The organism is Luteolibacter rhizosphaerae (genome assembly GCF_025950095.1).
GTDB classification, from domain to species: domain Bacteria; phylum Verrucomicrobiota; class Verrucomicrobiia; order Verrucomicrobiales; family Akkermansiaceae; genus Haloferula; species Haloferula rhizosphaerae.
In genome coordinates this window covers 227,701-285,371 of record NZ_JAPDDR010000009.1, presented here as the reverse complement: position 1 = coordinate 285,371, position 57,671 = coordinate 227,701, and the positions used below count along the sequence as shown (strand labels likewise).

Genomic DNA, 57,671 nt, shown 5'->3' with positions numbered 1-57,671 from the left:
GATCTTTTGGCCGTCGGCGCTGATCACGATGTCATCAACCACGATCCCTGCCTCCGCTGCCGGCGTATTCTCTGCCACCAAGCTGACGCGGGCACCGACACCTTTTTCGAGCCCGAGGTGAGCCCGGACAAAACCCTCCAGAGGGAGAATCGAGATGCCGATCAACCACGGGGAGGGGCGGAACTCCGGCAGTCCCGCTTTGTCCGGCGAATGCGGGACGAGCTCCATCCGGAGGCGATCCATCACTTCCCGCTGCATCCGGTCGCTTGGAGTTTCCGGATCACTTCTCCGTTCCATCTCCTCGCGCACGGAGGGCAGGCGTTCGCCTTCCAGCACCTCCCTCATCTCATGCGGAAGCTCGGGCTTGGGACCTTCCGGCTTGGGGACCGGCGCGTCCCTGAATTCCTGGGCAGGCAGATTCATCGCTGCACAGAGCAGGATGCTGGAAAGTGATGCGATCGTCTTCATAGTCGTGTGAGAAAGCGAGCCACAGCGGGATCAGTTGTCTTTCCGAATCGTAAAAATTCGGACGGATTCCGGATTTTACAAGGGCTTGACGGACTTCCGCCCACAGTCGAGCAAGGATGCCGCATGAAGACCGTCCTCCTTGCTGCCGCGCTTGTCCTGCCGCTCCACGCACTCCCTTCGGACGAGGATCTACTGAAGCTCGCAAAGGAGAAGACCGGGATGGAGTGCCTCACCCCGGTGCCGGTGGACATGGCGGCGAAGGTCGCGCTGCTCTGCGGCGAGCCTGGTTTGAGATCTCCGAAGGAAGGTCCGCACGAGGGCGCACGCCTCCTCATTCATGCGAGCGCGGACGCCGTGCTGCGGGTCTTTGATCCCTGGGGCAAGTTCCCGGAAGGCAGCGTAATCCTGAAGGAGAAGCTGGCGCGGGGCAGCGACTCCACCCAACTCTTCACCGGCATGCTCAAGCGCGAGAAGGGATACTTCCCCGAAGGCGGGGACTGGGAGTATTTCACCGTGGATGCGAAGGCCACGCAGATCACCGGGCGCGGACGGCTGATGCAGTGCGCGAGCTGCCACGAGGACTATCCGGAGAGCGACTTCGTCACCAAGGCATATGCCGCCCCGGTCCAACTCAGCGGTGGACGCATCATCCTGCACTCCAGTCGCGCGCAAGTGCGGGGGGAGAAACTCAAGTATGAGCGCGCGGAGGCGAAGAACACGCTCGGCTTCTGGGTGAATCCGCAGGATTGGGCCTCATGGCATTTCCAAGTCGTGAAGCCGGGCACCTACTCGATCCATATCTGGCAGGGCTGTGGCAAGGACAGCGGTGGCAGCGAGGTGGAGATCAAGTGCGCAGGTCAGAGCGCGAAGTTTACCGTGGAAGACACCGGCCACTTCCAGAACTTCAAGGAGCGTGTCGTGGGCAAGTTGAGCTTCGACAAGCCGGGTCCCCAAGCTCTCGAAGTTCGCGCACTCTACAAGCCCGGAGCCGCCGTGATGGATCTCCGGCAGGTAATCTTGGTGCCGGAGCAGTAGTCACGGAGGTAGTCCGCACACGCCGTGTGCGGATGAAGGCACCCTTGTTGCCGCATCACCCCGAGGGCCCTCCGGTATATTCCGCTGCCAGAACTGCTTCGTCCGCACACGGCGTGTGCGGACTACCTCGCCATCCTGCGGAATGTGAGGTTGATCCGCGCCGCGCTCACCTTCTTCGTCGGTGGTAGCTGATGCTGCCAATGCCGCTGCGTCTCTCCCTGCATCACCAGCAGGCTTCCGTTCTCCAGCATCACCTCCACCTTCTCCCGGGTCTCCTTGTGCCGGAAGTCGAAGCGCCGCTCCGCCCCGAGGCTCAGCGAGGCGATGGCGGAGTCCCTCTCGATGCTCTTTTCGTCATCGCTATGCCATCCCATGCCTTCTTCACCCTTGTGGTAGAAGTTGACCAGGCAGCTATTGAAGACCGTTCCTGATCTCTGCTCTACCAGAGCCTTCAGTTGGAGCAGTCTTTCGCTCCAAGGCATTGGCTGCTTGGTGGAGCCCGAGTAAGTGTAGGCAAGTCCCGGGTCTCCGAACCACGCGACCTCGCGGGAGGTGACGACCCGCTTGCCGAACATCACCAGCTCGTCGCGTTGCCAAGGCACCTCGGTCTGCAAGCCTTCAAGGTGATCCCGCGCCAGGACTTCTCCGAGAATCGGACCGTGATAGATCACGGTCCCATCCCGGGGAAGCAGGTTGAGGTCTGGGGTCTGGAAGAAGTCCACTCGCGCCATGGTGGCGCAGGAACGGGCTCAGCTCAATCCCAGCGGTCCGCCTTGGCTGAAGTCTTTGTGGCCGAAGGTCGGGATGTGGTGGCCGAAGGCGTGGGCGATCGAGAGCCAGAGTCGGTTGTGGGTGGTATCACCGAAGTCCATCGCCTGTCCGGTCTTGAAGCCCAAGCCGCCGCCGACCAGCACGAAGGGGATATTGTCCAGCGTGTGGCTGTTGCCTTTGCCCAGCTCGTTGGTCCAGACGATGGTCGTGTTGTCCAGCATCGTGCCTTGGCCTCCCGGCTCGGGGATGGAGTCGAGCTTTTTGGTCAGGTAGGCGAGTTGTTCGCAGAGCCAGATGTTGATCTTCACCAGCTTCTCCTGCGCGTCCACGTTGTTGTCGGGCTCGTGGGAGAGGTGGTGGTGGTCCTCGTGGATGTCCAGCCAGCGCATGCGCGCCTGACCCACGCTGTTCGTGTATTGAAGGGTGGCGACGCGGGCCATGCCGTTGGCGAAGGCATTCACCAGCAGGTCCGCCTGCATCGTGCTGATCTTCGGGATGCCGTCGTTGTCCAGGGCCACGCCTTGTTCGAGGGCAGGCGGCGGGAACATCAGGTTCTGCGTGTTCGCGCTCTGGAGGTCCTGCTCCATCTCGCGCACGAAGGTGGCATGCTTGTCTAACAGGTCCTTCTCCTCCGCATCGATGTTCGAGCCGATCTTCTTCAGGTCATCGCGCACCTCATCCAGCACGCTGCCGAGATTCTCGCGGTCCTTGGCTTGGCCGTAGAGTTTGTCGAAGACGGCGTAGGGATCGCTGAGCGGGGCCAGCGGCTGGTTCGCGCCGGCGTAGGATTCGCGGGTCCACGGATCGGCGCGGTTCGGCACCGCCACACCGAGCTCCAGCGAGCCGAAGCGCGTGGCCGTCTCCGGCCGCGCTTGCAGGAAGTTCCGGATCTCCTGGTCGATCGAAATGTTCCGCGCCCAGCCGGCCGGCTTGTCGCTACCGCCTTGGATGTTCCCGGGCAGGAGCTCGTCCGCGGTCAGCAAGCAACTGATCCCGCGCATGTGGCCGTCGCCATCGCCGCGGATCTTGTTGTGCACGCCCTTCAGGGTCATCAGCCGGTTCTTGAAGGGCTCCAGCGGCGCAAGGATGCGCTTGAGCTGGAACTCCGGTCCCGTTTGGTCCGGCCAGAATTCCGGCGGGATCGTCCCGTTCGGTGTGAAGAGGAAGATGATCCGCTGCATCTTGGCCGCACCATTGCCCTGTGCGAGCGAGGGCAGGGAAGGGAGGAAGGGCAGCGCGGCGGCGGAAAGACCAAGCTGGCGGAGGAAGCGGCGGCGGGTCGAGAGGTTCATCGGCTTGCTTGATCGGGGTGGCTCACGCCGTGGCTCGCGGCGAAGGCGTTCATTTCGACGAGAAGTTGCCGGACATTCCGGCCGGAGGCATTGAAAGCGACATCGAGTTTCGACAGCGTGTCCAAGCCATAGGCCGGGGGATTCTGCTTCAACCCGTATTGGAAAAGCTGGCGGATAAAGCCGCGGCGGGCGGCCTCCGAATTCGCGGCATGGTTTGCCAGATCGCGCGGACCGTGGAGCTTGAGTTGCTCGCCATCCTGCGACACGTAGTCCACGATCGGGTCGATCGGGCGGTCCTTCTCGCTGGTGCGGAAGCGGCCCACGGCGTCGAAGTTCTCCAGCGAGAAGCCCAGCGGGTTGATCGTCTCGTGGCAGGTCATGCAGTTCGCGTTGCGGGTCATCTCCGCAACCTTCTCCCGCATCGTCATCTTCGGATCGAACTTGTGGTCCTCGAAGGCGATCGCCTCCGGCGGTGGCTTGAGCAGTCCGCCGAGCACGTTGCGCGTGAGGAAGACACCGCGGTGGATCGGGGAGGTAGAGTCATGATGCGCCAGTCGGGCGAGCAGGTAGGGATGGGTCAGTACGCCGGCGCGTTGCGCGGGATCCACCTTCACCGGCTGGAAGCCACCGCCCTCGGGCATCGGCAGGTTGTAGAACTTTGCCAGCCGCTCGTTTAGCAGCAGGTAGTCCGCTTCTAACAACTCGCGGTAATCCGACTTCTCGCTCCAGATCACGCGCTCGACGAAGAGTTCCAGCGAGCGCCGGAGATCCGCCACCAACGGGGCATCGAAGCCGGGATAATCCTCGGCGTCCTTCTGTAGGTCCGCCTCGCTGTCGAGCTTGAGCCAGCGTTGGAAGAACTCGTTCGTCTTCGCCTTCGCCCGCGGGTCGGCGATCATCCGCTGCGCCTGCGCCTTGAGCTGATCGGCGTTGCGGAGCTGGCCGGACTTCGCCGCATCGGCGAGCGCTTGGTCAGGCAGCGAATCCCACAGGCCCAGCGCCAGTCGCGAGGCCACGGTGAAGTCGTCCTTGCTCTTGCCGAGCTCCGGGTAGAGGAAGCGCGGGGAGGTGAGGACCAGGATCACCGCGCGTTTCACCGCCTGATCCGGTGCCACGCCCTCGGCGAAGGCTCGCTCGACGTAAGTCTGGCGTAGCTCCTCATCGAGAGGACGCCGGAAGGCACGCTCCGTGAAAGTCGCGCAGAAATCCTTCAGCTTTTGCACCCGGTCCGGGGCGTCGTCCTTCGCGCCGCTCAGACGCTGCAGGCGCGCGACCACCGAGTTCGAGACATCGATGGCCGATGCTGTGACGGCCTCATGCCACGCCTTGGAAACTTCGGTGCCGCGCTCGTAGCCCTCGCTCGCATCGTCGGGTGGGAAGGCGGTGTCCACGATGGTCACGTGGGCGGCCTCGGCAGGGGAGAGGTAGGGAGCCTCAAGCACGGCCCAGTCGGCGCGCGGTTGCTTCCACTCCAGCTTCACCATCCCGCGCTTCTCCTGGAACTTGAAGTAGTCCAGACGGAAGGGATAGCTGCGCCCCCCGAGCAGGAAGATCCGCGCCGTCTGCACACGCACCTCCGCGCCGGAGCTTACCCATGAGTCGATCAGTGTGGTCTGCCGCTTCGCGCTGCTGTCGTCGCGGAAGTTGCCGTCGCCCTCCTGGCGCTCGCCGTTCAGATAGACGCGGGCGCCGTTCGGAGTGCTGAGGCGGAACTCATACCAGCCCGTCGCCGGTGCAATCAGGGAGCCATCCCATGCGATCGAAAATTGGTCGGGCGTGATTCCCTCGACCGGGGCGCCCTCGCCGAATTCGAAGTCCAGTCGCTGGTCCTCGCGGTCGAGCACCTTGCGCGCCTTCTTGTTCATCCCGTCCGACTGGAAGTACTGCGCCTTCAGCCCGCGGCCTTCGCCGGGTACGGTGATCTTGCCGAAGCTGCCGAGCAGATCGGCCACGGATTCGCGGTACTGCCGGTTGGTCAGGCGGGCCACGGCCATCTTCGGCGGGGTGCCGGTCTTCGCCCTCGCCTCGGGCGAGTAGAAGCTGCCGTAGATGTATTCGGCCACCTTGCGCGATTGCTCGGCATCCAGGATGTCCGGGTCATCTTCCGGCATCCGCTTGTCGATGTACTTCGCCAGCGAAACCAGCGAGCGCTCGCCATGCAGCGGCTCGTCGCACTCGTCCTCCACGCCCTCGCCGTTCTTGCCGTGGCAGGAAGCGCAGTGCTGCGAGTAGATCGCATCTCCCGTCGGCGGCACCTCCTGCGCCAGCAGGGCGCCGGAGAATCCGAGAAGGAGATGATAGGAAAGGATACGCATGACCCACGCCAGATACGTGGGTCAGGCTACTTTATTTCCACGGAAACGCCACCAAGTGACGATTTTCGCAGCTCACACCTCGTCCTTGCTCAGCCAGCGGAAGCGCTTGACCTCGAAGCGTCTGCCGAAGTCCGACTCGGTCTCGGAGCGCTCCGGGTTCAATCCGCTGGAGTCCGGCTTGAGCGGTTCGGGCAGGCGCTGGACCACCGCCTCGCACCAGGCCTCGGCCTCAAGTTCGCCCTCGGAGTTCATGCTGCTGCCGTAAGCGCGGACCACGAAAGTGTCCGAGCGGGCGGAAAGCGCGGGCCCGAGGAACTGCATCACGTCCGCCTGGGTCAGGAAGCCGAGCGCACCCCACGCGGTGGTGTCCGGCTTGTTGCGTTGCTCCATCCGGGTGGCGTCCTGGATGTGGTCGGGGTGGGTGAAGTTCGGCAGCGATTTCGTGTTGTCGAGCGGCCACAGGCCTTGGAAGGCGGCGTTGATGCCGGCCCGGTCGATCGCTTCCTGCAGCGCGCCCTTCTTGCCGGCCGTCTCGTTGGTCAGGCGGCGGTTCACGAAGTCGCTCATGGAGAGGAAGGGCCCGCGCAGTTTCACCTGGCGCACGATCTCCTCGGCGAGCTTGCGCACCTCGTCCCGCGTCAGGGTCCGTTGCCCGCTCCATGCCTCGCGTGAGTCCGCTTCCTTGCCGCTGAACTTGTTGTTGATTCCCGGGATGCGCGGGAAGGTCACCACGTCATCGCCGAACTGGGCTCCCACGCTGGACAAAAGCACGGATTCCCACGCGGTGACGCTGGTGGAGTTCACGTTGAAGGCGCCGTCCACTCCCAAGCGTGCGGCTGCACGGTGGAAGTTCTGGATGTCGGCGTTGGCGGACTCCGCATCGCCGGAGATCAGGCGCATGCGTCCGTTGGGAAGCGGCGAGACCGTCGCATCGGAGAGGAAGGCGTTCTTGTCCGCGCTGCTGCCGCTGGAGAGGAAGAACTCGTCCCACAGCGAGTGGTTCAGCTCGTAGCTCAGGTCGAAGATCAGGTTCTGGTCGATCGCGATCTGGTCGAGGAAGTCGCGGGCATGGTAGGCCCAGTTGTCCTCGTTGGAAGTCGGGTTGCCGTCGTTGGTGTTCGACCGACCGTCCGTGGAGTAGCCGATCGTGTCTTGGTTCCAGCCGCCCTTGTCGCGGTTGAGTCGATCGCTCCGGCGTGGCTCGGTGCGGTCGAGCCCCACCCGCGGCTCGGCCAGCGAGTTACCGAAGGCGTAAGTCGGCTGCCACATCATCTGCGAGAAGTTCACATGCTGGAAGGCACCCAGCGAGGACACCTCGGCACCCCGGCGCGGCACGTCGAAGAGGATCCGCGGGTGCAGGAACTTCACCGGTTGTTCGAAGGGATCGCCCCGGAACATCCCGTTCTCGAAGCGCGGCGTCATCTCGTTCCAATCGATCGCGGCATCGAAGAGGTCGCGGGTGTAGATGCCGAAGAAGTTCGGCGCCACGTCGGTCACGTTATCGAAAGGATTCCGGAAGAAGTAGGACCCGCGCATGTTCCAGTTCGCGAGCGGGGCGCAGTCGAAGTGCGAGGTACTCGCCAGGCTGCCGGATCCGATCCGGTTCGACTGGTGCTCGTCGAACCAGCGCAAGCGGAAGCCATCGCGGGTCCGGCGGTCTGGCGGGGACTGGATCGCCGGGTTCTCCACCGACGAATTGACGAAGGTGACCGGGTCCAGATAGCTCCACACCACCGGCATCTCGTCCTCATCCCCGTACTGGTAGGCACAGGAAATGAAGCGCGCGGCGGGCATGCGGTTGAAGGTATCCCGCGTCATGGCGCCGCCGCCGGTGAGCGGCTTCCAGATCATCCGGTAGTCGTCCGCCTGGGTATAGCCGGCGTCCTGCACGTTGCCCGGCGGCTTCGCCATCACATACTCGCGCCAGAATTTCGGGATGCCCGGCAGACAGTTGTACTTCACGCCAGCGGAAGGCGGCCAACCGGAAGCATAGGGGTAGAAGAGCGCCTTGTTGTCCTGACGCGAGTCCTGATAGAAGCTCCGGCTCGGGCTGGGACCCATCCCGGGAGTGAGGACATTCGGCGAGAACTCCACCTCCGAATAAGCGCGGTTGCCCGCTGGCGACCACATCACGGATTCACCGGCACCGAGCGTTGCCCCCTGCATGCGGAAGTAGAGATTGCCCGGAGCGGCACCGCCGTCCTGCGTGTTGCCGTCGGCCGGGCCCCACAGCATGTCGTAGGTCTTCACGCTGTTGTTCTGCATCGTGACCTGGATCATCTTCTTCCCGTTCACCTGCATGTTGATCATCGAGTCGCCGATGGTCATGTCGAAGTTGTACGGGTTCCATAGTACCACCCGCGGGTATAGGTGCAGGCGCATCCCGTAGGGGCTGGTGGCGTCCACCCCGGGCCGCTTGTAATAGCTGATGTTGTAGTAGACGGAGCCCTCCACCAGCACCGGTGCCAGCTCGGTATCGCCCATCTTGCGGAACTCCACCTTGTTGCCATTGGCCAGAGGGTAATCCGCCGAAGTCTTGTAGCTGCCGAAGGAAGCCTGATCCGCCCGGCGGGCCCAGTCGCGCAGCAGCCCGAAGGTGGGCGAGATATTCAAATAGCGGTCGGCCTGGCCCGGGCTGCCGGATTGTCCGTCCGCGATTCCGTTGCGCGGCCCCACCAGTCGGTCGCTGTCGTCGATGCCGATCGAGTCGTTGCCCTCGCGGCCGATGCTCCCGTCGCTGACCAGGTAGGCGGTCAGATCCTTCTTCAGTCCGCCTTGGCGGACATCCGTCAGGAGCCCCAGCGAATCCGTCGTGAGATCGTGGAAGTGCGCCTTCGCCAAATCCTGATCAACCCCGCCCAAGGTCAGCTGACCTTGCGTGATCATCTTCGAGCGCTGCCCGTTCTCCATGTCCTCCTGCGATCCCACTGCAGCGAGCGAGGCATCCTGCGAGAGCATCGTCGCGCGCAGGGAAGCAAGATTCGCCCGCGATTCCTGCGAGCCATCGGGTGTCGCGATGTTCGCCCGCGCGCCGAGATCTCCCACCCACCAGGCATAGGTGCCCTTGGTTTCTTCACCCTCCATCAGCGCCACCTCCGGCGCGGAGACGAGGCTGTTGGCATCGTCATCCTTCACGCTCCCCGGTCCCACCAGTTCCACCATCTCGTCATCGGAGGGAGTCCGGTTGTCCTCACCCTGCCAGTAGCGCATCTTGCCTTCGTTACCGCTCACCAGCGCGGTGATGCGCTCCTCCTCGCGATCCCAGTTGCCCATCGCGCGGCGATCATAGAGGCCGCCGTCATCGGCATTCCGCATGATGTAAGGAGACCCGTCTTCACGCGTGGAGCGCCAGACATTCACCCAATGCGGCTGTGCCAGACGCGAGGATTGCGTCGGTCCCACATCCTCTTCCAGCAGGCGCGAATCCGCGCTTACCCGTTGGTCCGGTCCCAGATGCTTTTGCAACTGCCCGATCGCCATCGCCAGCGCGAGACGGGCGTTGGCGCGGGCATGATCGCGCGCCATCTGCGTGCTGGTCTTGCGGATCTCGATCGTGGACAAGCCCAACAGACCGATGATAAGGATTGCCAGTAGCGGCAATACCACGAGGGCCGAAATCAAGGCGAAGCCCCGTTCGTGAAGATTCTTGAAGCGCGTGATCAACATGGGAAAAGCGCGGGAAGAATCGATGAATCATCCGGAAGGACGAAGCTCCCCGCTGTCACGTTTCCGTGGCAAAACTTTTCAGAAATGCGCAGTCCCGTGGCGGATCCGTAACAAGCCCGCCCGGATTCACCGCGCCATGTGACGGATTGGTGTCGGATCACCTCCGCTGGCACAAAAAAGCAGCCGCCCCCGAGGGAGCGGCTGCTTGGTTCGAGTTCTCTTCGGATCTCCGCGATCGATCAGGGCGTGCCGTAAGCCACGTCCAGTCGGAAGAACTTCTTGCCCGTCTTCGGCACCGTTAGCGAGATGCTGTCGGTTCCGTTCACCGCGCCGGTTTCGGTGTTCCACTCGATCAGGTCGGTGCTCGAAACGATGCGGTAGGCCAGGTTGCCATCGCTCTTCGCCTCGGTCCCCTTCGGGAAGCTAAGCGTGAAGTTAGCGCCCGCATCGACCAGACCCGGCAGCGTGTTGTGCCTTCTCGGATCGAGACCCAGCGCATACTCCACTAGCGCCGGGATGCGGTCGCGGTCGTTGTCGGAGTCATGCGAGATACCCGCGGCACCCTTCGTCTCGGCCCAGAGTTGGAAGGCCGTTGCCGTGCCCGTCTCTGCCGTGATGATCCGCAGCACCGGCTCGGCACCCGGATAGTTGGCCACCGCACCGGGGAAGAAGATCTGCCAGCCATCCGTTGTATCCGGCCTCACGCTGATGCCATGGTTCGGATAGCCCGCACGCCAGGCTTGGGTCATGTTCGTCACGTCGAAGAACGCGGCGCTGGTTTGCCCCATGCCCGTGGCACGGCTCACTTCCGGGCTGATGTTCACGCCCGGGATCGGGCCGCTCGGTCCGTAGGAAATCGAGGTATCCCAGTCGGTCAGCATCCGGTGCACCGAGAAGCCTCCCGGGCTATGGGCATTCACGTTCCCTTCCGGGATGAGCTGCGTGCAGGTCGTCAGCACCAGTTCGGCGCGCACGATCTCTTCATCCTCGGGGATCGCTCCCACGCCGGCTCCGAACTCCACGGGGAAGCGGAAGATCGCTTCCTGCGTGGCGTTGAAGATCTCATCGAGGAAGCCGGTCACGAATGTCGAGCCGTCGGTGGTTCCGTTCACGGGATCCAGTCGCACCGATTTGTCCGCCGCGAAGGTGTAGGTCGAGATACTGGACGTCACGTAGCTGATCACCAGCTTCGGGCGCACATTGGCATTCGTGTTGCCTTCCGTGCAGAATTGCCAGCCGTCCGCCGTGCCACCGGTGAAGATGGAGAAGCCCATGTTCGGGTTCGAGGATGGGTCGGCGGCGAGTTCGTCCGCCCAGTAGCGCACGATCGAAGTTACGTCGGAGCTTGCGACCTGGCCATCCGCCATCGAGCCGAAGCCCGCGACCGGCAGGCCGGAGGAAGCGCCGCGAACGCCTTCAAGGCCCGGCAGCCCGCCATCGAGCATGGCATAGGTGGTATTCGCATCCACCGGGACCAACAGGCGGTCCACGACGAAGGGGCCGGGCGAAGGCGAGTTGCCGCCGGGGCCGGATGTATTCGTGGTGATCACCAGTTCCGCCTTCGCGATCTTCGCGCCCGGCGGGATCTGGCCCGTGCCGGTGCCGAAGAGGCCGTCGAAACGGACGAGCGCATTTTGGTCCGCGCTATCCACATGTCCCGGGAAGCCGTCCACGTAGAAGGCACCCGTCGCGCTGCCCAGCGTGTTCGTGTAGACCGGATTGCCGTTGGCGTCGGCGACCGCATTCTTGCCGATGTGCTTGGTGAAGGTGCCGGTGTAGCCGCCGATGCCGTTCTGGAACGAAACCGTCTGCACCGGGACCAGCGAGGCCGCATTCTGGATCGTCGCGCTGGCCGTGAACGAGGTGGCGGTGTAGCCGCTGCCCGCCGCAAGTGCGATCGTCACCGTCTCGTCGAACTCGAACTGGCTGTCCGTGTTGATCGTGATGTCCACCGTGGCGGTGGCCGAGCCCGCGGCGAAGCTCACGCTGCCGGAAGGCGCGATGTAGTCCGTTCCGCTGGTCGCGTCGCCGGAGAGCGTGTAGTTCACCGTCAGCGGCGCGCTCAGGTTGCCCGTGCGGGTGAAGGTGAATTGGACTGTCTCGTTCGTGCTGTTCTCCGTGGCGAGTCCGTCCGTCGTCTTCACGTAGACCTCGTCACCCACGGTAGCCACCGGATTCAGCGGCACCGCTAGGAAGCGGAAGCCGCCCGCCTGCGGGCTGCCCGACACGCCCGGCAGGTCGTGCGAGAAGACCATGAACTTGTTACCTTCCGCATAGTAGGAGTAGATGTTGTCTCCGCCGTTACCTGCCTGGTGGTCGGCGGTGATGAAGAGCTGCGTGTTCGAGGGATTGATCACGCTGCCGTCGCCGAAGGTGATCTCGTAGGATGCACCCACTTCGCGGGTCGTGGCCCCGATCGCATCCAGCGTTCCGTTCAGCGGTACCAGCGTGCCGTTGTTCAGGATCCGGCCGCTATATACGCCCTTCGTTTCGTAGGGGATGTAGAGGAAGGAGAAGTCGCCGTTCTCCACGTTCTGCGAGTTATCGCGGTTTACCACCGTCCAGCTGATGCCGGTTTGGCCCACGTTGGAGACGTTGTCTGCTCCCGTGCCTGCTCCCGAGCTGATCGCGATCATGTTACCCGTCAGCGGCAGCCCGGTGATCAGGTAGTTGCCCGCGGAGGGATTGGTCACGCCGATGCCGACCGGCAGGCTGGTGCTGCTGCTGATCGTCGCGTCGGCATTCACGTTCGCTCCCGTCCAGCCGTTCGCATAGGGGAAGAAGCCGAGCGCGAAGCGGCTCGATTCCGGCCGCGTCACGGGATCGGTTTGACCGTCCTGCGCCACGTCGGTCGTTGCCAGCGCGTAGTTGCCGCCCTCATTGCGCGGGATCACGAAGTTGTCGATCGATCCACGTGTGGTCGTGTCGAACCAGTTGTCGCCCGCGTAGTTGGTGGCGAAGAGGATGCCGGAGTTGAAGGGCACCGGGCTACCGTTGATGTTCACGGCCGGTGCTCCCAGGGTGGTGTCCGGCGCGGTGAAGGCCAGCGGCGCATTGGTGCTCGTCAGCGTCTGCCAGTTCGGCGTGGCGTTTGGAGGCGTCTCGGCCGTTTCCGGCGGCTTCGGATCGATCTCGCGATCTCCGCCGTCGATGATCCCCAGGCTGGAGCCCGGAGGCGTGGCCGGGTTCACCGGCGCTTCCATGATGATGCGGGTGCTCACGCTGGAAACGGTGCTGCCGCCTTCAAGCGTGGCGAAGGCTTCCACGAAGCGATAGCCCGGGAGCGGCGCGGGGATGGTGATCTCGTAGGGAGCGGTGGAATCCGTGCCCACGGAGACACCGTCGATCATGAAGTTCACCTGCTGCACCGCCGCCGGGGTGGCCGTCGTCACTGCCGCCGTCAGCGTCAGTTGCTGGCCACTGCTCGTCGGGTAGATCGTGCCGGCCACGGGATGCGTCAGGGAGATGGCCGGCTCCTTCGTCAGGAAGACGAAGCTGAACATGTCTTCATCCGCCGTGGCGCCGTCTTCCAGCGTGGCGGGGGAGAGATCCCGGCTTTGGATCACCCAGCCGGATTGCGCGGTGTCCCATTGGTAGCAGACGAAGTTGTCCGTATTGTTAGGCACCGGGGTCACACCCGTCGGTGGCTTGCCGCCGTCCGCGGAGATGATCAGCGTGCCGGTGCTTTCCGTCTGGCCCGGGATCTGGAGCAACCATTGGCCGACACCTGCCAGCTTGGTGATCGTGTAGTTGGCGCTGCCTACTTCGGAGCTGCCATCGCTCTGCACGCGGCCTACGGCTTTCACGTGGCCGCGACCGGCTGCTGCCACCGGGGCGTAGGCGAAGGCCAGGCCATCCTGCTCATAGGCCGTGGCATTGTTGCTCGCATTGTCCTTCACGGAGATGCTGAAGCTGCCGTCCGCATTGTCGGAGGAGAGCGCGAAGTTGCCCTCGTTCTTGCCACCGATGACGAGGAGCACGCCGTTCGCGGAGGTGGCGGGCACGCCATGCGATTGCAGGGCGGAGAGATTCAGCGAGGCCAGGCCGCCGCTGAGATCCGTGAACTCCATGCCCACGCCGGAGCGGATCGAGGGATGGCTCAGGAAAGTGGTGAGCGGACCTCCGTTCGTGCTTCCTGCGCTGGCGTGAGCTCCCAGCCAGCCTTCTGCATACGGGAACCAGGCGGCGGCCACGTTGATGTTGAACTCGCCGGCCGGCTCGGTCCCGCCGGAGGTCGATTGGATCGGAAGATAGAATCCGCCGCCGGAGATTTCCGAGTGGCTGGTGGCGTAGGTAGTGCCGTTCGGCCCACCGCCGGAGACGTTGTTCCGGCCGTTCTCCGTTACCGACGTGATCATCACGCCGTTCACGTTGTTCGTCGCGAAGTTGTCGCCGAACTGCATGTCGATGTCGCCGCGGTTGTGACCGCGCACATGGATCCCCGGCGTGGCACCCGGCTTGATGGTGACCGCTACCGCGGGGTCTACAGTGGTCTGGTTGTTGTTGGTGGTATTCAGCTGCACCACGTTCAGGCTGCCGTGCTCGAGAGCGAAGGTCAGTCCGGGCGTGGCAAGCGCGATGAAAGCGCTCAAACGCGAGGGAAGTTTTTTCATGCGGCGCGGACCGTGGGTGGAAATCGGTCTGCGTAGCCATGAAACAAGGGTTACAGATGAGACACGCGAATCGCTGCCTATGAGCTGCTTGTGTAGCAAGTTCGCCACATCGGAAGTGTCGCGTCTGTCACATGGGTAATCCGTCCGGGCGACATGCCCTTGCCTGCAAAGGGTTTGCGCGAGTGCTCCATTTTCCGTGCCTCCGAATGCGACAGGAACGTCACTTTGCGGATCATGAATTTCTTCGCGCATTGCCCTAGCTGGAGCGGACATGAAGTTTCTTCCTGCCGCTGCATCCCTGCTTTTCACCGCGGTCGCCTTCGCTCAGGAGCCGGCGGCCCAACATAGCCTGCGCATCCTTCCGCTCGGTGATCCTCCGCCCTTTCGTCAGGAGGTGAAGGCCGGCGTGCGCTATGAGATCCCCGCACCGGAAGGCACCGTGCCGCCGCGCGAGATCATGGTGGCCAGCAAGATCGCCACCGAGGAAGCGCCGAAGGAGTTTCCGCTCCGCCTCCGTCTGGGTACGGCCACGCCGCCGCTCATGGTTCCCTCTCCGCAGGATGGTAAGCTCGCCGTGAAGACCGCCGCCGGAGCTCCTTGGGTCAGCATCCCGCTCTCGCAATCCAGTTCCACCCTCGCGCTCGTGTGGCGCACCGGAAAGTCGTGGAATGAAGCTGCCCGCGTCTTCGCCCTGCCGGATGATACCAAGGAAGGCGAATTCCGTTTCATCAACCTGACCGCGAAGCCGATGGCCGTCACCTGGGGGGATCTCAAGCTCAAGCTCAACCCGGCCACGACCATGATCCAGCGCATGCCGGATGGGAAGAAGGCCATCCCGCTGACGATCCAGTATCCCGCTCCTGAAGGCGGCCTGAAGCCCTGCTTCTCCACCCAGGTCGAGAAAGCAGCCGGCACCCGCCAGCAATTCGTCATCTACGTCGCCGACGGCGAGAAGCCGAAGCTGCCCGTAAAAGTCCTTCCGCTTTCCGACTCCATCTAACAGATCAGCCACGCCCATCCCGGGGAAATAGAAAAGGTCGGATGGCACCTGCCACCCGGCCTTTTTTGTGAGTGCTCTCAATCACTCATGGAACGAGCCCATAACGGGATCGCAATCGGATCGCAAATTCTCATCTTACCCATCCCATCCATCCCGGTCCCAATCTCTTCATCCGCGTAATCCGTGCTATCCGCGGTCAGTCAGCCAGAAGCCCGGTACGATGGCCATCCGGGATCGGATCCCACCGGCATTGGGATCAAATCCCCATTCCAATCTTATCCATCCTATCCATCCTGGTCCCAATCTTCTTCATCTGCGTGCATCCCGTTCATCTGTGGTTGAACGGCTGTTCCGAAACCTACCGGCAGATCGCTCCGTGCCCCAAAAGAAAAGGCCGGACGGCACCTGCCGCCCGGCCTCTTCATTAAACCGATTCAGGGCTTCAGGACGTAGCCTTGGATCTTGTAGCTGCGGCTTCCGTAGCCGCCGATGTAGTTGGAATCGTTGATCGTCAGCGCCGTGTAGAGCGTCGTCCATGTGGCGTCGCTGAAGCGCGTATTCAGGTTGATCCGGGAATAGGTGCCCGTGCCGGTGGGCTGCCAGAGGGATGCGGCATTGGTGTGGCTCCCCACGATCAGCCCGAAGTTGTTGATGTCCTCGAACTGGCAGTCCTGGTGCACATACTGCGTGTATTGCCCGTTCGCATCGGGAATCCACACGCTGCCATACATCGTCGAGTTGGCGATTCCCCAGCCGACCACGACGCCGGCATCATTGATGGCCCGGGCCATGACACTCGAGGCGATCGAATTCGGCAGATACTGGGCGGTATAGCCTCCGGGACCTCGAGTCCAAATCAGCGGACCATTGAAGGTATTACCGCATACCGTGCCCGCCGCATTGATGTCCTGCGCGTAGGAACTGTAGTAAGCCGGGGTGGTATCGGGTAGGAAAGTCGGCACTCCCGCTTCCCACACGGCCGGTTTCATGGCGTACTGAAGCACTCGGATCCGCGGACCGCCGGGCGGGGCTTGGACGACAGTGCTGGTTTTCACGTCGCCGCAGACCAGGCCATGGACGTTCACCGAGCTGGGCATCGCGTCGTGCGCCGAGATCTGCCACGGCGTGGCACCGCGATGATACCACAGCGAGTAGAAGCGCGGATTGTTCACCCCATCCCGGGTCACGCCGTCCCACGTGCGCCCGACCGCGTAGTGACGGTCGTTGCCTCGGTTGATCACGGGCGTGTTGCCGGCGGCATAGATTCCCAGATCGTGCATGGTATTCTGGTAAAGCTCGAATACGCCGTCATGCGCACCGCCTTGTGCCATGCCGTAGGCGGCTTGGTTGTTGTTCACGGTGTAGACTTGGCCGTAGTTCGAACCGAAGCCGGTGCTCGGATTCGCCGGATCCACGAAGCGGGTGAGCGCGAAGGTCGGCGGGATCGGGATGGAGGTCGCTTGGGGCGATACGTCCAGCGCGTTGGCACGACCGGTCCGGCCGTTGCGCCAGCTGGTCCAGCCGCGGGGTTCTACGGCATCGTTGCCGTGGAAGGCATGCAGGCCCACGGCGTTCGAGTTCACGTAGATGCTGCCATCCGGTCCGAGGGCCGGTGAGGACGCGATCACACCGTTACTCACATAGGGTACTTCGGCCAGGAAGCTGGAGCCCAGATCCTTAAGGAAGTGTACCCGTCCGTCTTCGGCTGCCAGGACGATGTTACTTTGGATCGAGAGAACCGCCGGGCCGTTGAATGCGGTGCTGGTGGCGCTTTGGTAGTTCCACACCGGCGTGAAGCTGGCATTGCCGGAGCCATCATAGCTGAGTTGGAGCTTGTGGAAGACACCGTCCGTGCTGCCCACGAAAACCGCGTTGGAGGGCGAGACGATCGGTGTCGCCTTGATCCCGGCTGAGTTTGGTTCGATCCATTGCCCCTTCACCGCGAGGGTGGGGGAGAGCACGGTCAAAGTTCCGTTGTAATTGTATTCCGTGTAGGTCGAGACCAGCAGGTTGCCGTCGGCCAGAACCACCGGGGAGCCTCCCGCCTGATCGCTGGCGAGCTGCACCTGATGCACGGTTGCCCCGGTGGCGGTGTTCACCGCGATGACATGCAGGGGATCACCGTAGCTGGCCGGATCGCTGATGAGATAGAGCAGCCCGTTGCGGCCGATGACGGGGGATGAGACCACATCATGGGCGAGGCTAGCGTCCACGGTGACCGGTGCCCACAGCTCGGTGCCGGAGGGCGAAAGCCCGTAGAGCTTGTTGTTGTCATCCACGAAGTAGGAGTTGCCCGCGCTATCCAGGGCAATGGAGCTCCGCGATACCGTCAGGGTGGAGTTTGTGTTCGAGGGGTAGCGCCACAGCCGGACCCCGTCGGATGCGGAGGCATGTTTGTAGGCCACGCAGTACACCGCGTCGCCCAGTGCCAGCACCCGGCCCCCGTGTGCCAGGGTCACGGAAGAGGCGGGCACATCGTAGAGCGTCCCGATCGCCGCCGGGAAACCCGTGGCCAGCGTGCCATTTGGCTTCACTCCCAGCAGGTGCAGCGTGTTGCTGTCCACCGCGGGCAGGAAGATCGTGCCGTCCGGTGCCACCACCGGGGAGCCGAAGCCGTAAAGGCCGTTCGTGCTCGATATCCCCAGGGAGTCGAAGTCCGCGACCTACTTCAGGGGATTGGGATGCGCGATGGTGATCGGCGCGGTATCGCCGGAAGGAACGATCGGCGCATTTCCCCGCGCCAAGGCGCTGTTGTAGTAGGTCCCGGAGATTGGAGACACCGTGACGTTGAAGTTCAGTTGCGCGCTTCCGAGTGCCGGGATCACGAAAGGTCCGGTCCAGGTCAGGGTGCGGCCGCTCACGCTCGGGTTGGCCGTCGTGATCCCCGTGGTCGAACCGGCCGTGTAGGTGAAGCCGGCCGGCAGGAAATCCTCGATCTCGGTGAGGGTGTGCGCCGTGTTCGCCTGGTTGGTGAGCGTGATGGTATATGCGTTCGCTCCACCGGGTGAACTGGTGGGATTGGCTGCGGTCTTGGTCACCACCACCGGATCGCCGACCTGGAAGCTGTCGGTCCGGATCATGACCCACGAGTCGAATTGCTGGTCGGTGGTATCTGCGATGGCGAAGCGGACGTGGTTCACCACGTTCGGCGTGACCGTCGCGGTCGCGGTCAGGACCTTGGTGAAGCCGTCGGCCTCCAGTTGGTGGGACGTCTGCCGGAACGGCGGATCGAAGGGATCGTTGTTCTGATAGAGCTGGACGTTCTGGTTGAAGTTCACGGTGTTGATGGTGACCGGATCACCGTTCGGGCCGACCAGCGCGCAGTTCACCCCGTTGACGAAGAAGCCGAAGACGTCGTTGTATGAAGATCCGACGAATTCGTTGTATTCTTCCGACGCGAAGACAAAGTCGAAGGAGACCCGGTCGTCGTTCGGAATGAAATCGAACTCCAGGACGATGGCGTCTTGGGTCGAGTAGGGAGCGGCAATGCCATCCAGATCGGCATCGCCGGGCAGGCCGAGCGTGTCGGTGGTGGATGGCGACTGGTTGACGGTGGAGCTGATATTTGCGGCGGATCCGGAGGATAGGATCACTCCCGTGCCGAAGCCGATGATTGCGTTTCCGCCCGTGAACTTGCCGGCGGCCGCGGTCGCTCCGGGTTGGTTGAACTGGACGTTGCTGATCGTCATTCCGTTCCCCGCGATTTCTTGGGCGAGCGCCTGCGGGGTCAGGGTGGAGAGGTCGGTTACTTGGATCTGTCCCGACGCCGGCGGGCTGCCCCACAGCGTGGCGGAGCAGCATGTCAGCAGGACATTCCTGAACCTGATGGCTGAGTGTGATTTCATGGAGGTATTGTTCGAGTGATGGTCGATGTATCATCACTCGTTGTTAGGACTAACCATCGAGTTGGGTCGGTCGAGTTATTTTTAGTTACTATGAAGAGATATGCCGTTTTTGGGTAGAGATGTCTTAAATTGGGGTGCGTTTGGGTAATCGCCTGCGTTTGGTCGGCGCTTCCGGCGGAGCCAAGCCCCGGATTCCGGATTTCCGTCGGAACTGTTCTATTGAACATTTCACCGTTTAAGCCTAGCTTGCCCGGGTGGCCACCCCGGTGATCGAGGATTTGCGCAGGCAACTGCGGGAGAAATTCCCGCAGGCCCATGCACCTGTCCTGATGGCTACGGAGGAGCAACCGGACGAGGGCCAGCCCTTCGATCCTGGCTTCTTCCCGCCGGGGATGATCTCGGAAGTTGTCGGTTCGGGGGTAGGCTTGCTGGTGGCTGGCTTGCTCGGTGAGCCTGAGGAGCTTGCGGCGCTTCCGGACTTCATTCTGGTGGATGGCGGCGATCATTTCGACCCCGCTTCCTTCACGCCTCAGGCCTGCTCACGGCTGGTGTGGGTGCGCTGTCTCAGCGCGGAGGAAATGCTGAAATCCACCGACCTGTTGGTGCGGGACGGGAACATTCCTTTCATCCTGCTGGATACCTGCGGGATTGCCAGCCGCGAGCTGCGCGCCATTCCGTCTTCCGCCTGGTGGCGGTTGAAGCTGGCCGCCGCCACCGGGAGCTGCCGCCTGGTGGTGATGTCGCCCTTCGCCCAAGTGCCCTGCGCCGGGGTCCGGCTGAGCCTGAATGCAAAGCTGGGGCTGGCGGATTTCGAACTGCCGCGCCGCGATCTGATTGCGCGCCTGCGCATGGTTCCGGAGCGCATGAAAAAGACCCGATGAGTTATGTTTGCCGCGCTCCATCTCCCGGATCTCTCGATCATGGCGGCACTGCGGGCGTTCCCGGCAGGGCGGGGGAGACCCTGCGCCGTGCTGGAGGCGGATGTGGATCCGGACGCCATCATGGAAAAGGTCGGCCTGCGCTTGCAGACGGTGAACGATCTGGCCCGGAACACCGGCATCGGCCCGGGCTGGCCCTTGAACCGCGCCTTGGTCCGCTGTCCGGATTTGCAGGTGCTCGCGCCGCACCCGCCGGGGGAGGCGGAGCTGCTGCGGGAAATGGTCGCGGGTGCGGAGAGCATCTCGCCTGATCTGGAGATCGTGAGTCGGGATACGATCCTGCTGGATCTCTCCCGCACATCATCCCGCCATGCCTCCCGGCTGGGGGAGCTGGAAGTGGCGGATGCCTTTGTCTATCACACCCGGGCGGTCACTCCGGATCTGGCCCGGCTCGCGGTGCGCCACGAAAGCTGTCACGGGCGCATGGTGGCAGCCGCGGAGATTTCGGTCTTGCCCCTGTCGCTCCTCGCCTTCTTGCCGGAGGGTGAGGGCTTCCTGCCGCTGCTGAAGGATTGGGGGCTCTCCACCTTGGGCGATTTCATGAAGCTGCCGCGCCAGGAGTTGACCGCGCGCCTGGGTCCCGGCTCCGGAGCATGGCATGATCTCCTGCATGGCAAGAGATGCCGCTTGCTCCGCCTCCATCGTCCTCCGGAGACCTTGGCCCAGACCTTGGATTTCGAGGAATCGGTGACGGCCACGGAACCCTTGGTCTTCGCCTTCAAGCGGCTCTTTCACTCGCTCTCCGCCCGCCTCGCCGCGCGTCACGTGGCGGTGAAGCTGCTGAAGATCGTATTCCATCTGGAGAAGGGTGCCTCCCTGCACCGCGAGATCCGCCTGCCCGAACCCCGGGTGGAAGAGTCCGAATTGCTCCGACCCGTCCAGGTTCTGTTAGATTCCATCAAGACCGGCAGCGGCATCACGGCCATCACCTTGGATGTCGAGACGGCACTCCCCACCGCCGCTCAGCGCGATTGGTTCATCCGCCAGCTCCCGCAGCCGGAGCGCTGGACCGATACCCTTGCCCAGCTCGAGGCCCTGTTAGGCTCCGGAAAAGTCGGCATCCCCCTGCCGCCGGCAAGCCACCGCCCGGATGACTTCAAGCTGCGCTCCGCCGATGCGGGGCCTACCGCCATCCCCGCAGGCATCTTCTTGCCTTCCTGCTCCCTGCCCCTGCGCCGTCTCCGCCCCGCCACCCCCGTGATGGTCGCCGCGGATGCCGATCCCCGCCAGCCTCGTCCCCTGGCCCTCTTGACCGGCCCCTATCGCGGCCAAGTGATGGAAACCCGAGGACCCTTCCGCCACTCCGGCCACTGGTGGGACCCCGATACCTCATGGCAACGCATCGAATGGGACGTGCTCCTCCCCGGCGATCACCTCCTCCGCCTCGCCTTCACCCCGCCGGACAGCTGGCTCATCGACGGCTTCTACCAGTGATGTCCCGCGAACTTCCATTCAGCGAATTCCACGCCCGCTCCGCCTTCTCCTTCCTCCGCGGCGCGAGCGATCCCGAAGTCCTCATGGAACGCGCCGCGCAGATCGGCCTCGGCACCATCGCCATCACTGATCACGAAGGCTTCTACGGCTCCGCCCGCGCCTATCATGAAGCGAGGAAAAGGGGCCTCCGCGCCATCACCGGCGCTACCCTCGAAATCGATGGAGCCCATATCCCGGTCATCTGCGCCACCCGCCAAGGCTACCAGACGCTCTCCCGCCATCTCACCAACCGCCACCTGAAGGAGATCGTGAGCCACGGCGCGCTGAACCAAGGCGACCTCATTGCTCTAACAGGTGATCGCGAGGGTCCCGTCATCCGCCACTTGCTCCGCGACGACCGCGAGGCCGCCCTGCTCGCCGCCCGCGCCCTCATCCACACCTTCGGCCACCGGAACCTCTACGTCGAGATCCTCCGCCACGGCCTGCGCGACGACGCCAAGCTTAACCGCCAGCTCGTTGATCTCGCCCGCCACCTCCGCCTCCCCCTCCTCGCCAGCAACGCCCCCCTCTATGCCGCCCGCGAGAACCGCCTGCTGGCCGACGCCTTCACCTGCCTCCGCCATCACACCTCCCTCGATGCCGCGGGCCTTCTGTTAGAGCCGAACGGAGAACGCCACCTCAAGTCCCCCCGCCAAATGACCGCACTCTTCGCCGACCTCCGCGAAGCCCTGGAAAACACCTTGGAGCTGTCCGAACGAATCGACTTCACCCTGGAGAATCTCGGCTACGAGTTCCCCTCGCTTCCCGATGAAAACGGAAAGATGATGAATCTCTCCGAGCAAACGGAATACTTGAAGCGGCAGTGCGAGTTGGGAGTTGTCGAAAAGTATCGCGAAGTCACTCAGGACATCCGCGACAAGATCGCAAAAGAGATCGACCTCATCGGACGCCTCGAACTCTCCGGCTACTTCCTCATCGTTCAGGACATCGTCAAATTCGCACGAAGCCAGGGAATCCTCTGCCAAGGCCGCGCGACGACACCGCTACGCCCCCCACTCCGGAAGAGATCGAAGCCGAACGCCAGGAAGTCTTCGAAGGCCAGATGGCCAACCTCCTCCCGCCATCCCATCCGCGTCTCCTGGCCCTGAACAAACTGTATCACGCCGTCCTCGGCCTTCCACGCCACCTCGGCCAACACTCCGGCGGCATCGTCATCTGCAACCATAGCCTCGATGAAGTCGTGCCCATCCAGCCTGCCAGCATGCCGGACCGCACCATTGTCCAGTGGGACAAGGACGACTGCGAGGACCTCGGCTTGGTGAAGATCGATCTGTTAGGCCTCGGCATGCTCGCCGCCATGGAGAACATGATCGAGATCCGCCGCCGCACTGAGAAAGATTTCGATCTCACCAAGATCGACCTGGAAGACAAAGCCATATACGGAATGCTCCACAGGTCGGATACTTTGGGGACCTTCCAGGTTGAATCGAGGGCTCAGATGGCAACCTTGTCGATTCTGCGGCCTAACAACTTCTATGAGGTTGCAATTCAAGTCGCCATTGTGAGGCCGGGGCCCATCGTCGGCGGACTTCTCCATCCTTATTTGAGAAGAAGGAACGGGCAGGAGAAAGTAGACCTGATTGATCATCGCTTCAATAAGGTCTTGGAGCGCACCTTGGGTGTTCCCCTCTTTCAGGAGCAAGTGCTCAAGATGGCTGAGATCATTGCTGGGTTTACCGGTAATGAGGCCGCTCAACTCAGAAAGGCGATGTCCTTCAATCGCTCCGATAAAAGAATGGAGGAAGTGAAGGGAAAGCTTCGAGACAGGATGAATGAGCGCAACGTCAGCCAGGAGGTGCAGGACAAGGTGGTCCATGCAGTGGGTAACTTCTCACTCTATGGCTTCCCGGAGAGCCACGCTTTGTCCTTTGCTGCCATCGCTTATTGGTCCTGCTGGTTCAGATTCTACGAACCCGCCGCTTTCTACACCGGCCTGCTCAATAATCAGCCCATGGGCTTCTACTCGGCCCACACGCTGATCCAGGATGCCAAGCGCCGGGGGATCAGGATGCTGCCGGTTTCATGTGTTCATAGCCTCTTGGTCACGGAGCTTGTGGATCAGGATGCCATCCGCCTCGGCCTCCATCGCCTCCGCGGCATTTCTGCGGAAACCCGGGAACGCATCATCACCGAAAGGGACAAGCAACCCTTCTCCTCCCTCCCGGACTTCCTCGCCCGCGTTGCGCCAAATGCCAAGGAACGCCGCATCCTCGCCAAGTCTGGTGCCCTCAACGACCTCCCCAAGATCGCCCACCGCCGCGATGCCATGTGGCAAGTCGAGCTACCGCTCTATGGCGACTTGTTAGAGAGCCGCGATGAAACCGCCGCCGCAGTCCTGCCCGCCATGAGCATCCACGAGCGCCTCGCCTCCGATCTCTCCATCCAAGGCGCTTCCACCGGCCCGCACCCCATGACGCTCTGGCGCCGCAGCCACCCGGAATGGCGGCTCACCAATGCCCGAGAACTCCAGACCTTGTCTCACGGCGTGCCCGCCAGGGTAGGGGGGCTCGTCATCTGTCGCCAGCGCCCCGGCACTGCAAAGGGCCACTGCTTCATCTCGCTCGAAGACGAAACCGGTATCTCGAATCTCTTCGTGAAGAAGGAGAACTTCCAGCGCCAGCGCATGGTCATCGTCAGCGAACCCTTCCTCATGGCCACGGGTCGCGTCCAGATTGCCGAGGGCGGGCAACGCACCATCTTCGTCGAGGACGTGTTTCCTCTTCCCGGCGCCGAGCCCGTCCACGCCGCGGACTCCCATGATTTCCATTAGAGCGCACCGGCAAGAATTCCTTTGAGGAATGGAATCGTGCCTCTAGATTACTTAATATGGCCGAACAACTTTTACTCCCCGGGATGGGAGCTCCGGGCGCGAGCCCGTCGATCGACAACCTCTTCGTCGCCGTCTTTCCCGGTGCGGAGGATGCCAAGCGGCTGTCCAATCTCGGGATCGGTTTAAAGGACTTGCTAGGCGTCCAAGGCAAGCTCCTCCCGGAAGACCATCTGCATGTCACCCTCTATCATGTCGGCACCTATCGCGACGCCCTGCCGGATGCCCATGTCGCGGCAGCCAAGCGAGCTTGCCATGCCGCCGCCGCGCTCTCGCATCCGTTTGATCTCTCCCTGAATCAGGCGTTCACCTATCGGGGTGCCAGAGCGCTTCCTTTCGTGCTCAGAAACACCAACAAGGACACGGCCCTCCACACCTTTCAGGAAGCCCTCGTCATCGAGTTCGCCAAGCAAGGCTTCCGCGTCGGCAAGAATTCCAGCTTCGATCCCCACGTCACCTTGGCCTATGCCAAGGAACCCGTCCCCGAGGTCTCTATCGATCCCATCGGCTGGATGGTGAATGAGCTCGTGCTCATCCGGAGCATGGTCGGTCAAACCAAGTATCAGATCCTCGGCCGCTGGTCACTCGCCGGCTAAGGGCCAAAGAAGATGGATCAGGATCAAGTCCTCATCCATCTTGGTCCCAACTCTCTTCATCCGCGTCATCCGTGTAATCCGCGGTCAACCAGCCCGCAGCCAGATACGACGGCTACCCGGCAACAAGCCTCAGATTGAAGCCACCCCTCACTGCGCCCCCTTCAGCTTCGGATCATCTAGATCCAGCCGGTAGAGGATCTGGTTGTAGTTATAGCGCGGCGTCGGCTGCGGCTTGTCGGCGAATTCCGCCGTGTAAGTCCCCTCGAAGACGATGAAGCTCGCCTTCTCCGGAGTCAGCTCCGCATGGATCTTCGGATTATAGAAGGTGTAGTTGTCATGCGTCAGCACCTTCACCGCCTTGCCCCAGGGGCCCATCGGTGAATCCGCCTCCGCATACCAGATCTCTCCGAAGGTCGAGGGCTTGCCATAGGTCTGCGTGAAGATGCTGATCCACTTCTTGCGGAAGGGGCTCCACACCACCGAGCCACGGTGCGGCTTCACCTCTGAGCCGTCTTCGGCAGAGCGTGGCGCTGCGGCTTCTTCCACCTTCTCCCACGCCGCCGGGTCGCTCCAGGCCTCATAGCTCGCCTCGCAGCGCGCTTCCGGGAAGGGATCGCCGAAGAGCAGCCACTCCTCGCCTGCGGCATCTTTCCAGGTAAAGGGATGCCCGCGCGGCAGCAGCGGCTTCTTGCCGTCGCCGTCCTTCCAAACCACCTTCACCTTCTCGAATTCGCTCTTCTTCTCGTCCCAGCGGCACAGGCCCACCTCGTATTCATCGAGATGGTTTTTGATCTTCGAGTAGAGCGCCACCAGTTGTGGCTTCCCTCCCTTGTCCGGCACGCTTGTCATCCCGCCCAGCCAGGTCGGTCCGTCTCCCGGCATCTTAGCCACCCCGCGGGCCCGGCCCTTGTCATCGCGGAAGAGCGTGTAGGGCATCGCGATCGGCGGCTTGAATTCCTTTAGCGGCTGCAGTTCGGTCAGCGCCGCCGTTGAGTCGAAGATCCCCAGCGGATAGTTCGGCATTGTCGTATCGCCCCAGAGCCAGAAGAGCTTCGAGCCGTGCTTCGCCATCAGCACCGAGTCGCAGCCATAGACTCCCGTCTCCGGCAGCGGAGCCTTGATCCCCAGCTTCCCGCTCTCCGCGAATTGCCCGGCACCCGTCACGCGTCCCAGCCGCTTCGCCACATTGCTCCGCTCGACTTCGATCCGCACCTTTCCACCCGCCTTCGGCGTGACCCGCACCCCTTGGAAGCCGAAGCCATCCTTCGGCACCCCGTAGCCATGTCCCTTCACATGCAGGTACACCTCGCGGTCGAAGAGGTCGTTATCCTCCAGCGCCACCAGCCCCGCGTTATCCGTCACATACCGCGCCTCGTGCGTCGTCCGCAGCTCCACCATCGGCACCGGCCAGCCGTTCTCTTTGTCGACCACTTCGATCCGGCACGGTTCCGCCGCACAGGCCAAGCCTGTCAGGGTGAGAAGGAATGAAACGCGTTTCATGGGCGCTGCATCAACGTGCCGCGGCGCCCCATTCAATCAGCGGATTTCATTTCTTCGCGACATCAATCCTTCACACAGCGGAAGCCCGTGTGATTGGTCGGGGACTCCGTATCCTGCGAGTGCCGCGCCGCAGGGCGGTAGCGCATGCAGTAGGAAACGTGGCATAGGAAGGACCCTCCCTTCGTCACCCGGTGGATCTTCCCGTCGCCCTTCAGGCCCGTATCGCGGTTCACCCATTGCGCCGGTCCTTGCGGATTGTCCGGGTCGCATTGCGTGAAGTAGTTCGGGTCGTAGAGATCGTTGCAGATCTCCCACACGTTCCCCGCCATGTCGTAAAGACCGTAGCCGTTCGGTGCGAAGGTCTTCACCGGTGCGGAGCCGGTGTATCCATCGTCGCCGGTATTTTTGTTAGGGAATTCGCCTTGCCACGTGTTGGCCATCCATTGGCCGCCCGGCTTCAGCTCGTCGCCCCAAGAGTAGATCTTGTCCACTAGCCCGCCCCGCGCCGCGAATTCCCACTCGGCCTCGGTCGGCAGTCGCTTGCCGGCCCACTTCGCATAGGCGCTCGCATCCTCGTACGTCACGCATACCACGGGGTGGCTCTCCTTGCCCTCGATGCTCGTGCCTTCCCCCGCAGGGTGGCGCCAGTTGGCCTTAGGGTCCCAGCGCCACCATTCCAGCGCACGACCCGCTTCGTTCGGGTTGCCCTCCACATGCGCGTCCTCACGAAAGACGATCGCCCCGTTCGCCAGATCGCCCGGCGGCAGGTTCGCCCTCGCTTCGGGGGGGAAGTCCTCCGCCTTCACCACCCGCTCCGCGAAGGTGATGTAGTTCGTCGCCTTCACGAATTCCGCGAACTGCGCGTTCGTCACCTCCGTCTCGTCCACCCAGAAGGGTTTCACGCTCACCTCGTGCGCCGGGGCTTCCTCGGGGAATTCCTTGCGCCCGTAGGGCGTGTCGAAGGGGCCGTCATGCCCCATCTTGTAGCTACCGCCCGCCAGCTTCACCATTCCCTCCTTGCGCTCCAGTCCGGGGACTTGGGCCGGCGCGGCAGGCTTCTCCGCCGCGGCGGGAGCGGGGGACTTCTCCTTCCCGCAGGAAGGCAGCAGGGCGAGAAGAATCAGATACCGCTTCATGGGATGCAAAGGCCGGGCCGGAGATTGGACGCCCGGAAAGCGACGGGCACGAAGTATTTTATTCCAAGATTCGCGACAGCCCCGCCACCCGCGCGGATTCGGCCCATCCCTCCCTCGGATTCGCAAATGAATCCTGCCCCCCGTTCATCGCGGTTAACCGGCAATCCCCCGGCTATCCGCACTCCCTTCTCTCCCTTCCCTCCTGTTCAAAAATCCCCCAACGGCACCGCAATCAAATCCCCATTCCCATCCCACCCATCCCGGTCCCCAATCTTCTTCATCTGCGTGCATCCCGTTCATCTGCGGTTGAACGGCTGTTCCCAAAACCCACCCGTAAATCCTCCCCCTTTAAACACCCCCGAACAAAAATTTCGCGAAACCAACCCACCCGCAGACGGTTCATTGTAAAGGCGGTGTTTTTCCTTGGCAAAACTTCACGGTATTCCTCGACCGGAAGGAAAGTCCGCTGAAAATAGGGTATGGCCCAAGCGATCATCGATCCCGAGGAAGTCAGGCGTTTCGCCGCAGAGCTGAAGCGCTTCAATAACGAGGTGCGGGAGCGCACCACCTCGCTCATGTCCCGCTTCTCCGCGCTGGGCGATTCTTGGCAGGATCAGGAGCACGAGAAGTTCTCCGCCGAGTTCCTCCAGATGATGAAGACCATGAAGCGCTTCATCGAGCTTTCCGATCAGCACACGCCCTACCTGCTCAGGAAGGCGGAGCGCATCCAGCAGTACCTCGACCAACGCTGAAACCCGCCCATGGACTCCCAGGCACGAGTCGGATCGATCGACGCCATCGAGGCGTTCCGCGCCACTTTGATTCGCTTTGCCGAGCGTTCTCGCCGTGCTTTGGACGACGTCACCGGGGAGGTGAAGCGGACCCGCGGCTGGCTGGAGAGCGAGCAGCGCCAGAAGTGGGAAGGGGAGTATCGCCGCCGTGCCCGGGCCTTGGAGCAGGCGGAGCAGGAGCTCTTCAGCGCCCGCCTCTCCTCCCTCCGGCAGGACAAGTCGGTCCAGCAGCTCGCCGTGAAGAAGGCCCGCCGCGCGCTGGTGGAGGCGGAGGAAAAGCTCGCCGTGCTGAAGCGCTGGCGGCAGGCCTATGATGCGCGCGTGGAGGCGCTGGCCAAGCAGTTGGAAAGCCTCCAGGAGACACTCTCCCGCCAGGTGCCGCATGGCGTCGTCTTTCTGGGGAATGCGGTCCGCCACCTTCAGGATTACGCCGGGGTCAGCGCCGCGCCGCGTCCCGCCCCCTCCACCGCTACGGAAGAAAGGAGCGAGCCATGAGCCTCGGTGGCAGCAAATCCCTGCTCAATGAATCCACCCGCGAATTGTTCGCCCGCTGGGAGGATGCCAAGATGAGCTGGCGGGACACCAAGGCACTGGAGTTCGAGAAGGAATATCTCGCCTCCTTGCCTCAAGCGGTTGCCAATGCCACCCGGATCATCGAAGAACTCGACCTCGCCCTAGCCAAGATTCATGCCGACTGTGAATGACCCGCTCCATCCCGACCGAATCCGCCAGCTCCTTGAGGAAATCCAGGAGCGCGTTTCCTCCGTGTCGGGCCGGGAGGCCGCGTTGAATCGCACCCATGCGGCCGCCTTGCTGGCCGCCAAGCGGCAGTCCACTTCCCGGAAAGATGCCGGTGTCACCACCCGTGCCGACCGTCTCGCGGCATTGATGGCCGCGAACAACGAGGAGCAGGCCCGCGTCACGGCGAAGTACTATGCGCGCCGTCAGTGGATCGCTACCGCTGCCCAAGCCGCCCACAGCAGCCTGGCCGGGCGCATCCGCGAGGCAAAGGACCGGCAGGTCGGCCGCCGTCAGGCGGAGGCTCACCGGCTCAAGCAGGATGCGAAGGAGACTTGGGACCGCGCGCGTCAGGATCATCGCGAGTTCTCGGATCTGGTCTCTACGGACTCGGACCGCATCCTCGCCATGTCCCGCGGCGCGCTTGGAATGCTCTGGGCCTACCGGCCTCTTTTTAGCGGCTTGCTGAGGAAGGGTCGCTTGAGCGGCGCGCGGGCGGCGGAGGGCTCGGATCGCGAGCTGTTGCGTTCACGAGGGCTTGAGAAGATCGGGGAAGCGGATGCTCGTTATTCGAATCTGAAGGGTATCGGCTGGCGCTTGCTCGGTCTTCTTCCGGTGCTGTGCGTCTTGCTGGTGATCTCTTCGTTTTTTGTCGGCTCGATTGATCAGGCCAAGGTGACCCAAGCGACGATTGCGATCGCGGCGGGCGCCTACGTATTGTCAGCTCTCTTGCTTTGGATTCCCTCGCGCGGTCTCGCCAGGTCGCTGCAGGAAGCCCGCCTCGCGGGCAGAGCCGCCATCACGGCTTCCGAAACCGCGGTCGAGGATCTCGGCAATGAACTGCGTAGGGGCATCGCCGAACAGAGCGAGGGCCTGAGCGAGACCATGCGCTTCACCGATGAAGAAGCCCAAGAGCTGATGAAGCAGGGCCGCCGCAAGATCGAGGAGCAGTCGGCCCGCCTGCCCGCGAAGGCGGACGCACTCAATCGCCGCCAGCTTGAGAAGGTGGCTTATGATCTACAGTCCGGATTGGCGCAGCTGGATCGCTTGAATAGCGGCGATGAGTCATTCCGTGAAACCGAACACACGCGCATGATTGGCGAGGCGGATACTGTCCGCCGCGAGGGCCTGGATCAGCTCGGGCGCGAGTGGGATGAGCAGGTGAAGCCTCTCCACGCGGATCTCGTTTCGCTTCAGGCCTTGGCCCGGCAACGTTTTCCGGAGTGGCAGGAGTCTTGGATCGGCACTTGGGTACCACCGCAGGAATCCGAGTCCGTGGTTCCCTTCGGTAGCCTGCGAGTTTCCCTGCCCGACTTGGCCGGAGGCATGCCGGAGAGCACCCGCTTCAAGCTCGATGGTCCGGTGGAGTTCGACCTTCCCCTCGCGCTCGGATTGCCGCAGCGCGGCTCCTTGCTTGTCGATGGAGACGCGGCGTCCGCCGCAACCGCGATCAACGAGATCGTGCTGCGCGTGCTATCGGTTCATCCGGCAGGCCGCGCGACCTTTACACTCATCGATCCCGTCGGGCTGGGTAAGGACTTCGCCGGGCTCATGCATCTTGGCGACTATGAGGAGAGCTTGATCCAAGGACGCATCTGGACCCAGACGACCCAGATTGAGGAACGCCTCGCCGAGATCAACGAGCACATCGAGAAGGTCATCCAGATGTACCTCCGGAACGAGTACGCCACGCTGGATGAATACAACCGTCAGGCCGGCACCGTCGCGGAGAAGCATCGCTTCGTCGTCATTTCGGGTTTCCCCGCATCTTTCAGCGAAACTGCCCTGAAGCGCCTCCTGAGCATTGCCACCAGCGGTGCCCGCTGTGGGGTCTACCTTCTCATGCACCGCGATCCCCGCCCGGGAACGATCGATCCCGCCCTTGCCGAGGCCTTGGAACGCGCCTGCCTGCGCCTGGAAGGCGACGGCAGCGCTCTGCGTGTCCTCGGCTTGCCCGCAGGGGCCGATTCAATTCGCCTGAATCCGCCCCCGCAGGGTGATCTGGAGACGGCGCTCGTGCACCGGATTGGCAAAGCCAGCGTCGATTCGAATCGCGTCGAGGTTCCCTTCCAGGTCATCGCCCCGCAGGAGAGCGACTGGTGGACGAACACCACCGGAGACGAACTGCGGGTGCCGATCGGTCGCAGTGGCGCGAAGAAGTTCCAGTGGCTCGCGCTCGGCAAGGGCACCCGTCAGCACGCGCTCATTGCGGGTAAGACCGGTTCGGGCAAGTCGACCCTCTTCCACGTGATGATCACGAACCTCGCGCTGCATTGCAGTCCGGATGAGGTGGAGTTCTATCTCGTGGACTTCAAGAAAGGCGTGGAGTTCAAGTGCTATGGCTCCAAGCGCCTGCCGCATGCCCGCGTGGTCGCGATCGAGAGCGATCGCGAGTTCGGTCTCAGCGTGCTTCATCGCGTGGATGACGAACTGCGCCGCCGCGGTGAGCTCTTCCGCAAGCACGGTTCGCAGGATCTCGCCGGATACCGCAAGGCCTCCGGCGAGACCATGCCGCGGACCTTGCTGATGATCGATGAGTTCCAGGAGTTCTTCACCGAGGATGATCCGGTTTCACAATCCGCTTCGCTTTTGTTAGACCGCATCGTCCGTCAGGGCCGCGCCTTCGGGATCCATGTAATCCTCGGCTCCCAGACCCTCGGCGGTGCCTACACCTTGGCCCGCGCCACCCTCGGTCAGATGGTCGTCCGCATCGCGCTGCAGTGCAACGAGGCCGATGCCTATCTTATCATGGATGACGATAACCCGGCACCCCGCCTGCTCACGCGGCCGGGTGAGGGGATCTACAATGACAATGCCGGAGCCTTGGCGGCGAACAGCCCTTTCCAGACCGTCTGGCTATCGGAAGAAGAGCGGAGCCGTCTGCTCGATCAGGTTCACGGGATGGCGCAGGCACGTGGCTTGGAGCAAGGTCCTCTGGTCGTCTTTGAAGGCAATGCCCCCGCCGACTTGGGTTCCAATCAGGAACTGGCGGCGCTCATGGCCCGTCGTCCCGAACAAGCCCCTGCCGAGTTCCGCGCGTGGCTCGGTGAGCCGAACTCGATCAAGGGACCGACCGAGGCGGTCTTCGCCCGTCGTAGCGGCAGTCATCTTCTAGTGGTCGGGCAATCGGACGAGCGCGTGTCACTCGCCCTTTCTCTCGCCACGCTCTCCTTGGCCGCCTCTTGCCCGGCGGAGTCGGCACGCTTCATCGTGCTGGATTCCGGCACCGGTTCCCAGTCCTTGAGCGCACGGCTCCGCGGCATGATCCCGCACGAGCTTGCCGTGGTGGGGCCGACCGCCGCCGCAGGCGTCTTTGCCGATCTCGCTGCCGAGCTTGAGCGTCGGAATGCAGGGGATGGCAGCGGCCCGGAGATCTTCGTGGTCATCCACGGTCTCCAGCGCTTCAAGAAGCTCCGGCAGGAAGATGATTTCCTCTTCGCCATGGATGATGGTCCGGGTGGCCCGAATCCGGCGAAGGTGCTCGCCGATCTCGCGAGCGAGGGTGGTGCCGCGGGCATCCACTTGCTCGCGGGTCTCGATACTTGGAACAACGTCGGCCGCTGGTTGCCGCGCAAGGTGATGGCGGAGTTCGAGATGCGCTTGCTCTTCCAGATGAGCGCGAACGATTCCGCGAACCTCATCGATTCTCCCGCCGCGGGCAGCCTAGGGCTTCACCGCGCACTGCTCTACAATGAGGCCTTGGGCACGGTCGAAACCTTCCGCCCTTACGCCGAGCCCGATCTCGCCTGGTGGGAGGACTTCGCCCGCGCCATGCGGGAGTCCGCCGCCCTTGCCCGCTGAGCCGGCCTGCTACCGGATGCTGATCTCCACACGGTAATAGCGCTTCCGGCGCGTGGATTGGAAATCGACGAAGGCTTTCTCGTTCGCTTCGGCCGGTAGGGTCTGCAGGCTCACGGGCTGCCAGATCTTCAGGTCCTCGCTCGCCATGATCTGGTAGTTCCGCGATTCAAAGCAGGGCCCGATATCGAGCCGCATGCGTCCTTGGGCGGCATCATAGGCGGTCTTGATCGTGAAGCGCGACATCGGGTCGAGCGGATCAAGTCCCGCGATAAACTTGAAGTAATTGCTGTGCCCGGATCCGAAGGGATCGCGATCGGGGCCCGCGTCCGGGTTGTTCTCCCCGAAGTACTGGACCTGCCATAGGTCATCGATGCCGTCCGCCGCGTAGAAACCGTAGTCATCGCTGCTCGCGTTCCTGACAATGATTTGAATCGTATCCTGTCGCTCGCCCTGACGGGCGCTCACAACCGCGGCTTGATCGCTGTAGACGGTGAAGGTGGAGAGAACACCTCCGGGGCTGATGGAAACCGGTCCGCTCGTCGCCTGCCACTGCACGCTTGAGGCATCCAAGGGCAGCCGGCTTGAATCATCGCAGACCAGCCATGCATGGAACTGGTGTATCGTCCCTTCGCTCAGGACGGTGCCGGGTGATGAGATGCCGATCGAAACGTCCCGGTAGATCTGACCCGCGAAGCCGCCTTTGGAGAGATAGCTTCCCGTCTGCGAAATTCCGCCTGTCTCTCCCGCTGTCCCGACATTCTGGTAAGAGCCGCCTTGAGCCTTGCCTCCGGCCGCGGCGCTAGCCCCCTGATGTTCGATCCGGTAGTGTGCGCTCTCGGCGGCTTGGGTTGGCGCTACCGAGAGGAGAGAAAGAAGGTAGGCGGCTCCTGGGATTCTCATGGGACACCGCGTTTGAAGGCATCGAGGACCGCTTCGGACCAGAGCTGGTAGCCTGCGGTCGAGGGATGGACTCCGTCGCAATACGAAGCGGAGGCTCCGTCGAGCACCGCGCTTTCGTTCCAAGTCGATGCGAACTTGATCCACCCGGGACCGCTTGCGTTCGTGCTCTTGGATTGGATGCGGTAAGCACCGTTGATCGGGGAAGGGGAGCCGTCGCTCCGCTTCACGCCGATCACCGCCACCTGGGTGATGTCGGGATGGGACAGGTTGGCCATGTCCGCCACATTCATCGTGACGGTGCTGCCGCTGCCCGTGAGCGAGGTGATCGGCGCATAGAGCCAGGTGTTGGTCCCCACCAGCACCTCCAGCGGGCGTGCGTCCTTCTTGAAAGCGTTCCAGATATCGATCACGCCGTAGCCGGCGCCGCTGGCCCAGCTCATGAACTGGACGCGATGCGCCACCCGGGCGGACTCGTAAAGCATGCTAGGATCGAGGGACGTGGGGATTGGCACCTGCGGATTCTGGGTCAGCAGGATGATCCGCGGGATCGGACCGAAGTTCGCCCGGACGTTCGCGATCAGCGTGGACATCTCGTTGATGAAACGGATGCCGTGTTCCCTCACGTTGTTGTGGGAGAGGGAAATCAGGATCACCTGCGGGCTGTAGTTCCGGCAGAAATTTGCCGGAGGTACCAATAGGAAGGCATCGGTCCCGGCTCCGCTGTAAGCGGCATTGGTCACCCACAATTCGGGCGCCCCCTGCAGCGAAACCGTCCCTTGGTTGAAAGCCCAGGCATCCAGGTTGAGCGGGTGCACCGGAGGACCGCCGATGCCGTCGCGAATCTCGGCTGTATAGATGGCTCCCCTGAGACCCACGGTGCCGAGTCCGCCTCCCAGATAGCAGTTGGAATCATTGCCTCCCAGCGGGTTCACCCCGGAAGCTCCGTGATTTACGGCCTCACCCAAGGTGACCCAAGCGTTTCCATTGGTGGAGGTGAAGAAAGTGAAGGTCTTTCCCCCATTGCCATTGTTGATGTCGACGGTTACCCGCGCCCAATAAGGGGTCCCGTCGCTGATCCCGTTGGCTAAGATGCCCGCGGTGGATTGGACGTAATACGGCGTCCCGTTGGCCGTGGCGAACTCCAGCACGAGACGCCGCCCGTTGCCCGCGCTGGATTGCGAGAACTTGAATCCCAGCTTCCCCGGTGAATCCCACTTGGAGACGAAGGTGTTCGCACTGGCCGACGAATCGTCGACTCGAACCTTTGCCCGGATGTCAAGGTCACCCTGTGGCATCGGGAAATCCACCGGGAACCCCACCGGACACCAATCCGCCCCGGTTGGGAATTCCCACCGCCTCTCCCCCCCGCCCGTCCCCGTCTGCACCACCGCCGGATTCGTCCACCCGGCACCGGTAGGACTCCAGTCCGTCCGCTTCACCGTATAAGCCGGGAACATCTGGCCGATCGCCGCAGCCACCGGATTCGACCATTTCCCACCGGCATTCGTGGAGTCGCTGATGATGTGGATGCCCGCCGTGCGCCGACCCTCCGAGAGCATGACTTTCAGCGAGTTCATTCCTCCCCCGCCGATCATTGCTCCGAGCGCATCCACCCGGGCCTGCGCTCCTTCCTGCGTTTCTCCCCCCGCCGCCGCGATGGCGCCTGCCGCGATGTGTGAACCCGTGACTGCTCCCGGTGCTATCTTCGCAGCGGTAATGGCACCATCCGGTACGTTCTCGGCCATCATCGCATAGGCGACGGCAGCGATCCTCTGGTCGGGTGCCAGCATCTCCCAGCCACGTGTCCCATCATTGAACCAGACGCGCAGGAAGAGTTCGTCGTTTGTGAAAACCCCCGGAGGGAGCGCCATCATCCCGGCGAGAGCGGTGTCACCCAAAGCAACCGAATAGAGGCCTTTGGAAACCGGTAGCGTGAGCCCGGTATCGGGAACGCCATCCGCTGGAGCTGAGTCTGCTGAGCTGGTCCAGTAGGTCTGGCTACCGATGCGGTTCACGAGCGCGAACTTGAACTGGCCATTGCCATCGAAGTTCACGCCGTTCACCACCATACGGCCTTGGTAATTGATGAGGTGCGGCACGGCGGATGCCGTGCACGTCCACAAGCTCGCCAATGTGACAGCGAGTAAGGAAACCTTGCGCGAGGAACGGATCATTTTTCTTCCACCAGCGATGAGATCCTGCCGCGCTTTTCGAGGCGGCGGCGCCACAGCAGGGCGGGGCCGCGAAGTTGCTTCAAGCGGGAGGGGCTCATGCGGCAGATGTTGCGGATCAGCTTCGCGGGGCTCTGCACCGTGAGGTAAGGCTTGCGAGATCTTTTCCGCTTCTTCCGCTTCTTCTTTTTCGCCGATTTTACAGCGGGAGCCTTGGTGTCCTTGGCAGCGGGCGAACCTTGTGGCGTCCGGCGCTTTGGTAGAACCAAGCTGTCATCAGCGAAGAGGAGTACGTGACCTTGAGTCAGCAACCAGAAGAGGTCAGCCAACCATTCGGTGCCGGGCTCGGTTTGACCTTCCGGCAAGATGCCAGCCCAGAGCTGTGCCAGCTTGGTGCCCGGATTCGCTTCGAGCCATGTTACGATGGCAGAGGGGCGCTCGGCGAGCACGGCATCCGTGGTGAGCGGGTGTGGACGTGCGGGACCCGTGAAGAGCTTGCCCTCACGTTTGAAGACGGAGAGATGCTCGTTCTCGAGAAGGCGACAGATGGCCGGGATCAGAATGGCGGGATGCTTGCGGGCGTGGGATCCGGCGATGCGGACGCAGGCGAGAAGACCGTGCGACAGGTTCTTCGCGGGGATGTCGCCCGAGAGTTCGGCGGTGCGGACTTCTTGATAGACTTCGGGGAAGACGCGGGTGGCGAAGTCACGCTCGATCTCGCTGCGATCGAAACGCCATGCAGAGTCGTCGGCGCCTTTTGCCCGCCAGCGCACGCGCTTGCGCATGGTGTCGAGCCAAGCGTTGACCGCTTCTTCGCCGCGCTCGGTGCGGACGCGGGAGGCGTAGACCTCGAACGGCATATTCGAGAAGCGCTCGCGATGGATGCGGCGGAGGGTGGTCTGGTAGGAGTGGAAGTTCGGGGGGCCGAGCCACTCGCCGCTCATGCCGCAGCGGGCGACGACTTGGAAATTCCCAACCGGAGGATCGGTTTCGGTTTCTTCGGACTCGTAGTATTCGTTGGCGGTGTCGGACTGCCAGAAGTGTGCAACCGCCTCATCCTTAGTGATCCACAAAGATTTGTCCTTGCGTGAGAGGAAGAGGGAGGGGGCGTTGCCGGCGAGGCTGAAATTGAGGTGATAGCGTTCGCGGCCGGCGAGGAGGATCTGGGCGACGTCGAAGAGCGAATAGACGCGGGCGACGTGATGGATTTCGCGGACGACGAGGTGAACGGCTTCCGCGGCCGGGGTGAGGCTGACGCGGACGCCTTCTGCAGGCTGCGGCAGTTCACGCGGACCGAAGTCACGGCCACCGCCGCCACGGCGATCACGGAAGCCAGCTCCGCGCGAATCCCGTTGTCCGCCCCCGCCACGGCGATCGCCATCGCGGCGGTCGAAGTCGCGACGGCCGCGATTGTCATCGCGGTCGCGGCGTTCCCGCGGCGCTGCATCTTCGCGGAATTCAACGGATTTTTTCGCCGGTGCATCGCTCCGGGCCCAGGACGGGCCCAGCTCGAATGCGGACAGCAGGCGCTTGGCCAGCTCATCGGAGGGTTCGCTCACGACGCGGAGACTAGCGGGCCTTCCGGAAATGACAAACTCACCTTGCAACAATCTCTGCCCCCAATTTCGGCCGCAAATCACTGTGCATTCTAACACTGTGACGGAGCGATCAGTCCTCGTGGAGATCGATCATCCGTTGTGTGGCACCCGCATGGGTGGCGAGCACGTGGCTGGCGGCATCGCTCATGCGAGCGCGGCGGGCGGGGTCGGCGAGCAGTTCCCCGACGAGTTGTTTGAGGCTCGCGGCGGAGTCGAAGCGGATCGCACCACCTGCATTCACCAGCGAGGTGGCGAGCGGTTCGAAGTTCTGCATGTTTCGTCCGAAGAGGAGCGGCTTGCGGGCGAGGATCGCTTCCGCAGGACTCTGGCCCCCGGTGCCTAGGATGCTTTTGCCGATCACGACGAGGTCGGCATGGGCGGTCCAATCGCGGAGCTCACCGGTGCTATCGATCATGAAGCAAGCGCGCGAGGGATCGGAAGGCGGATGGAAGGCGGAGCGCTGAACCACTTCGAAGTCCTCGGCTTCGAGATCGGCCCGGACTTCGGCACGACGTTCGGCATGGCGGGGGACGACCGCATAGAGTGCGGTGGTTTCGCGGATCGCCTTGCCGATCCATGCTTCTTCGCCGGCATGCGTGCTGGCGGCGAGGACCACCGGACGAGCGGAGCCGAAGCTGGAGAGCATCGCGGCAAATTCCGCGCGCTGTGCCGGAAGTACGGCGGCGCCGGGATCGAACTTTGAACTGCCGGTGACGGTGATCTTGTCACGGGTTACGCCCAAGGCTTCCCAGCGCGGGACATCGGCCTCTTCCTGAGCCGCCACGGCATCGAGCATGCCGAATACCGGGCGCACAATCGAAGCGACCTTGCGATAGCGGCGCTCGGAGCGAGGAGAAAGCCGGGCGTTAAGAAGGGTCACCGGGATGCCGCGCTTGCGGCAAGCGAGCAGAAGGTGAGGCCATGCCTCGCCTTCGACGAGAACGAGGCGCTCCGGCTCAAAGCGGTTCATGTAGCGGTTCACGCAGACCGGAAAATCGACCGGGGCATAGGTGACACGAACATCCGCGAGTGCCGCCTCCGCTGCCACCGCATGACCGGTGGCCGTGCCGGTCGCGAGGACGAAGCGCTTGCCCGGCACGCGGGCTTGCCAGGCGCGGATCAGCTTCAGGGCCAGCAGGGTTTCGCCCACGCTCACCGCATGGACATGAACCGCGCCGCATGGCTCCTCTTCCTCCGGACGCGTATAGATCGAAAAACGTTCGCGGAGGCCGCTGCCAAATCCGCCGCGGCGTCCCATGCGCAGGATCCATCCCGGTAACACGAGAAGGAAGAAAACGGGCAAGAGCAGGCGATAGAGCCCGAGAACGAAGCGGAACGGCATCGCGTTAAGGCTAGGAAGGCTCCGCCTTAGCGTAAAGCAGGATGGCGCTGCCGCCATACTCGCGGCGGTCCTTGAGAATCCAGCCCTCGCCTTCGGGCGAGCGTCCCGATGAAGGACACTCCGCGATGAACCAACCAGGATCCGCCAAGCGGTCGCGGAGGGCAGGATTCGCGAGCAGCGCTTTCACGTGATCCTTGTGACCGGGATACTTGGCATAAGGTGGATCGGCGAAGATGAGGTCGTAGGTTGAAGCGTCCCGCGTGAGCCATGCATGGACGTCGGCACGGACGATCCGGCCGCCTTGGAGTTTGGATTTCTCCAGATTCTCGCGGATCACGGATTCGGCCTGGCGGTGTTCATCGACAAAAACGCAGCTCGCCGCGCCGCGGCTGAGAGCCTCCAAACCGATGGCACCGGAGCCCGCGAAGAGATCGAGCACGGTGGTTCCCTCCACCGAAGGACCGAGGATCGAGAAAATCGCCTGCCGGACGAAGTCGGTCGTCGGCCGGGCCACGGCCTTCGGGACCTTGATGGCAAGTCGTCCTGCAGTTCCCGCGATGATGCGCACGGGAAGAAGCTGCCTTGAAACCTTCACTCCGGCAAGTGCTTCAGGTCAATGCCGTCAAGGACTCGTTCTTGATGGGCTATCTTCTCCTAGCTTCAAGACGGTTGACCACGGATTAGACGGATTAGACGGATTAGACGGATTAGACGGATTAGACGGATTAGACGGATTAGACGGATTAGACGGATTAGACGGATTAGACGGATGCGAGTTTTGGGTTTAGAGAGGAACGGCTATTCTCCCAAGCTGGCTTCGAATCCGAAGAATCCGCTTAGCCCGTGGTTCATCGGGTTTCCCCGGCACTCAAGGTCATTGCGCTTCAGGTGGTGCCGATTACCACAGCCATCGCCAGTGGCAAGGGCAGTACCGGCCCTCCCGGCCCGAACTCGATGCCTTGTCCGCCGGGGTACGAGACCCATCGTAGATCGATGTAGACGCGATCGGGAGTTTCGAGCGGGGTGAAGACCGGCGGGACGGCCACGCCCATCTTCTCGAGCTTGCCTTTCCACATAGCGGCAACTTCGGGAGGCATCACGCCGCGCAGTACCGCGTTGGTTTCGCCTCCGAGGTCGATGCGGCCATTCCCGAGGAGGGAGATTGAATCGCCGATGAGCTTGGCTTCCGGGCAAAGCAAGGTGCCGCCTTCCAAGGTGGCAGTGAATCCGGCTTGGGAGAAGCGGATCTCGCCGCTGGTGCTCTGGAGGGTGAGCTCCTGCACCGCAAGTCCGGCTGCGGCCCGCCAAGTGCCGGGTACGAGGATGAAGCCGCCACCCTGAGCCCGGGCGGTGACCCGAGCGGCCCGAGGCTGGCGCTTGGCGAAAGCAGCGGAGGCATCGACTGCCTGCTCCGCAACCATCAGGTCCGCGCCAAAGGGCAGGCCCGGCAAGCGGCCGAGGGCGACTTCGAGCCTTACGCGGGTGCCGGAGACCATGATCTCGCCGGGGCCAACGCGAAGTTCCGGACCCTTCCACCCAAGGGGTAGGTCAAAGCCCGGGGACAGACTTTGGCCGATCGCCAAGATCGACTCGCCCGAGAAGTGGCCCTCAGCAGGCGCTCCCGCGACCGGGATCTTTCCGCCGAAGCTGGAGAGCTTGATCACGTTGGTGGCGCCGAGAAAGAAGTCGAGTTGTCCCTCCTCGATCTCCACCCAAGTGGTAGCGCGTTCTTCGCCCGGAGCCGGGGGAGGCGGCGCGTCTGCGGGAGTGGCGGGTGGCTGCGGTTTGGGAACGGTGCCATCCGCCGGGGAGGAGGGGGCCGAGAATGGCGGGGTGTCAGTCGCGGAAGGAAGTGCTGCGATGCTTGGTCCCGAAGCGAGGGGTCCGGTTTCCCGGGGTGCCAGGCTTGCGAGCAACTCGATGGGGATGGCGCAGCGAGGGCGCTTGAGCCGGATCGTCGCGAGCTGGAGGTCGCCTTTGAGAAGGGGTTTCCAGTACGGATGGACTTCGACTTCCTCCAATGCGAGCAAGGGCTCGGGCACAAGGGCCCGGAGCGGCTCCGGCTGAAGCAGTTGGAAATTGCCGAGACGTGCTCCACTCCAAGGAGTCCATGATACGGCACCGAATTCCGCGTCAAAGCCGGTGCGGGCCTTCACGCTACGGGCCAGCGCAGCCTTGGCCCATGGAGTGGCCAATGCGAGATTTCCGGCTGCGAGCAGCAGCGGCGGAGTACAGACGAGACCGAGCAGGACATTGCGGATCCTGCGTTTCCACCGGGAAGAGCGGATCGGCTCGTCGGGCATTTTTCGAGATCCTCATCCGGGCCAAAAATTTGGACCAGGATGGATAGGATGGATGGGATGGGAAAAGAGCGATGGGCGGAAGCTTTGTGCGGTTCGGTGTCCGCAAATGCTTCCGCGAGGTCACCACCGCGCCTGCTGTGGCCGGGGCCCGCTTACTTTTTCTTCTTGGTCGGAGCAGGAGCCGGTTTGGGGGCCGGCGCGGGCTTGGCGTTCGGGGCCGGGGCCGCCTTCGGCTTGATGATGCCAGCGGCACCGAGCGGGAAGCGTACCACCATGCCGCGGTCAGCGAGGCGGGTGCCTTGGCCGGACACCTCTTGGAAGCGATAGACGACGAGTCCGTACTTCTTGTCCGCGGTTTTCCCGATCGCGAAGTTCTCCTTGGTGGTGCCGAAGGAGCCTTGCTCCTCGAACTTCCACTCGGAGCCGGACCAGGCACCCAGAGTACTATCGGCATCCGCGGAAACGTCCTCAATGCGCTTGAGGGTGCCGTTCGGGGACTTGAAGGCGTCTTCCTTCGGGTCGTACTTCAGGGTGGAAACATTCTGGGCGCCGCCGGTCATATTGACGGTCCAGCGGCCTTCCTTGTCGCCCTTGAGCTGGATGGCCACGGGTTCCACCGGCTTGAATTCCCGTTTGCCCCAGGTCTTGAGGTAGTCGTCGTATTCCTCCTTGGTCAGGCCGAGGCGCTCGTCGTAGGGCAGGGGTACGCCGGGCTTGCCGTTCTTAGCGTGTTCCTTGAACCACTCGGGATCCTTGCGGGCGGCCTGCTCCACCTTCGCGATGTACTTGTCCAGTTCCGGCGGGGGAACGACCACGACGATCTCGCCCTTGATCGGGGTATCCGCGGGGAGCAGGTCCGTGAAGATCTTGGGGGCCTCCGCGGCGAAGGCTGCGGTGCAGGTGAGGGCGGCAAGCGGGAAAAGCGCGAATTTCATGGAGGCAATCGGTAGCCGGAGGAGAGGCGGAAGCATTTCCGCTTACGCCGGAAACTCAAGCGGCAATCGGGAGCTCTTTACGGCTCACCCTGCGGGAAAATCTCGCTGACCGGGGTTTCGCGATGATCGTCGATCCAGCGGGTGAGGGCTTTCTCCATCGGCGCGAGCACCTCCGGGCGCTCGGTGGACAGGTCGCGGCGGCAGTCCGGGTCCTCCGCCAGATGGAAGAGTCCGAAATGGCGGTCGCCCTCGCTGCAAGGAGTGCAGACGACCTTCCAATCGCGGGTGCGCAGGCAACGCTGCTTCGCGATCCGCACCGGCTCGTCATACTCCTTTTTCATCACGAATTGATGATTGAAGGCCGGCTCGATGGTGGTGAGCTCATCCATCGGGGGCAGATGAGGGCGTTCCACGCCCGGCACCTTGAACTGGATGAAGGGGAAGCTGGTCTCGCCAAAGTAAGGGAGGTCCTGCGGTTTCCCGGTGCCGCGCATCCAGCCCGCCAGGCTCTGACCTTCCCACGAGGCGGGGCGGGCGGTGTTTACCAGATCCAGAAGAGTGGGGGAGAGATCGATGCTCCGCACCTGCTCGGCGATGCTGGCGGGATAGATGCCGGGGACACGAATCGCCAGCGGGATGTGGAAGCAGTGGTCCCCGCCATTGAAGCCCAAGCCGTGGGTGAGGGTCACGCCGGGTTCATAGAGATCATCGCCATGGTCGGCGGTGACGACCACGATCGTATTGTCCTCCATGCCGTGGCGGCGCAGGGCCTCGCGGATGCGACCGAAGCAATCGTCGAACTGGCGGGTGCAGCCGTCGTAGAGCGCGCGGATCTGGCGGATATCCGCATCCGGCAGTGCGCCCATCTTGTCCTCCAGTGCAGTGCCGCTGACAAACTCGTCGATATCGAAGTCCACCCCAGTCTTGTTCTTCCCTTGATACGCGGGGTCGGTGAACATCGTGTTGTAAGGCTCCGCGCAGCGATAGGGGAGGTGATTGCAGGAGTAGAAGACGTGCCAGAAAAAGGGGCGGCCGCTCTTCGCCTGCTCCGCGAGCTTGTCCTCGACGCGGCGGGTCACCACTTCCGGCGTGACGAACTGGGCGAAGGAGCCGACCTGCGGGAAGATCTCGTAGCCGAGCCGGTTATCGAAATACAGCGGCACGACGAAGTGAGCCATGAAGACGGCCTGGCTCATGTAGATCCGGAAGTTATCGAAGCTCGACACCGAGATGTCCTCGAAGCCGAGGGGCATCATCTCATAGAAGCCCGCGCACCAATCGCCGATGGCGGCGGTATCGTAGCCCTTTTCCTTCAGCACCTGCGCGATGGGCTGAATGACCTTCCCGGATGCCTCGACCGTCTCGCGATCCGGATACATGTGGCGGATCCGGTTCGTGTGCGGGTAGGTGGAAGACATCACCGATACCGCGGACTCCAGCGTGGAGGCCATGGGGACGTAGCAGCGCTCGAAGCGGACCGCATCCCGGGCCCAGGCATCGATATTCGGCGAGACCCCGGCGGCGGCCACGCCATCGGTGCGGCGCGGCCTATAGCCCGAGTAACCGAGACGATCACCACGAAGGGAATCGGAGGCGATGACGATGATGTTCATCGGCCGGTCCTGCGCCTGCTTGGCCTGCACCTCCACCTGGCGCGGAATCGAAGCGATACCGATCGAGGCGAGGGCGAGAAGCGCCAAAGACGTGGCGATCAGGCGCAGGCGTGGTTTCGCCCGCAATGCCCAAATCCACCAGCAGCCGCTCAGCATGAGAACCACCCATGGCAGGATGGAGAAGAGCGCGCGATTGATGCCCGGACGCCACGCTTCCGGCGGTGCCTGAAGGATGCCGTAGAACCAACTGCCGAACTGTCCCTCCGAGAGGAAATAAGGGCGGCTCTGGATCAAGCGCAGCATGAAATACTCATGCAGCAGCATCGCGAGCAGCAGGGCGGGAATGGCGATGGAGCCGCGGCCACGCCAAGGACTGCGGCGGACAATCGCGGCGAGCGGTGGCACGATCAGGAACAGCGCCGCGATCCACAGGAGCAGGTAGGCGACGAGCACGATCAGGTTCTGACCGATCAGGAAGGAGAGATAGTCCTCGCGGGCAAGCTTGCTGAACTTGTTGTCCATGCCGCCGGTGCTATTCGCGAGGGTCCAGAGGGCGCGGGCGTAGAGCCAAGCCAAGAAGAACGCGATCCCGGTGCCTGCGCCTCTCAAGAGAGGACGCCAAGCCGGGGCGGATGAAGAATCTCGGGTCATCGGAAGCTAGGCAATGAAGGAGCCGGGGGCCGGCGCTCGCCGGGGACCGGGCAGGATACGCCGGGGAAAGGGCGAATCCATCGCGTCCGGCGGGCGCGACGCTCGCAGGCGATCTCCGCGGGTCAAGGCGCGTTCTTGGCCGCGGGGGGCACCCGGGCCCAGCGTGGCTCGACGATCTTCTCGATGAGGACTCCGCGGGGGGAATTGCCCTGGTCCGGCACCTTCAGGCTGAGGATCACGGTGGCAGTGCCATGCCGGGAGCCGCGGCAGAGGGCGATCAGTTTCTTGGCCACCTCGCTCTCAAGCGGGGCGTAGCCGAAGACGTGCTCGTCCGAGTTCTTGGCCGTCAGTCGGAAGCAGTTCCACTTTCCGGAGCTGGAGAATTCGTGGCTGTAGTGGTTGTCCGGCGTGGCCCAAACCCGGAATTCCAAGCTTTTCCCTACAGGGCGGGTGGTGGCGAAGCTGTCCCAAGGGAGCGGCTGGTAGCAGGCCTGGGTCTCCCAATCGACCTTCACCCCGTGGTTCGCTAGTTCTTCCAGGAGAAGGCTTTCCGAAGGGGCGTCCTCAATCTCGGCCTGAATCACCCAGAAGGATCTGCCCTCGATCACCGCGGGCTGGAACATGGCGAGGCGCTTGAAGCGCCGGGAGCGGGGCGGATTGGCAGCCCAGGTTTCCTCGATCAGGGGGCGGACCCGCTCCGGCTCGCGAACCAAGGGGAGGATCTCCTCAAGAGTATCGGCGGCGAGGTAGTTCCTGGCGGCGGCTTCGACCGCGCCGACGAGTTCGAGCGCGGCGGCCTCGTTTTTCTCGTCCTCCTCGACCTTCTCCCGCACCGTTTCCTGGACCCTGACCACGGATTCCTCGCCCTTCTTCATGGAGCGCAGGGACCAAACCCCGGCTCCCGCAACGACCAAGGCGATGAGAATAAACCAGCCGTAAGGAATGCCAGCAAGTCGGGTGCCTTCCCGGCCCCATGGCTGCTCGATGTTCTCAGCCGCTTCCTGCGGGTCGAGAATCGCGTCGATGGTAGGATCAATGCTGCGGCCATCGAAATTCTCCCGGCCCTCCGCCTCGATCCGTTCCGCGGTTTCAGGTGCAGGTCCGGCCATCGGCTTGCTGGCTGCCGAGAGGGTTTCTCCGCTTTTTCCCAGACGGACCACCGGTTGTTCCGCCGCGGCATCCCCTTCGTCCAGGATGCGGAGCTTCGGTGTAGGATCGGGATCGGGCATGAAAACGAGAGACGGGGGAACGAAAGCCGTAAATGCCGTTCGACGCAATGCCCGGCTTTGACCTAAGAAGCGCCCGACACCCGACGATGCCAGCCCGAATACTCATCTGTACCGCCGCCTTCGGGGAAGGGCACAACAGCGCGGCCCGGAATCTGGCGCTGGCGCTGCAAGAGGCGGGGGCGGAAGCCCGGGTGGCGGATCCCTGCATGCTGGGTGCGCCCGTGAGCACGAAGTGGATCTGCAAGGGCTACCGGATCATCACCACCCGTGCGCCGCGGCTGTGGTACCGGGTGTATCTGAAGACGGACGAGGTGGACTTCTCCAAGCAGCGGATGCCGCTGATGCGCAAGCCGGAGCGGAAGCTGGGCGAGCTGGTGGAAGACTGGAAGCCGGACGCGGTGGTATCCACCTACCCACTCTACCCCTACTTCATGGAGCGCTTGCTGGTGGGGAAGATCCACCAGCCGAAGCTTTTCACGGTGGTGACCGACTCGATTGAGATCAACGCGGCTTGGATCAAGGCGCCGAGCGGCGAGTGGATCGTCTCCGATCCGCACACGCGGGCGGCGATGATGCGGTCCGGCCTGCCGGGCGAGCGCTTGATCGACACCGGCTTCCCGGTGCATCCGGACTTCTCGCGGATGGAGCCGCTGCCGGCGGAGGATCCCTGCGAGCCCTTCAAGGTGCTCTACTTCACCACGGGGCGGCGGCTGCACGTGCGGCGGATCTCGAAGGCGATCCTGCAGACCTCACCGCGGACGCATATCACGATCATCCTGGGCAAGAACGTGCGACACCTTTGGAAGAAGGCAAAGGAGATCAAGGATGCCTTCCCCGGGCGGGTGAAGATCAAGGGCTGGACACGCAAGGTGCCGGCGCTGCTGAACTCCCACCACCTGGTGGTGGGGAAGGCAGGCGGCGCGACCGTGCACGAGGCGATCGCGGCGCGGTGCCCGATGCTGGTGCACCATCTGGTGCCGGGGCAGGAAGAAGGGAACCTGCGGCTGCTGGAAATGATCGGTGCGGGGAAGCTGGCGGAGAGTCCGGAGGCGCTGCGGACCGCGGTGGCGGATCTACTGGCGGACGATGCCGCGCTGTGGCGAGGGATGAAGCGCAAGCTGGAGCTGCACGGCCGGAATGCCGGGGCGATCTCCGCTGCGAAGCACATTCTGGCGCGCTGCAAAGGCGGGGAACTCCCGCCGATTCATGCCGAGCCGTGACGGTTCAGAATGGCACGCAAGTCATCCGGCTTGGCGGGCTTCAACAGGTGAGCATCGAAGCCCGCTGCCGCGGAGCGCTGGCGATCTTCCTCCGTGCCCCAGCCGCTGAGGGCGACCAAGACGGTCTGCGGGTGAAGCCTGCGGATGCGTCGCGCGGCCTCATAGCCATCAAGCTTGGGCATGCCGAGATCGAGGAAGACGAAGTCCGGAGCAAAGCTTGCGGCGACTTCCACGGCTTCTTCCCCATCGTAGGCGACCTCGGTATCCATGCCCTCCATGTCGAAAAACATGCAGAGGATGTCGGCGGCATTCCGACCGTCATCTGCCACCAGAACGCGTGCGGGTCCCAGCCTGCGGACGGGGGCATGCGGGGCGGGGGATCCCGATGCGGTCTCGGAGGCGATGATGATCGGCAGGAGCACGGTGAACTCGCTGCCCTTGCCCTCGCCACCGCTGCTGACGGTCACGCCGCCGCCGTGGAGTTCGGCCAGATTTTTCACGAGAGTGAGGCCGATGCCCAAGCCCTCCGCGGAGCCGCTGATGCCTTGGTCGAAGAGGTCGAAGATCGACTGCTGGAGCGAGGCGGGAATGCCGATGCCATTGTCGGAGACGGAGATCTTCAGCAGGCCTTTGGCTTCTTGCTGCGCCTTCAGCCGGATGCTCCCGCCGGGAGGAGTGTACTTGGCGGCATTCGACAAAAGGTTCGAGACGATCTGGGCGAGACGATGGGGGTCGGCTTCGATCGTCAGGCCTTTCGCGATATCGAGATCCAGCGTGTGTTGGTGCTGACGGATGAGGGGAGCGGCGGTTTCGATCGCGGCGTCCAAGATGCTTTCCAAGGATTGGGTCGACTTTTTCAGCTCGATCTTGCCAGCGCTGATGCGGGACATATCGAGAAGGTCGTCGATGAGGTGAGCCATTTGATCCACCTGCCTGCGAACGATTTCGGCGACGCGGGTAACGACCGCGGTGTTCCCGGGGGCTTGCACGATCAACTCGACGCTCTGCAGGAGCGGGGCGAGCGGGTTCCTGAGTTCGTGCGCGAGGGTGGCGAGGAAGGTGTCCTTGCGCTTGCCCGCCTCCTGGAGTTGTTCGATATGCCGGCGCTCGCTGAGATCGCGCGTGATTTTGGCGAAGCCGCGGAGTTCCTGCGAGGGGTCATAGAGCGCGGTGATGACGACATTGCCCCAGAAGCGGGTGCCGTCTTTGCGGACGCGCCAGCCCTCGTCTTCCGCACGGCCGTCTCTAACAGCGCGGCGGAGGAGTGTCTGCGGCAAGTCGATCGCGAGGGTTTCCGGAGGGTAGAAGATGGAGAAGTGTTTCCCGACGATCTCGCCCGCCTCGTATTGCTTGATGCGTCTTGCTCCCTGATTCCAGCTCATCACGTGGCCCTCGGGGTCGAGCATGAAGATGGCGTAGTCCTGCACGCTCTCTAACAAGAGGCGGAAGCGCTCCTCGCTCTGGTGCAGGTTTTCCTCGGCAAGCTTGCGTTCCGTTAGATCGCGGGTGATCTTGAGAAAGCCCTCGATCTCTCCCATCTCCGAGCGGATGGCGGTGATGGTGACGGATGCCCAGAAGCGGGTGCCGTCCTTGCGGATGCGCCAGCCTTCCTCCGCGAAGCGACCATCGCGGGTGGCGACTTCCAATTCGTTCTGCGGGTAGCGGGATGCCTGTTGTTCTTCGGAGTAGAAGCGGGAGAAGTGATGGCCGACGATCTCCGCCGCAGTGTATCCCTTCAGGCGTTCGGCGCCGCGGTTCCAGTCGAGGATGATGCCCTCGGGATTCATCATGAAGATGGCGTAGTCCTCGACGGAGGCTACGAGTTGGTCGAAGTGGCCCTTGCGGTCCTTGAGCCAAGGGGAGATGGCGGTATCGGGGAAGGCAAGGGGGGAGTCGCCGCTGGGTCCGGGCATAGCCGATGGTTCTCCCGGCTGGCGCACGAGTCAACAGGTCATCGCGATCGACGGCGCTTCTTGGCGCTTGGAAGGGCGGGGGCTTCGCGGCATGGTCGCGCGCGGATGACCTTTCTCTTCGATATCGGCCGTGTCTTGCTCGACTTCCATTTCGAGAAGTCCCTCGTGACCCTGCTGCCGGAAGTCACGGCGGATGCAGAGGTGAAGCTGGCCGCGCTGCTGGCGAGGAAGGATGACTTCGAGGGCGGGCTGATCCCGAACGATGAGTACATTCCGTGGGCGATCGAGAGTCTCGGGGGACAGGTGACACCGGAGATTTTCATGGATGCGTGGCGGAACATTTTCACGCCGAACGAGCCGATGTGGCGGGTGGTTGAGAGCCTGGCGGCGGGTGGGCATCATCTGATCCTGTTCTCGAACACGAACGGGATTCACTGCCCGTGGATTTTCGAGACGTACGAGATCTTCCGCCACTTCAAGGGAGCGGTGCTTTCGCACGAGGCCAAGGGGATCAAGCCGCATGATCCGATCTATGAATACGCGATCCGCGAGCACGGGCTAAAGCCGGCGGAGACGCGCTACATCGATGACTTGGGGCCGAACATCGAGACGGGGAAGCGCTTCGGCTTCCGGTCCTGGCAGTATGACCTGAACGATCACGCCGCCTTCGAGCGATGGCTGGCGGGGGAGCTGATGCGGGGCTGAAGCCCTGCGGGCTTATTTCTTCTCCGGGTTCAGGAGTGCGGCGGCGGTGAGCTCGACGAAGGAGCCGACGGGGCCGACGTAGTGGATGTTGCGCTGGCCATCGAGGACGTAGGCGAGGGGCCATGTGCCGACGCGGTACTGGGCGCCGAGCTTGTTATCGGGATCGGAGAAGTTCGGCCATGCGATCTGGCCATCGGCCTGAAGTCCGCGGAGGCTGGCGACGGGGTCGCGGTTGACACCGATGACCTCGAAGGGCTTGTCGGCGAAGCGTTCGCGGAGGCCGCGACCGAGCTCGACGAGTTGCTCGGTGCTGCCTTCTTCGGCGCGCCAGAAGATGAGGATGACGACCTTGCCCTGGTAGTCGGAGAGCTTCATGGGCTGGCCGCCGGAGCCGGTGCCGACGAGGTCCGGGGCTTGGCGGCCCTTGCTGAGGAAGCGGATGATGTAGAGTTCGTCCTCGGCAAGCTTGGCGACGCTGGTGCCGTTGATCTCGATGTCGCTGCTTTCGATGATGGCTTTCTTCAGGAGGGTGAGGCGCTGGCGCATGACCTCGGATTCGTCGCCGAGGTTTTTCATGAGCATGGCGATGCCGAGGGCAGCGACGCCCTGGACCTTACGGTCGGGGGCTTGGGCCTCGATCTTCTGGAGCATGGGCAGGGAGTTCGGGTCGTTGATGGCGACCGCGGCCATGCAGAGCGGGGCGAGGTTCTTGCTGGCGAGGTGGTGCTTCTCGACGGCCTGGCGGATGGCGTTGGAGGCATCGCCGATGAGGGGGACGGGCTGGCCCTGGTCATTCTGGACGGTGCGACCGGCGCTGATGCGGAGGAGCCATGCGGCGTAATCGAGGGTCCAGTCCTCGGCGAGGTTCGGCTGGATGGTGTTCCACATCTTGCGCGAGGCGGAGGCGGTGTCCGGGCGGATGGCGGCGAGCTTGGTGCGTTCGTCGGCGTTGGGGGCGACCTGGAGTTTCAGGACCCAGATCTGGAAATCGCGGTCGTAGGCCTCGCGGATGGCGGCAGCTTCCTTGGGCGTGCCGGCCCAAGCCGGGAACGCGGTCGCGGCGATGGCCAAGGGGACGAGGAGTGAAAAACGCATGGCGGGAACGCTATCCGTGGTGCGGGTCCTGACAAGTCCCTCGAATGGCTGTCGCGGCGATGTCGCGGCGTGGTGCTTGCAATTCTTGCCCCGGCGGGGGCTTTCCTCTCCAATCCGCCCGCGATGGCGTCCGAACAACACATCAATGTCCGCTATGTGGCGGATCTGGCCCGGCTGGAACTCAGCGAGGAGGAGTGCGCTGTATTCCAGCGGCAGTTGGAGGCGATCCTGGGGCATGCGGAGTCGCTGGCGGCGCTGGATGTGACGGGGATCGAGCCGACGTCTTATCCGGCGCCGGTCTATGATGTGATGCGGGAGGACGAGCCGGGGCCGAGCCTGCCGCAGGCGGCGGTGCTGGCGAACGCGCCGGATCAGGCGCAGGAGCAGATCCGCGTGCCGAAGGTCATCGCCGAAGCTTGAGATACTCTTTTTATGTCCCTTTCCAGTTCCACGATTTCTTCCCTGCGGAAGCGCCTGCAAGCGGGCGAGATCAGTGCCGTCGATATTGTTGATGATCTTGCGGCGGCGATTGCGGCGCGCGATGCGGAGGTGGGTGCCTACCTTTCGCATGATCTGGCGGCGGCCCGGGAGGCTGCGGCTGCAGCGGATCTGTCCCTGCCACTGGGGGGGATCCCGATCGCGCTGAAGGACAATATCAATGTCACGGGGCAGCCCTGCACCTGCGGCTCGCGCTTCTTGGCCAGCGGTTACACGGCTCCTTATGACGCGGGGGTGACGGAGCGCCTGAAGCGTTCGGGGGCGGTGCTTTTCGGTCGCACGAATCTGGACGAGTTCGCAATGGGCTCGGCGACGGAAAACTCCGCGCTGCAGCTGACCCGCAATCCGCGCGACCTTTCTCGGATCGCCGGTGGCTCCTCCGGCGGTTCGGCGGCGGCGGTGGCGGCGGATCTGGCGATCGCGGCGCTGGGCTCGGATACCGGTGGCTCGATCCGCCAGCCGGCCTCGCACTGCGGAGTGGTGGGTCTCAAGCCGTCCTACGGGCGGGTGTCGCGCTATGGATTGGTGGCCTTCGCTTCCTCGCTCGACCAGATCGGGCCGCTCACGAAGTCGGTGGAGGATGCCGCACTGCTACTCCAAGCGATTGCCGGGGAGGATCAGCGCGATTCGACCTGCCTCAAGGTTCCGGTGCCGGATTACTCGGCCGAGTTGGGCAAGGGCGTGGCCGGGCTGCGTTTGGGCATTCCGCGCGAGTATTTCGGCGAGGGGATCGACCCGGAGGTCCGGGCCCGCGTGGAGGCAGCGGCCAAGCGCCTGCAGGATCAGGGAGCGGAACTGGTGGACATCTCCCTGCCGCACACCGAGCACGCGGTGGCGACCTACTACATCATCGCTCCGGCGGAGGCCTCCTCGAACCTCTCGCGTTTTGACGGGATTCGCTACGGCAAGCGGGCTGACCAACCGGCCGATCTGGCGGCGCTTTACCAGCGTTCGCGCGAAGAGGGTTTCGGTCCGGAGGTGAAGCGCCGGATCATCCTTGGCACCTATGTGCTCTCCTCTGGTTACTACGACGCCTATTATTCCCGCGCACAGAAGGTCCGGACCTTGATCCGCAAGGACTTCGAGAATGCGTTCGGGCAGGTGGATGCGATCCTGACCCCGGTAGCCCCGGGCCCGGCGCGGAAGATCGGGGAGTTCGCGGACGATCCGCTCCACGAGTATCTATCGGACATTTTCACCCTCGCGCCGAACCTCGCCGGTCTCTGTGCGATTTCGGTTCCCTGCGGCACTGTGGCGTCGGGAGAGGGGACGGAACTGCCGGTCGGACTCCAGATTCTGGCGCCGCACCTCGGGGAGTCGACCCTGCTGCGGGTGGCGAAGGCTGCCGAGGGCCAAGCCTGAAACGGCCCGATTTCTACCAAAAAAGCTTTCTTCCCTTGACTCCCGGGCTCCGGGAGCCTACCTCCGCCGCCCCAACGAACGACCACGACTCTCATGGCCAACGCTCAAGTCATTCTCCGCGAAAAAATCGAAGGTCTCGGTGCCGAAGCCGATGTCGTCAAGGTCCGTGCCGGTTACGCCCGTAACTTCCTGATTCCTCAGGGCAAGGCCTACGAAGCAACGGGCTCGAACCTGCGCCACGTCGAAAACCTCAAGGCGACCCGCGCCAAGCGCGAAGCCGAGGAGCTCGAGCAGGCCAAGGAACTCGCCAACAAGATCTCCAAGCTCCGCCCGAAGTTCACGCTGGAACTCGGCCAAGGCGGCAAGGCTTTCGGTTCGGTCACCTCGCTCGACATCCACAAGGAGCTCGAAGCCGCAGGCATCAAGATCGACCGCCACGCGATCGAGCTCGAGAAGCCGATCAAGAAGTCCGGCAAGAGCGACGTGGTTGTTCGCGTCCATCCGGAAGTCAGCACCATCCTCACCATCAACGTCGAAGCAAACGGCGAAGAGGAAGAGGAAGGCTGATCGCCGCTCCCAATCTTTCCAAAAGCGCGGCTCCGGACGGGGTCGCGCTTTTCTTTTTTGGGGCGCAGACCGATTTGCCGGTGGGTTCCAAAGCAGCCGCTCAACCGCGGATAACACGGATTAAGCGGATGAAGAGGATGAAGAGGATGAAGAGGATGAGGACCGGGATGGATGGGATGGATGGGATGGATAAGATGGGATGTGGATTTGGTTGCGGTGCCGTTGGGGATTTTGAACAGGAGGGAAAGGAGAAAAGGGAGGGCAACGAGCCGGGGGATTGCCGCTCAACCGCAGATGAAAGGGATGCACGCAGATCAGGGATTGGGGGCCGGGATGGATGGGATGGATAAGATGAGATGGGGATTTGATTGCGGTGCTGGTGGGGGCGGTCGTCCGCTCCGGGCTTCGGGCAGATTGACCGCGGATGGCACGGATTGCGCGGATGGCACGGATTGCGCGGATGAAGAGGATTGGGATCCGGATGGGTTCGATGAATGAGATGGGAATGAGGGCTGCGCGAGAGCCCTTATTTTTTGCAAAGGGTTGTGTCAGGGCGGGCTTCCGGTCTTGCGTCTTGAGTCTTCCCGTCTTCTGTCTCCCGTCGTGCGCATCGAGATCCTGAATACCGGCACCGAGTTGCTGCTCGGCACCACGCTGAACACCCACGGCAAGTGGTTCGGGGAGGAGCTGTTCAAGCTCGGCTTCCGGATCCAGCGCCTGACCACGGTGCCGGACGGGGATGCTATCACACAGGCGCTGCGTGAGTGTGTCTCGCGAGCGGATGCGGTGATCGTGACGGGCGGTCTGGGGCCGACGAGCGATGACCTGACCCGCGAGTGTGCGGCGGAAGTGCTCGGCACGGAGTTGATCGAGGACGAGGCGGCGATGCGTTCGCTGGAGGAGTTCTTCGCCGTGCGCAACAAGGTGATGGCGGAAGTGAACCGCAAGCAGGCGCAGGTGCTAGTCGGTGCGGACGTGCTGCCCAATGCGAATGGTACCGCGCCGGGGATCTATGTGCCGCCGCGCCTCAACGGGGCTGCCAACTGCGCGGTGTTCCTTTTGCCGGGCCCGCCGCGGGAGCTTTACCCGATGTTCCGCCAAGAGGTGGCACCGCGACTGGTGGCGCTGGCCGGGTGGTCGCAGCCGCCAAGCATGCTCGAACTGAAGATCGCCGGGGTGGGGGAGAGTGATCTCCAGCAGGAGATCGATGCGAAGCTCGCGGAGATCCCGGGCTTGGAGGTGGGTTACTGCGCGCGCATCGGGGAAGTGGATCTGCGCTTGATCGGTGACGAGGGAGCCGTGGCCGCGGGGAGGCAGATCGCGCATGAGCGATTCGCGAAGCAGATTTTTTCCGAGGACTGCTCGCACCTGGAGACGGTCGTAGTGCGCTTGCTCACCGAGAAGGGTCTCAAGCTTGCCACCGCCGAAAGCTGCACCGGCGGGCTGATCTCGAACCGTATCACGGATGTTCCCGGTAGCAGCGCGGTATTCACCCACGGCTTCATCACCTATGCGAACGAGGCCAAGCGGGATCTGTTAGGCCTGCCGCAGGCCTTGCTCGATGAATATGGTGCGGTGAGCGAGCCGGTGGCCTGTGCGATGGCAGAGGGTGCGCTACGAGTCAGCGGTGCGGATATCGCGGTGGCGGTGACCGGCATCGCCGGACCGGATGGCGGCACGCCGGACAAGCCGGTGGGGACGGTGTGGATCGCGTGGGCGGCCAAGGGGCATCGCACCGTGGCGGTGAAGCAGGTTCACCCGCGCAATCGGAAGGACTTCAAGCTGGCGACAAGCCAGAGTGCGTTGGATGGGATTCGCAAGCTGGCGCTGAAGGGCTGGTAGGTAGATTCCTCGGGCTGTTGAGGACTTGACTTGCTTTGCCCCTTTCCCGGACCCTTCGACATGTCTGGGAAGAGACGTTTTGAGATGCAAGGGATGAAGATTTGTCTTCTAGCCCTGCTTTTTTGCTCCGGGTGGGCTTTTGCAGATAACGGGTTCCCGGCAGACCGCCAAGGTTATAAGGATTTCGTTAGCCTTTTGGAGAAGAGAAAGCGCAGCATCAACGTGTGGTTTGTCGAGCCGACAGACGACAGTTGGAGCCGGTTTGAGATAACTTCTGTTCAAAAGAAGCGCGAGAAGGTTCTCGGTCTATTCAAGGCAGGCAGTTTTTCGGACCGTGGAGGAGAGTATGCATGGCTTGATGTTCCATTCAAACGCGGAATATTCGGGTTTATCGTATTTGAGGAAAACAAGGAGGTCCTCGCCGCTTTCCGATATAGGCCGGTATTGGTAAAAGAGAATGCTGTGGGTTTCGTGAACGTGGAAGATTTTGATCCTTCGCGAGGGTTGTTCAAGTGGGGAGCATCTGGTGGGTTCTCCGGTGTGATTCTAACTCAGCCGATACGTTCGGTGATGCTGAAGGAAGAGTGATGCCAAACGCGCCATTTGGCCGAATGACCATACCTTTCGGGGAAGACACAGCTTTTCAAGCGGCAGCTTCTTTCTGTCAGAACGGGATGTCGTCGGACATGTCCGGTTCGTTGTCGAAGCTGGCGTCCATGGAGGAATTCGTGCGGTGCCCGTCGCCGTCATCCGCGGTGCTGCCGGAGGTCTTGGTGATCTTCCATGCGTTCAGGTTCACGTAGAAGCGCTCCTTATATTCGCTGCCGCGGATGTCGAAAGAGACTTTCACGGTGTCGCCGGGCCCGAGCTTGTCGAGCATGGCGGTCTTATCCTTCACGCACTCGAACTTGATCATCTGCGGGAACTTGCCGTCCGGCACTTCGATGACGAACTCGCGCTTGCTGAAGCCGCTGGCGAAGGTCTGGAGGTCGAGGATGTGCTTGAGGGTTCCTTCGAGTTCGAATGTTTGGGCCATGGCTCAGTGGGAAGTTGGACGTTGATAGCGGAGGACTTCGAAAGCGGCGTGGGATTCGACGAGTTCCGGAGAGGTGAAGGCATGCTCGAATACCGGGAGCGCGGTGTCACCCGGGTAATTCTCGAAAACGTGCGAGACGAGCACTTCATCGAGGTGATCGAGGAAGACGGCGTAGATCTCGGCACCGCCGATGACGAAGACGGTCTCGTCCGGAGCGGTGATCGCCGCAAGCCCGGCGGGGGAGTGGATCACCTCGACGCCGGGGGCGCTCCAGGCGGGATCGCGGGTGAGCACAATATTGCGACGCTTCGGGAGCGGCTTGCCGATCGACTCGTAGGTCTTGCGGCCCATGACGATGGCATGCCCGGAGGTGGTGCGCTTGAAGAAGGCGAGATCCTCCGGCAAGTGCCAGGGCAGGGTTCCATTCCGGCCGATGATCCGCTGCGGGGTCATGGCGACGATGGCGATCAAACGGCTCACGATTCCTGGTCCTCCTCGTAGTGAAAGCGATGCAAGATCCGGTGCGCGACCGGCGCGACGAGGAAGCCTGCCAAGGCGACGAAGGCCAAGCCCGAAAAGAGGGCGTAGCAGCCGGAGAAGATCTTCCCGGCATCCCCGGCGATCTCGTTCACCGGGCCCATGCCGCCGAGAATCATCGAGGCATTCAGGAAGGAATCCACCCATCCCAAGCCGCAGATCCAGTGGTAACCGGCGATGCCGATGGAGAGTACGATCAGAGTGATGCCACCGGCGATGGCGGCGCAGCGCAGCATGCGCCGGGCGAAGTGGCGATTGCTGAGAGGGCGCTGCCGGCGGTGCTCGAGACGGAGCATGATGACTTACACCGAAACCTCCGCCTTGATGTGCGGATGGGGATCGTAGTTCTCCAGACGGAAGTCCTCGAAGGTGAAGTCGTCGAGCTCCGCGATCTTCGGATTGATCCACATTTTGGGCAGAGCGCGCGGGCTGCGCTGGAGTTGCTCGGCCGCTTGGTCGACGTGGTTCTTGTAGAGATGCAAGTCACCGAAGGTGTGGATGAACTCGCGCGCCTCGAAGCCGCAGACTTGCGCGAGCATCATGGTGAGCAAGGCGTAAGAGGCGATATTGAAGGGGACGCCGAGGAAGAGATCCGCGGAGCGTTGATAGAGCTGGCAGGAGAGGCCGGGGCGATCCGAGTCGGGATCATGGACGAAGAACTGGAAGAGGCAGTGGCAGGGCGGCAGGGCCATGCGGTTGATCTCGCCCGGATTCCACGCGACCACGAGATGGCGGCGCGAGTGGGGATCCCCGCGCAGGCCGTGAACGAGCTCCGCGATCTGATCGACGGTGCGCCCATCCTGATCCGGGGTGGGGAAGGAACGCCACTGGCGGCCGTAGACGGGGCCGAGCTCGCCGCTCTCATCGGCCCACTCGTCCCAGATGCGCACGCCATTCTCCTTCAGGTAGGCGATGTTCGTGTCGCCTTTGATGAACCAGAGCAGCTCGTGAATGATCGAGCGAAGGTGCAGCTTCTTGGTCGTGAGGCAGGGGAAACCTTCGCGGAGGTCGTAGCGGACCTGGCGACCGAAAACCGAAAGCGTACCGGTGCCCGTCCGGTCGGCGCGATCCTCGCCGTGTTCGAGCACATCGCGCATCAGATCAAGGTAGGTTTTCATGGCTACAGGATTAGCAGGGCTGCGGGGTATGGGAAATGGAAATCACTCGTCCTGCCCCGGGGTGCGGCGCAGGGATTTCTTCTCGGAGAGCTGGCGTTTTTCGGCCACCGAGCGCTGTTTCGAGCGGCGGGAGCGCTTGCGATTGGTGCGGCGTGCTTTCTCGATGGCCTGCTTCTGCGCGGTGGCCTTGTCGCGCTTGATGCCTTCGAA

The 57,671-nt window shown here is 63.1% G+C and carries 45 protein-coding genes (2 of these 45 only partly in view); 19 read left to right on the top strand and 26 right to left on the bottom strand.

Features of this window, described 5'->3' with window-relative positions:
* Positions 1-468, bottom strand: partial view of a PDZ domain-containing protein gene (locus OJ996_RS18285; protein WP_264515092.1) — the 5' portion only. The gene continues 288 nt to the left of window position 1, outside the view; 468 of the gene's 756 nt are visible here — the first part of the coding sequence; its start codon is at positions 466-468; its stop codon lies beyond the left edge, outside the window.
* Between the two features lie 123 nt (positions 469-591).
* On the opposite strand from OJ996_RS18285, the gene OJ996_RS18280 reads away from it, so the two are divergent.
* A complete protein-coding gene (locus OJ996_RS18280; RefSeq protein ID WP_264515091.1) occupies positions 592-1,503 on the top strand; it encodes a DUF5077 domain-containing protein in 912 nt (303 codons plus the stop codon).
* Positions 1,504-1,625: 122 nt separating this feature from the next.
* On the opposite strand, the gene OJ996_RS18275 is transcribed toward OJ996_RS18280, so the two are convergent.
* The 5 genes from OJ996_RS18275 to OJ996_RS18255 all read right to left on the bottom strand — a co-directional run bounded on the left by OJ996_RS18275 (position 1,626) and on the right by OJ996_RS18255 (position 14,160).
* A complete protein-coding gene (locus OJ996_RS18275; protein WP_264515090.1) occupies positions 1,626-2,234 on the bottom strand; it encodes an alpha-ketoglutarate-dependent dioxygenase AlkB family protein in 609 nt (202 codons plus the stop codon).
* A gap of 18 nt (positions 2,235-2,252) precedes the next feature.
* The gene (locus OJ996_RS18270) at positions 2,253-3,566 is read right to left on the bottom strand and encodes a DUF1552 domain-containing protein (RefSeq protein WP_264515089.1); all 1,314 of its coding nucleotides are present in this window, start codon (positions 3,564-3,566) and stop codon (positions 2,253-2,255) included.
* The gene (locus OJ996_RS18265) at positions 3,563-5,881 is read right to left on the bottom strand and encodes a DUF1592 domain-containing protein (protein WP_264515088.1); all 2,319 of its coding nucleotides are present in this window, start codon (positions 5,879-5,881) and stop codon (positions 3,563-3,565) included. The genes OJ996_RS18270 and OJ996_RS18265 overlap by 4 nt, the downstream gene beginning before the upstream one ends.
* 72 nt (positions 5,882-5,953) lie before the next feature.
* A complete protein-coding gene (locus tag OJ996_RS18260; protein WP_264515087.1) occupies positions 5,954-9,547 on the bottom strand; it encodes a hypothetical protein in 3,594 nt (1,197 codons plus the stop codon).
* Between the two features lie 239 nt (positions 9,548-9,786).
* Entirely contained in the window at positions 9,787-14,160 is a 4,374-nt protein-coding gene (locus tag OJ996_RS18255) for a Calx-beta domain-containing protein (RefSeq protein ID WP_264515086.1), read from the bottom strand.
* Positions 14,161-14,431: 271 nt separating this feature from the next.
* On the opposite strand from OJ996_RS18255, the gene OJ996_RS18250 reads away from it, so the two are divergent.
* Positions 14,432-15,160, top strand: coding sequence for a hypothetical protein (locus OJ996_RS18250; RefSeq protein ID WP_264515085.1), 729 nt, complete (start codon positions 14,432-14,434; stop codon positions 15,158-15,160).
* A 434-nt stretch (positions 15,161-15,594) separates the two neighbouring features.
* On the opposite strand, the gene OJ996_RS18245 is transcribed toward OJ996_RS18250, so the two are convergent.
* Positions 15,595-17,760 carry an outer membrane protein assembly factor BamB family protein gene (locus tag OJ996_RS18245; RefSeq protein ID WP_264515084.1) on the bottom strand — a complete coding sequence of 722 codons (2,166 nt, stop codon included), beginning with the start codon at positions 17,758-17,760 and terminating at the stop codon, positions 15,595-15,597.
* Between the two features lie 63 nt (positions 17,761-17,823).
* Entirely contained in the window at positions 17,824-19,005 is a 1,182-nt protein-coding gene (locus OJ996_RS18240) for a choice-of-anchor L domain-containing protein (RefSeq protein WP_264515083.1), read from the bottom strand.
* A gap of 254 nt (positions 19,006-19,259) precedes the next feature.
* On the opposite strand from OJ996_RS18240, the gene OJ996_RS18235 reads away from it, so the two are divergent.
* From OJ996_RS18235 to OJ996_RS18215, 5 genes are read left to right on the top strand one after another with little or no spacing between them, the layout of a single operon-like run.
* On the top strand, positions 19,260-19,886 hold the full coding sequence (locus OJ996_RS18235) for a hypothetical protein (protein ID WP_264515082.1): 627 nt from the start codon (positions 19,260-19,262) through the stop codon (positions 19,884-19,886).
* Positions 19,887-19,889: 3 nt separating this feature from the next.
* A complete protein-coding gene (locus OJ996_RS18230) occupies positions 19,890-21,377 on the top strand; it encodes a DNA polymerase Y family protein (protein ID WP_264515081.1) in 1,488 nt (495 codons plus the stop codon).
* On the top strand, positions 21,377-22,525 hold the full coding sequence (locus OJ996_RS18225) for a PHP domain-containing protein (RefSeq protein WP_264515080.1): 1,149 nt from the start codon (positions 21,377-21,379) through the stop codon (positions 22,523-22,525). The genes OJ996_RS18230 and OJ996_RS18225 overlap by 1 nt, the downstream gene beginning before the upstream one ends.
* Positions 22,480-24,207, top strand: a complete 1,728-nt coding sequence (locus OJ996_RS18220; RefSeq protein WP_264515079.1) for a helix-hairpin-helix domain-containing protein — start codon at positions 22,480-22,482, stop codon at positions 24,205-24,207. Before OJ996_RS18225 ends, OJ996_RS18220 begins: the two co-directional genes overlap by 46 nt.
* Before the next feature lie 56 nt (positions 24,208-24,263).
* Positions 24,264-24,860 carry a 2'-5' RNA ligase family protein gene (locus OJ996_RS18215; RefSeq protein ID WP_264515078.1) on the top strand — a complete coding sequence of 199 codons (597 nt, stop codon included), beginning with the start codon at positions 24,264-24,266 and terminating at the stop codon, positions 24,858-24,860.
* A gap of 147 nt (positions 24,861-25,007) precedes the next feature.
* On the opposite strand, the gene OJ996_RS18210 is transcribed toward OJ996_RS18215, so the two are convergent.
* Positions 25,008-26,360, bottom strand: a complete 1,353-nt coding sequence (locus OJ996_RS18210) for a glycoside hydrolase family 183 protein (RefSeq protein WP_264515077.1) — start codon at positions 26,358-26,360, stop codon at positions 25,008-25,010.
* A gap of 62 nt (positions 26,361-26,422) precedes the next feature.
* Positions 26,423-27,496 (bottom strand): formylglycine-generating enzyme family protein, encoded by a 1,074-nt coding sequence (locus OJ996_RS18205; RefSeq protein ID WP_264515076.1) that lies wholly within the window; start codon positions 27,494-27,496, stop codon positions 26,423-26,425.
* A gap of 479 nt (positions 27,497-27,975) precedes the next feature.
* On the opposite strand from OJ996_RS18205, the gene OJ996_RS18200 reads away from it, so the two are divergent.
* The 4 genes from OJ996_RS18200 to OJ996_RS18185 are packed head-to-tail and all read left to right on the top strand — an operon-like array spanning position 27,976 to position 32,826.
* Positions 27,976-28,248, top strand: a complete 273-nt coding sequence (locus OJ996_RS18200) for a WXG100 family type VII secretion target (protein ID WP_264515075.1) — start codon at positions 27,976-27,978, stop codon at positions 28,246-28,248.
* Between the two features lie 9 nt (positions 28,249-28,257).
* On the top strand, positions 28,258-28,782 hold the full coding sequence (locus OJ996_RS18195; protein WP_264515074.1) for a hypothetical protein: 525 nt from the start codon (positions 28,258-28,260) through the stop codon (positions 28,780-28,782).
* A complete protein-coding gene (locus OJ996_RS18190) occupies positions 28,779-28,991 on the top strand; it encodes a hypothetical protein (RefSeq protein ID WP_264515073.1) in 213 nt (70 codons plus the stop codon). Before OJ996_RS18195 ends, OJ996_RS18190 begins: the two co-directional genes overlap by 4 nt.
* Entirely contained in the window at positions 28,975-32,826 is a 3,852-nt protein-coding gene (locus OJ996_RS18185) for an FtsK/SpoIIIE domain-containing protein (RefSeq protein WP_264515072.1), read from the top strand. The genes OJ996_RS18190 and OJ996_RS18185 overlap by 17 nt, the downstream gene beginning before the upstream one ends.
* A gap of 9 nt (positions 32,827-32,835) precedes the next feature.
* Here the strand turns inward: OJ996_RS18185 and OJ996_RS18180 are convergent, their stop codons facing one another.
* From OJ996_RS18180 to OJ996_RS18140, 9 genes are all read right to left on the bottom strand, one after another.
* Positions 32,836-33,726, bottom strand: a complete 891-nt coding sequence (locus tag OJ996_RS18180) for a hypothetical protein (RefSeq protein ID WP_264515070.1) — start codon at positions 33,724-33,726, stop codon at positions 32,836-32,838.
* Positions 33,723-35,825, bottom strand: coding sequence for a DUF8740 domain-containing protein (locus OJ996_RS18175; RefSeq protein WP_264515069.1), 2,103 nt, complete (start codon positions 35,823-35,825; stop codon positions 33,723-33,725). The genes OJ996_RS18180 and OJ996_RS18175 overlap by 4 nt, the downstream gene beginning before the upstream one ends.
* 71 nt (positions 35,826-35,896) lie before the next feature.
* Positions 35,897-37,456 carry a hypothetical protein gene (locus OJ996_RS18170; RefSeq protein ID WP_264515068.1) on the bottom strand — a complete coding sequence of 520 codons (1,560 nt, stop codon included), beginning with the start codon at positions 37,454-37,456 and terminating at the stop codon, positions 35,897-35,899.
* 109 nt (positions 37,457-37,565) lie between these two features.
* Positions 37,566-38,837 (bottom strand): 3-deoxy-D-manno-octulosonic acid transferase, encoded by a 1,272-nt coding sequence (locus OJ996_RS18165; protein WP_264515067.1) that lies wholly within the window; start codon positions 38,835-38,837, stop codon positions 37,566-37,568.
* Positions 38,838-38,847: 10 nt separating this feature from the next.
* Positions 38,848-39,432 (bottom strand): 16S rRNA (guanine(966)-N(2))-methyltransferase RsmD, encoded by a 585-nt coding sequence (gene rsmD / locus OJ996_RS18160; RefSeq protein ID WP_264515066.1) that lies wholly within the window; start codon positions 39,430-39,432, stop codon positions 38,848-38,850.
* Between the two features lie 289 nt (positions 39,433-39,721).
* Complete coding sequence (locus tag OJ996_RS18155) at positions 39,722-41,140, bottom strand: AsmA family protein (protein WP_264515065.1); 1,419 nt, start codon at positions 41,138-41,140, stop codon at positions 39,722-39,724.
* Between the two features lie 152 nt (positions 41,141-41,292).
* Positions 41,293-42,075, bottom strand: coding sequence for a hypothetical protein (locus tag OJ996_RS18150; RefSeq protein ID WP_264515064.1), 783 nt, complete (start codon positions 42,073-42,075; stop codon positions 41,293-41,295).
* Positions 42,076-42,152: 77 nt separating this feature from the next.
* Positions 42,153-44,339, bottom strand: a complete 2,187-nt coding sequence (locus OJ996_RS18145) for a sulfatase family protein (RefSeq protein WP_264515063.1) — start codon at positions 44,337-44,339, stop codon at positions 42,153-42,155.
* 122 nt (positions 44,340-44,461) lie between these two features.
* A complete protein-coding gene (locus tag OJ996_RS18140) occupies positions 44,462-45,568 on the bottom strand; it encodes a hypothetical protein (RefSeq protein WP_264515062.1) in 1,107 nt (368 codons plus the stop codon).
* 86 nt (positions 45,569-45,654) lie between these two features.
* Here OJ996_RS18140 and OJ996_RS18135 point away from each other — a divergent pair, with 86 nt between their 5' ends.
* Complete coding sequence (locus OJ996_RS18135) at positions 45,655-46,788, top strand: MGDG synthase family glycosyltransferase (RefSeq protein WP_264515061.1); 1,134 nt, start codon at positions 45,655-45,657, stop codon at positions 46,786-46,788.
* On the opposite strand, the gene OJ996_RS18130 is transcribed toward OJ996_RS18135, so the two are convergent.
* A complete protein-coding gene (locus OJ996_RS18130) occupies positions 46,773-48,701 on the bottom strand; it encodes a hybrid sensor histidine kinase/response regulator (RefSeq protein ID WP_264515060.1) in 1,929 nt (642 codons plus the stop codon). The two genes, OJ996_RS18135 and OJ996_RS18130, sit on opposite strands and share 16 nt — an antisense overlap.
* A 105-nt stretch (positions 48,702-48,806) precedes the next feature.
* Here OJ996_RS18130 and OJ996_RS18125 point away from each other — a divergent pair, with 105 nt between their 5' ends.
* The gene (locus OJ996_RS18125) at positions 48,807-49,406 is read left to right on the top strand and encodes an HAD-IA family hydrolase (protein ID WP_264515059.1); all 600 of its coding nucleotides are present in this window, start codon (positions 48,807-48,809) and stop codon (positions 49,404-49,406) included.
* Positions 49,407-49,418: 12 nt separating this feature from the next.
* On the opposite strand, the gene OJ996_RS18120 is transcribed toward OJ996_RS18125, so the two are convergent.
* Positions 49,419-50,501 carry a peroxiredoxin family protein gene (locus tag OJ996_RS18120; RefSeq protein WP_264515058.1) on the bottom strand — a complete coding sequence of 361 codons (1,083 nt, stop codon included), beginning with the start codon at positions 50,499-50,501 and terminating at the stop codon, positions 49,419-49,421.
* A gap of 123 nt (positions 50,502-50,624) precedes the next feature.
* Between OJ996_RS18120 and gatC the strand changes: the two genes are divergently transcribed.
* The 6 genes from gatC to OJ996_RS18090 all read left to right on the top strand — a co-directional run bounded on the left by gatC (position 50,625) and on the right by OJ996_RS18090 (position 55,358).
* The gene (gatC, locus tag OJ996_RS18115) at positions 50,625-50,921 is read left to right on the top strand and encodes an Asp-tRNA(Asn)/Glu-tRNA(Gln) amidotransferase subunit GatC (protein ID WP_264515057.1); all 297 of its coding nucleotides are present in this window, start codon (positions 50,625-50,627) and stop codon (positions 50,919-50,921) included.
* Between the two features lie 12 nt (positions 50,922-50,933).
* On the top strand, positions 50,934-52,361 hold the full coding sequence (gene gatA, locus OJ996_RS18110; protein WP_264515055.1) for an Asp-tRNA(Asn)/Glu-tRNA(Gln) amidotransferase subunit GatA: 1,428 nt from the start codon (positions 50,934-50,936) through the stop codon (positions 52,359-52,361).
* A 93-nt stretch (positions 52,362-52,454) separates the two neighbouring features.
* Positions 52,455-52,928 carry a 50S ribosomal protein L9 gene (gene rplI / locus OJ996_RS18105; RefSeq protein ID WP_264515054.1) on the top strand — a complete coding sequence of 158 codons (474 nt, stop codon included), beginning with the start codon at positions 52,455-52,457 and terminating at the stop codon, positions 52,926-52,928.
* A gap of 128 nt (positions 52,929-53,056) precedes the next feature.
* Positions 53,057-53,278 (top strand): hypothetical protein, encoded by a 222-nt coding sequence (locus OJ996_RS18100; RefSeq protein WP_264515053.1) that lies wholly within the window; start codon positions 53,057-53,059, stop codon positions 53,276-53,278.
* A gap of 253 nt (positions 53,279-53,531) precedes the next feature.
* Positions 53,532-54,770, top strand: a complete 1,239-nt coding sequence (locus OJ996_RS18095) for a competence/damage-inducible protein A (RefSeq protein WP_264515052.1) — start codon at positions 53,532-53,534, stop codon at positions 54,768-54,770.
* Between the two features lie 93 nt (positions 54,771-54,863).
* Entirely contained in the window at positions 54,864-55,358 is a 495-nt protein-coding gene (locus OJ996_RS18090; protein WP_264515051.1) for a hypothetical protein, read from the top strand.
* A 76-nt stretch (positions 55,359-55,434) separates the two neighbouring features.
* Here OJ996_RS18090 and OJ996_RS18085 read toward each other — a convergent pair whose 3' ends face one another.
* The 5 genes in view from OJ996_RS18085 to OJ996_RS18065 are tightly spaced (at most 42 nt apart) and all read right to left on the bottom strand, a layout consistent with a single transcriptional unit that may run on beyond the window.
* Positions 55,435-55,806: a DUF3127 domain-containing protein gene (locus OJ996_RS18085; protein ID WP_264515050.1), complete on the bottom strand. Its 372-nt coding sequence runs from the start codon at positions 55,804-55,806 to the stop codon at positions 55,435-55,437.
* A 3-nt stretch (positions 55,807-55,809) separates the two neighbouring features.
* Positions 55,810-56,286 (bottom strand): dihydrofolate reductase, encoded by a 477-nt coding sequence (locus tag OJ996_RS18080; protein WP_264515049.1) that lies wholly within the window; start codon positions 56,284-56,286, stop codon positions 55,810-55,812.
* Complete coding sequence (locus OJ996_RS18075) at positions 56,283-56,639, bottom strand: hypothetical protein (RefSeq protein WP_264515048.1); 357 nt, start codon at positions 56,637-56,639, stop codon at positions 56,283-56,285. Before OJ996_RS18075 ends, OJ996_RS18080 begins: the two co-directional genes overlap by 4 nt.
* 6 nt (positions 56,640-56,645) lie before the next feature.
* Positions 56,646-57,461, bottom strand: a complete 816-nt coding sequence (locus OJ996_RS18070; RefSeq protein WP_264515047.1) for a thymidylate synthase — start codon at positions 57,459-57,461, stop codon at positions 56,646-56,648.
* Between the two features lie 42 nt (positions 57,462-57,503).
* Positions 57,504-57,671: the 3' end of a peptide chain release factor family protein gene (locus tag OJ996_RS18065; protein ID WP_264515046.1), read on the bottom strand. The gene runs 237 nt beyond the window's last position; the window shows 168 of its 405 coding nt (coding positions 238-405); its start codon lies beyond the right edge, outside the window; the stop codon is at positions 57,504-57,506.

What these genes read in the sequence shown, in the direction of transcription:
- OJ996_RS18210 (WP_264515077.1), bottom strand. Translation starts at nt 26,360, where the DNA reads ATGAAACGCGTTTCATTCCTTCTCACCCTGACAGGCTTGGCCTGTGCG.
- OJ996_RS18135 (WP_264515061.1), top strand. Translation starts at nt 45,655, where the DNA reads ATGCCAGCCCGAATACTCATCTGTACCGCCGCCTTCGGGGAAGGGCAC.
- OJ996_RS18275 (WP_264515090.1), bottom strand. Translation starts at nt 2,234, where the DNA reads ATGGCGCGAGTGGACTTCTTCCAGACCCCAGACCTCAACCTGCTTCCC.
- OJ996_RS18225 (WP_264515080.1), top strand. Translation starts at nt 21,377, where the DNA reads ATGTCCCGCGAACTTCCATTCAGCGAATTCCACGCCCGCTCCGCCTTC.
- gatA (WP_264515055.1), top strand. Translation starts at nt 50,934, where the DNA reads ATGTCCCTTTCCAGTTCCACGATTTCTTCCCTGCGGAAGCGCCTGCAA.
- OJ996_RS18215 (WP_264515078.1), top strand. Translation starts at nt 24,264, where the DNA reads ATGGCCGAACAACTTTTACTCCCCGGGATGGGAGCTCCGGGCGCGAGC.
- OJ996_RS18145 (WP_264515063.1), bottom strand. Translation starts at nt 44,339, where the DNA reads ATGACCCGAGATTCTTCATCCGCCCCGGCTTGGCGTCCTCTCTTGAGA.
- OJ996_RS18100 (WP_264515053.1), top strand. Translation starts at nt 53,057, where the DNA reads ATGAAGAGGATGAAGAGGATGAAGAGGATGAGGACCGGGATGGATGGG.
- OJ996_RS18270 (WP_264515089.1), bottom strand. Translation starts at nt 3,566, where the DNA reads ATGAACCTCTCGACCCGCCGCCGCTTCCTCCGCCAGCTTGGTCTTTCC.
- OJ996_RS18200 (WP_264515075.1), top strand. Translation starts at nt 27,976, where the DNA reads ATGGCCCAAGCGATCATCGATCCCGAGGAAGTCAGGCGTTTCGCCGCA.
- OJ996_RS18260 (WP_264515087.1), bottom strand. Translation starts at nt 9,547, where the DNA reads ATGTTGATCACGCGCTTCAAGAATCTTCACGAACGGGGCTTCGCCTTG.
- OJ996_RS18265 (WP_264515088.1), bottom strand. Translation starts at nt 5,881, where the DNA reads ATGCGTATCCTTTCCTATCATCTCCTTCTCGGATTCTCCGGCGCCCTG.
- OJ996_RS18195 (WP_264515074.1), top strand. Translation starts at nt 28,258, where the DNA reads ATGGACTCCCAGGCACGAGTCGGATCGATCGACGCCATCGAGGCGTTC.
- OJ996_RS18190 (WP_264515073.1), top strand. Translation starts at nt 28,779, where the DNA reads ATGAGCCTCGGTGGCAGCAAATCCCTGCTCAATGAATCCACCCGCGAA.
- rplI (WP_264515054.1), top strand. Translation starts at nt 52,455, where the DNA reads ATGGCCAACGCTCAAGTCATTCTCCGCGAAAAAATCGAAGGTCTCGGT.
- OJ996_RS18090 (WP_264515051.1), top strand. Translation starts at nt 54,864, where the DNA reads ATGAAGATTTGTCTTCTAGCCCTGCTTTTTTGCTCCGGGTGGGCTTTT.
- OJ996_RS18185 (WP_264515072.1), top strand. Translation starts at nt 28,975, where the DNA reads ATGCCGACTGTGAATGACCCGCTCCATCCCGACCGAATCCGCCAGCTC.
- OJ996_RS18240 (WP_264515083.1), bottom strand. Translation starts at nt 19,005, where the DNA reads ATGAAATCACACTCAGCCATCAGGTTCAGGAATGTCCTGCTGACATGC.
- OJ996_RS18070 (WP_264515047.1), bottom strand. Translation starts at nt 57,461, where the DNA reads ATGAAAACCTACCTTGATCTGATGCGCGATGTGCTCGAACACGGCGAG.
- gatC (WP_264515057.1), top strand. Translation starts at nt 50,625, where the DNA reads ATGGCGTCCGAACAACACATCAATGTCCGCTATGTGGCGGATCTGGCC.
- OJ996_RS18255 (WP_264515086.1), bottom strand. Translation starts at nt 14,160, where the DNA reads ATGAAAAAACTTCCCTCGCGTTTGAGCGCTTTCATCGCGCTTGCCACG.
- OJ996_RS18120 (WP_264515058.1), bottom strand. Translation starts at nt 50,501, where the DNA reads ATGCGTTTTTCACTCCTCGTCCCCTTGGCCATCGCCGCGACCGCGTTC.
- OJ996_RS18140 (WP_264515062.1), bottom strand. Translation starts at nt 45,568, where the DNA reads ATGCCCGATCCCGATCCTACACCGAAGCTCCGCATCCTGGACGAAGGG.
- OJ996_RS18180 (WP_264515070.1), bottom strand. Translation starts at nt 33,726, where the DNA reads ATGAGAATCCCAGGAGCCGCCTACCTTCTTTCTCTCCTCTCGGTAGCG.
- OJ996_RS18150 (WP_264515064.1), bottom strand. Translation starts at nt 42,075, where the DNA reads ATGAAATTCGCGCTTTTCCCGCTTGCCGCCCTCACCTGCACCGCAGCC.
- OJ996_RS18125 (WP_264515059.1), top strand. Translation starts at nt 48,807, where the DNA reads ATGACCTTTCTCTTCGATATCGGCCGTGTCTTGCTCGACTTCCATTTC.
- OJ996_RS18075 (WP_264515048.1), bottom strand. Translation starts at nt 56,639, where the DNA reads ATGCTCCGTCTCGAGCACCGCCGGCAGCGCCCTCTCAGCAATCGCCAC.
- OJ996_RS18220 (WP_264515079.1), top strand. Translation starts at nt 22,480, where the DNA reads ATGGCCAACCTCCTCCCGCCATCCCATCCGCGTCTCCTGGCCCTGAAC.
- OJ996_RS18205 (WP_264515076.1), bottom strand. Translation starts at nt 27,496, where the DNA reads ATGAAGCGGTATCTGATTCTTCTCGCCCTGCTGCCTTCCTGCGGGAAG.
- OJ996_RS18230 (WP_264515081.1), top strand. Translation starts at nt 19,890, where the DNA reads ATGTTTGCCGCGCTCCATCTCCCGGATCTCTCGATCATGGCGGCACTG.
- OJ996_RS18085 (WP_264515050.1), bottom strand. Translation starts at nt 55,806, where the DNA reads ATGGCCCAAACATTCGAACTCGAAGGAACCCTCAAGCACATCCTCGAC.
- OJ996_RS18250 (WP_264515085.1), top strand. Translation starts at nt 14,432, where the DNA reads ATGAAGTTTCTTCCTGCCGCTGCATCCCTGCTTTTCACCGCGGTCGCC.
- OJ996_RS18165 (WP_264515067.1), bottom strand. Translation starts at nt 38,837, where the DNA reads ATGCCGTTCCGCTTCGTTCTCGGGCTCTATCGCCTGCTCTTGCCCGTT.
- OJ996_RS18130 (WP_264515060.1), bottom strand. Translation starts at nt 48,701, where the DNA reads ATGCCCGGACCCAGCGGCGACTCCCCCCTTGCCTTCCCCGATACCGCC.
- OJ996_RS18280 (WP_264515091.1), top strand. Translation starts at nt 592, where the DNA reads ATGAAGACCGTCCTCCTTGCTGCCGCGCTTGTCCTGCCGCTCCACGCA.
- OJ996_RS18155 (WP_264515065.1), bottom strand. Translation starts at nt 41,140, where the DNA reads ATGCCCGACGAGCCGATCCGCTCTTCCCGGTGGAAACGCAGGATCCGC.